This window comes from Streptomyces sp. NPDC000941, from assembly GCF_053599555.1.
The window spans coordinates 1-55,828 of record NZ_JBSFMM010000027.1; the positions used below are offsets into that span (position 1 = coordinate 1).

Consider the following 55,828-nt stretch of genomic DNA (forward strand, 5'->3'; position numbering starts at 1 on the left):
GAAGTCCTGGTACGAGCCGGGCGGCCCGTCCGCGCCCAGCGACAGCTTGTAGCCGGTGCCGGCGCTGGCCATGCACAGCCGGGAGCCGGTCCGGACGGGGCGTCACGCGCTCACGAGCGCTGGGGGACTGAGCGGATCAGTCCTGCTGCGCGCCCTTGGGGAGCTGGCGCCACTTCACCGTGGTGCTGGAGTTGAACGCCCAGTCGAGCATCTTCTTGGCGTCCGGGTACCGCTTCGGGGCGTTGAGAATCACGCCCACCACCGTCCGCCCGTTGCGCTTGGCGGCGAACACGAGGCACCTGCCGGGCGCGGTACCGGTGCCCGTCTTGATGCCGATCGCGCCGCTGTACGAACCCAGCAGCCGGTTGGTGTTGTTCCAGGAGTACGTCCTCGTCCTGCCGTTGGCCGCCGGCGCCTTCTGAACGGTGTCGACGGACTTGACGACCGTGGAGAGGGTGGAGTTGCCGAGCGCATGCCGGGCGAGCTTGGCCATGTCGCGGGGGGTGGTGTAGTTCTGCCCCCCGTACGAGATGCCGTCGAAGGTGTCGTAGTGGGTCTTGGTCATCCCCAGCGCGGACGCCTTCTTGTTCATCTGGGAGATGAACGACTTGGTGCGCTTGGCCGTGGTGTCACCGGTGCCGAACGTGTCGGCGAGCGCCATGGCCGCGTCGCAGCCGGACGGCAGCATCAGGGCGTACAGCATCTGCTTGACGGTGAGCTTGTCGCCCTTCTTCAGGTCCGCCTTGCTGCCGCCGACCCGGGCGACGTAGTCGATGTACGACTGCTTGACGGCGACCTTCTTGCTGAGATTCAGCCCCCGGGAGTCAAGCACCACGACCGCGGTCATGAGCTTGGTGGTGCTCGCCATCGGCCGCTTGGTGTCGGCGGCCTTGGCCCACAGCTGTTTGTTGGCGGTGTTGTCCAGCAGATAAGCGCCCTTGGCGCTGATCCCCGACGGACCGCCGGCGGCCTGCGCGCTCGATACCGGCAGCGCGAGCGATACGGCCGCCGTGGATGCGATGACGGCCGCTCCCCAGCGACGCACCGCGGTTCCCCCTAATCTCCTCATATGCCCTCCATCTTCTAGGAATTTCGCGGGCGAGCGCATCATTCCATCGGGTGACGGAGGGACGGAAATCGGGGCGTCAGTTCGATTGTGCGACCCAGTCGTAGGCGATGTGTGCGTCGAACTCCCGCTGGCCGCCCGCGAAGATCAGCCCGGCCGAGGCGAACGCGGCGCCGTCCTGGCCCTCGCCCTCGTCGCTCCCGGGCCGCCGGCCGTCCGGGACGTAGGGCACCGCGATACAGCGCATCCCGGCCCGGCGCGCCGCCTCGACCCCGGGCGCGGAGTCCTCCACCACCACACACTCGGCCGGGGCAGCGCCCAGCAGGCGCGCGGCCTCCAGGAAGACGTCCGGCTCCGGCTTGCCGCGGCCGACCTCCTCCGCCGAGACCCGCACGGTCAGCAGTGAGCCCAGCCCGGTGGCCTCCAGCGCGGCGTCGATCGCGGCGCGGGAGGACCCGGACGCGACGGCGAGGGGGTGCCCGGCGGTGTGCAGCCGCTCCACGAACGCGCGCATCTGGGGGAATGCCGTGGCGGCGGTGCCCACCAGCTCCAGGTAGTGGCGGTTCTTGACGGCCAGCAGCTCGTCCACGGGCGCGTCGATGCCGTACTCGGCGCGCAGGGTCTCCAGGGTCTCGCGGGTGCCGATCCCGATGAAGCGGGAGTGGTGCTCCCAGGTGAAGCCGGTGACCCCGTACCGCTCCAGGGTCAGCCGCCCCGCCTCGTAGTAGTGCGGCTCGCTGTCCACGAGCGTGCCGTCCAGGTCGAAGAGGACCGCCGGGGTGCGGGAGGCGTGGGGCGTGGTGCGGGACGTCATGGGCACCAGCATGCCAAGCGGGGCGGTCAGCCCTCCCGGCGGGCTCGCGCCGCCTGGTCCCGTCCGGTCGGGGCCGCCGCCCGTTCCCGCTTGGCCGTGGCTGCCGCCTGCCCCACCGCCTCGACCAGCGGCAGCACCCGGTGGGGCACCCGCTCGCGCAGCGCCATCTCGGTGCGGGTGCGGACCACGCCCGGCAGCTGGATGAGCCGCTGGACGACATCCTCCAGATGCTCGTTGTCCCGCGCCACGACCCGGGTCAGCAGATCCCCGGCGCCGGTGATCGAGAACGCCTCGATGATCTCGGGCACTTCGGCGAGCGCGTCGCCGACGTCGTCCAGATGGCCCTGGGTGACCTCGATATGGACAAAGGCCAGCACCGGATGGCCGAGGGCGGCCGGGGACACGCTCGGCCCATAGGCGGTGATCACCCCGTCCCGCTCCAGGCGGTCGAGCCGCGCCTGTACGGTGCCGCGCGCGACGCCCAGGACCCGGGCGTACTCGCGCACGCTGGTGCGCGGCTGCTCCAGGAGCAGCCGCAGGATCTTCGCGACGGCGGCTCGCGGGTGACCCGGCCGCCGACCCCGCGCCTCGGGTGGCCGAACTCGAAGCGGTGCTGGCCAGGCTGCGGATGTCGATCGCCCCGCTGCTGCACCCGCTCAGCCCGCTGCGCGCCCGTAAGTCCCGGGCCCGGCAGGTCATGGTGGCCCTCGACGACTGCGCCCGGCAGGTACGCGGCCTCGCCGAGCTCGCCGCCGACCCGGACGCCTCGCACGACGCCCGGCTGAGCGCCGCCTGTCTGCGGGTCGAGGCCGCGGTGGGGCGCCTGGTGAACCCCGCCGTCCGCCCCGCCGCCGAGCCCACCGCGCCCGGTGCCGAGCCGCACCATCACCCGGGTGCGGAGCGCGCCCTCGCCCACCTCCACGGCCTGGAGGTGGCGCTCGCCGGGCTCGCGGCACCGCTGTACGGCGGCGCGCGGGCGCCGCTCGCGGGGGCGTGACGCGCGCGAGCGGCGAGATACTCGGGAGTTGGGGGAGTTGGGGGAGTTGGCCGGGTTGGTCTAGACCGCTGCGTTACCGTCGGGCTGCATCTGTAAAGTCGGCGGAAGGGCAGTGCGGTGAGCACCACAGGCAGTGGACAGCGGGCGTACATCGGGTCGTTCACCTCGGCGGGCGGCGCCGGAGTCACGGTCGCGTCCGTGGACGCGGAGACAGGCGCGCTGGTCGCCCTGTACAGCACGGACGCCGTGCCCAACCCCTCCTACCTCGCGCTCGCCCCCGGCGGCGGAACCCTCTACGCGGTGAGCGAGACCGACGACGGCGCGGCCGCCGCCTTCCGCGTCGCAGACACCACCCGGCCGCCCGTCCCGCTGGGCACCCCCGTACCGGTGCGCGGCGCCGCCCCGACGCACCTCGCACTCGCCGCCGGGCACCTCCTCACCGCCAACTACGGCTCCGGAAGCGTCACCGCGCTCCCGGTCCGGGACGACGGCGCGCTCGCCGAGCCGTCGGCGGTGCTGCGCCACGAGGGCAGCGGCCCCGACGCCGTTCGCCAGGAGGGCCCGCACGCGCACGCCGTCGTGCCGGACCCGTCGGGGCGCTGGGTGCTCGCGGTCGACCTGGGGACGGACTCGGTGTGGGTGTACGCGGCGGGTACGGGTGGGGGAGCTGGAGTGACCCCGCGGGTTCACCGCGAGGCCCGGCTGCGCCCCGGCAGCGGCCCGCGCCATCTCGCCTTCCACCCCCGCGGCGAGCGCGCTTACGTCGTCAACGAACTGGACCCGACGGTCACGGTGTGCCGCTGGGACGCGGCGTCCGGCACCCTCGACCCGCTCGGCGAGGTACGCGTCCTGCCGAGCGGTACGGACGTCCCCAACTTTCCGTCAGAGATCGTCGTCTCGGCGGACGGCCGGTTCGCCTGGGTCGCCAACCGCGGCCACGACAGCGTCGCGACCCTCGCCCTCGACGCGTCCGGCGACACGATGACGCTGGTCACCACCACCCCCTGCGGCGGCCACTGGCCCCGCGACCTGACCCTCGCCCCCTCGGGCCGCCACCTCTACGCCGCGAACGAGCGCTCCGGCGATGTGACCTGGTTCCGGATCGACCCGTCGTCGGGCGTGCCCACTCTCACAGGCTCCCTCGCCGCCCCGGCGGCCTCGTGCGTGATCTTCGCCTGAGCGGGCGACCGACCGCCCCGCCGCGCAAGCGGCGGCCCCTGTGGCGGGGGCCGCCATGTACCCGTACGGCTCAGCGCGGCGTCAGCGCATGGCCGGGTTCGGCTGGAGCTTGATGCCCAGGACCGTCGCGTACTTCGCCAGCACCAGCTTGCCCACGGCCGGGTACGCGCCGAGCGGCTCCGCCGCCGCGCACTCCGCCTCTTCGGCGGCGGCCGCGGGGAGGTCGGCCGCGACCTCGGGGCCGATGAGGTAGGGGGCGAGGGCCAGCCGGGTGGAGCCGGCCGTACGCAGTTGCTCGGCGACGCGGACGACGGCCCCGTCCTCGTCCAGCGCGGCGGCCATCACCGGTATGGCCAGGCGCGCGGAGAGCAGCATGCCGGTGATGCCGCCGGCCTGGGCCGCCTCGGCGCCGCCGACCGTGGCGAGGACGATCCCGTCCGCGGCGGTGGCGACCGTGAAGAGGCGGGCGCGGTCGGCGCGGGCGAGGCTCGCCTCCGACAGGCGTACGTGCAGGGCCTCGGCGAGGAGCGGATGCGGGCCGAGGACGTCGGTGAGTTCGGCGGCGGAGCCGCTGTGCTTGACGGCCTGGCGTATCCGGCGCAGCAGCGCGTTGTCCGGCCCGGCGAGCAGCGGCACGACGACGGCGGAGGCGGTCTCGTCGGTGACGGCGGGCTCGGCGGCGGCCACCGCGGCCGCGCCCTCCTCACCCAGCGCCTCGGCCTCCGCCTCAGCCTTGGCCTTGGCCGCCGCGGCGGCCCGGCGGGCGCGCTCGCCGCGCTCCTGCGCCGCGCGGGTGAGCACGCCCTCAAGGGCCGGGAAGTCCTCGCTCGCACCTTCCCCGTTACCGTCGCCGTCCACGTACCCGATCCGGGCGTCGAGGCCGGGCAGCTCGGAGCGGGCGATGCTCAGGACCTCCTCGGCCAGGCTCCGGGTGGCGTCGTCAGGAGAGCCCGGGACGGCCAGCACCAGCGGAGGGGCGCCTACAGGGGCGACCACGGGCTCCGGTCGGCGGTGCCGTCCGGGCTGGCGGGGACGCGGCATTCGTACAGGCAGGCCGGACGCGGGCCCAGTGGGGGAGCTCATGGCGCCGCATGTTAGTCGCTTGTTGTGATCGACTGTTCGGGAGGGTGCGACGCGGGGTCTTCTGTCCCTATTTGCCGAGCCGTGTTGTTCGACACTGTTCGCTTTACCGCTGTTTGCCTTGACGCCGGGCGATGGCGGGTTTAAGACTCCGGCGCGACCGAGCCGATGTCCATGCCGATGTCCATGCCGACGTCCATGACGATGTCCATGACGCGCAACAGCGCCGCGTCCAGCGGCAGGCGCAGCGAGTTCGTGGCGAGCGCCGTGGCGATGCGCACCGCGCCGGCCAGCGGATCCCCGGCCGCCTCGGTCACCCGGGCGTTCGGCAGCCGCTCGGCCAACTGGGCGCGCAGCGGTACGAGCAGGGGCGCGCCCATACGGAAGAGGCCGCCGGTGAGTGCCACCACACACCCCTCCACATCCGGGCAGACCGCCTCCGCGGCTTGTGCGATGTGCTGTGCGGCGTCCCACAGGATCGCGGCCGCGACCGGATCCTGTTCCGCGCAGCGCCCGACCTCGGGCGCGAACGAGGCCAGCACGGCGGGCCGGTCGGGGCGCGGATACAGCTTCCCCGGCAGCTCGCCCGCAGGTCCGAAGACCGCCTCCAGACGCGCCAGCAGCGGCTGTGAGCCGCCTTCGCGCCCGTCGTACGCGCGCATCGCGGCTTCGAGTCCGGCCCGGCCGATCCAGGCCCCGCCGCCGCAGTCGCCGAGGAGATGGCCCCAGCCGTCGGCACGGCGCCAGCCGCCGCCCCCGCGGGCACCGGCAGCCGAACGGGCCGTACTTTCCCCGCCGCCGTCACCGTCCCCGCCGCCGTCCGCGCCGCCCGCGTCCGCCGTATCGCCCGGCAGGGCGCCCAGCGCGATCAGGCCCGTGCCGGCCGCGACCACCGCGCCGGGCCGCTGGCCCAGGGCGCCGGCGTAGGCGGTCACCCCGTCGGCCGCCAGGGCCAGCCGCCGGATGCCCAGCGAACTCGCCAGCGCGTCCGGCAGCTTGGCGCGCAGATCGTCGCCGAGCGAGGCCATGCCCGCGGCGCCGACGCACACCGCCGCCACACGGTCCGCCCCCGCCTCGCGCAGCAGTGCGCGGGCGGCGGGGAGGACCCGGGCGAGCAGACTGTCCGCGTCGATGCCCCGGTCGCCGACCACGGCGGGCGTGGGCACGGACGAGGACCAGGTCAGCCCGCTCGCCGGGCCGTCGCCCCCACCGCCGCCCCGCTCCTCGCCGCCGTCCCCGTCTCCCTCGTACGGGGCGTCGGCGCGGGCGAGCGCGACTCGGACGCCGGAGCCGCCGGAGTCGATGCCGAGTACGAATCCCTGCTCCGTACTGTCACCCACCGTTGTACTGTCACCCACCGGTCAGCCGAACCCGCGCGCATCCTGCTTGAGCGCGGTGTCCACGGTCAGCGCGGTGGCCACGACGAGGCTCAGCAGCGGGTCGGGCAGCTGGCGGTGGATCTGCAGGACGTAGTTGTCCGCGGTGGTGAACATCGTCTTCGCCAGACCTTCCCAGGTCTTGGTGATCCGGGCGATCTCGGTGTCGGTGTGGTCGACGATGGCGAAGTTCCAGGCGCGCCAGTTCTCCGCCTTGATGGCGCCGATCTGCTGGCCGTTGACCTGAATGGCGAAGTTGATCTTGCCGATGGCGTTCTGCTGCACGATCTCGCCGACCGGCTGCCCGTCCGGGCGCGTCACCAGCACCTTGGACTTGATGAACTTCGCCGGGCGGGTGAGCACCAGATGCGGCTGGCCCTGGGCATCGCGGATCTCGAGCTTGTGGGTCATGAACTGGTCGAGGCTGGAGACGAACCGAGCCACCTTCTTCAGGGTGCTCTGGCCGACCTGGACCACCGAGCCGATGGTGCGCCCGTGCTGGTCGAAGACGCTGTACTCGTTGGTGAGCTCGATCAGCTTGGCCTTCTGGTTCACCACCAGCACCGGCTCGCTGAAGAGCGTGCCGCCGCCGGCATAGACCGGGGCGACGCCCGCCTGCTGCTGCACCTGGCGCTGGACCTTGGCCGGGTCGGCGACCGGCGCCTGCTGCTGCGGCACCTGCCCGGGCTGGCCGGGGTGGGTGTGCTCGGTCCACTGCGCGCCATCCCACCAGCGCAGCAGGTTGGGCGTGCCCTGCGGGTCGGCGTACCAGCCCGCAGGGGTGTTCGGATGTGTCGTCATGGCGGGCAGACTACCCGCCCCTCACCAGGAAGGAAGCCGTCAGGGAAGGCGCCAGTCCACCGGCTGGGCCCCTTGCTGTACCAGGAGGTCATTGGCCCGGCTGAACGGACGTGAGCCGAAGAAGCCGCGGTCGGCGGACATGGGGGAGGGGTGCGCGGATTCCACGGCGGGCAGGCTGCCGAGCAGCGGGCGCACGTTCCGGGCGTCGCGGCCCCACAGGATGGACACCAAGGGGCGGCCGCGCGCGGCCAGCGCCCGGATGGCCTGCTCGGTGACCTCCTCCCAGCCCTTGCCGCGGTGCGCGGCGGGCCGGCGCGGCGCGGTGGTCAGCGCCTTGTTGAGCAGCAGCACGCCCTGCGCGGACCACGGGGTCAGATCGCCGTTGGACGGGCGCGGCAGGCCGAGGTCGGTGTGCAGCTCGCGGTAGATGTTCTCCAGGCTGCCGGGCAGCGGGCGCACCTCGGGGGCCACCGAGAAGCTGAGCCCCACGGCGTGGCCGGGCGTCGGATAGGGGTCCTGACCGACGATCAGGACGCGTACCTCGTCGAAGGGCTGCTGGAAGGCGCGCAGCACATTCTGTCCGGCCGGCAAATAGGTGCGCCCCGCCGCTATCTCGGCCCGCAGGAAATCGCCCATCGCGGCGATGCGTCCTTCGACCGGCTCAAGTGCCTTGGCCCAGCCTGCTTCTACGATTTCGTTCAACGGTCGTGCAGCCACGTCGCGTCACTCTAGTGGTTCAGCGCGTGGCCGTGCGCCACCTCACCCGAGCAGGTCCCTCGGCTCACCCCACCACCGCCGCCCGTACGCACAGCACGTCCGGAAGGTGCTCGGCGACCAGCCGCCAGCTGTCCCCGTCGTCCGCGCTCGCGTACACCTCGCCGTTGCGGTTGCCGAAGTAGACGCCCGCCGGGTCGGCGTCGTCCGTGCGCAGCGCGTCCCGCAGCACCACCCCGTAGTGGTCGGCCTTCGGCAGCCCGGCGGACAGCTCGGACCACGACGCCCCCGCGTCCTCGGTGCGGAAGACCCGGCAGCGGTAGCCGGGCGGATAGCGGTCCGAGCCGTCGCTGACCGGGAACACATAGGCCACACCGCCGCGCCGGGGATGGGCGGCGACGGCGAATCCGAAGTCGGCGGGCAGCCCCTTGCCGATCTCCAGCCAGGTCGCCCCGGCGTCGTCGCTGCGGTACACCCCGCCGTGGTTCTGCAGATACAGCCGGTCGGGGTCCACCGCATCCGGCGCGATCTTGTGCACGCACTGGCCGAACTCCGGGTACGGATCGGGCAGGAACTCCGCCTTCAGCCCGGTGTTGGACGGGGCCCAGCTCGCCCCGCCGTCCGCGGACCGGTACACCCCGCCCGAGGACACGGCCGCCAGCACCACATCGGCGTCGCGGGGGTCGGTGACGACCGTATGGACCGCCTGCCCGCCGAAGCCCGCGCCCCACTCCGGCCGCTGTGGGTGCTCCCACAGGCTCCGTACGAACGCGAAGGTCTCGCCGCCGTCTTCGGACCGGAACATGGCGCCCGGCTGGGTGCCCGCGTACACCACATCGGGCGCGGCGGGCCCGGCCGGGTGCAGCTGCCAGACCCGCTCCAGTGAGGTGTCGGTGCCCTCCGGGAACCGCACTGCGGGCGCGGGCGGTTCGTGCCAGGTGCGCCCGAGGTTGTCGGAGCGGAAGACCGACGGACCCCAGTGCGAGCTGTCGGCCCCGGCCAGCAGCCGGGGCACCGTACGGCGGGTGTCGATGCCGACGGAGTACACCGCCTGCATCGGGAAGTGGGGACCGGTCAGGTCCCAGCCCCCGCCCCCACGGCGCCCGAGGAACAGCCCCTTGCGGGTGCCGATGGCGAGCAGGACGTCATCCATGGCGCATCACTCCTTGCGATGTGTCCGGCGTCACACGGTCAGCACCTCAGAGTCTGCACCCCACCACTGACAACGGCCCGCTCCCTCACGACACCCCAGCTCAGACGGCCCGGCCGTACTGCGGCGGGACCGTGGCGACCGCGCCGAGATCACGCGCCGCGTGCCGCGCCCAGTACGGGTCGCGCAGCAGCTCGCGGCCGAGCAGCACGGCGTCCGCCTCACCGCCGGCGACGATCTTCTCGGCCTGCTCAGGCTCGGTGATCATGCCGACCGCGGCGACCGGAAGCCCGGTCTCCGCCCGGACGCGCGCGGCGAACGGCACCTGGTAGCCCGGGCCGGTCGGGATCCGCACCCGCGCCGCGTTGCCACCGGTGGAGACGTCCAGCAGGTCCACTCCATGGGCGGTGAGCTTCCGCGCGAACCGTACGGTGTCGTCGGCGGTCCAACCCTGGCGTTCGTCGGAGTCGTCCTCGGTCAGCCAGTCGGTCGCCGAAATCCGGAAGAACAGCGGCAGCTCGTCCGGCCACACCGCGCGTACGGCGTCCACGACCTCGAGCGCGAAGCGCGTCCGGTTCTCGAAGGACCCGCCGTACTCGTCGGTGCGGCGGTTGCTGTACGGCGAAAGGAACTCGCCGATCAGATAGCCGTGCGCGCCATGGACCTCGGCGACCTCGAACCCGGCGGCCAGCGCGCGCCGCGCCGCCTCGGCGAACTGGCCCACGATCTCCCGGATCTGCTCGACCGTCAGCTCCTCGGGCACCGGGTGGCCCTCGTCGAACGGCAGCGGGCTGGGCCCGAGCGGCTGCCAGCCGCCCCCGTCCTCGGCCACGGGCCCGCCGCCCAGCCACGGCCGGTCGGTCGAGGCCTTCCGTCCGGCGTGCGCCAGCTGGATGCCCGGCGTGGTGCCGCGCTCCTTGAGGAACGCGGTGATCCGGCGGAACGCCTCGGTCTGGGTGTCGTTCCACAGGCCCAGGTCGGCGGGGCTGATCCGGCCCTCCGGGCTGACGGCGGTGGCCTCGACCAGGACCAGGCCGGTGCCGCCGACGGCGCGCGAGGTGTAGTGCGAGAAGTGCCAGTCGCCCGCCACGCCCGCGTCCGGGCCGCTGACCTCGGCGGAGTACTGGCACATGGGGGACATCCAGATCCGGTTGGGAATGGTCAGTGACCGCAGGGTGTAGGGCTCGAACAGCGCGCTCACGGCAGGCTCCGTCTCAGGTCTTCTCGGGTCTTCGCCAGTGGATCGCTCGTACGATAACCCTCGTAGTACGCCAAACGTCAAACTACGAGGGGTCTCGTACAATGGGATCTCGTCACGAGGCACACGAGGCACCGAGGAGCAGCCGTGCAGCCGCAGACCCCCGCCCCCGCCCCGCCGCCGTCGACCAGCCGTGCGCTGGAGCACCCCGCGCGCGACGCCGTCCGCCTCGAAGACGTGCTGCACGCGCTGTCCGACCCCATGCGGCTGCGGGTGGTGCGGACCCTGGCGGGGGAGGCCCGCGAGCTGGCCTGTTCGGATATCCCCCTGCCGGTGAGCAAGTCCACCACCACCCACCACTTCCGGGTGCTGCGGGAGTGCGGGGTGATCAACCAGATCTACCGGGGCACCGCCAAGATGAACGCGCTGCGCCGCGAGGATCTAGACGCGCTGTTCCCCGGACTGCTCGACAGCGTCCTGCTCGCCGCCGACCGCCAGGACCTGGTCCCCGGCGGCTTGGCGGCCGGCGGGCGCTGACGCCGCCCGACCGGCCCCGGTCGGCAGATGGTTGAAGAGCAGGTTGAGCGCGATGGCGGTGAGGCAGCCCGCGCTGATCCCGCTGGTCATGATCGTCTGGAACCAGTGCGGGAACTGCTCATAGACCCCCGGCACGCCCACCGGCAGCAGCCCGACGGCGACCGACACCGCGACCACCGTGAGGTTGTGGTTGTCCCGGAAGTCCACCCCGGCCAGCGTCCGCAGCCCGCTCGCCGCGACCGTTCCGAACATCACCAGACCGGCCCCGCCCAGCACCGGCGCCGGGACCGCCGCGACCAGCGCGCCCAGCTTGGGCTCCAGCCCCAGCAGCACCAGAATCCCGCCCGCCGTGGCCACCACCCACCGGCTGTGCACCCGTGTCATCCCCACCAGGCCGACGTTCTGGGCGAAGGCCGTGTACGGAAAGGTGTTGAAGACCCCGCCCAGCAGGGTGGCCGCACCGTCCGCGCGCAGCCCGTCCGCGAGCCGCCGGGCATCGACCTCACGGCCGGTCATCTCGCCCACCGCGATGAAGTCCCCGGTCGTCTCGGTCATCGACACCACGGCGACCACCAGCATCGACGCCACAGCAGCCGCCTCGAAGGTCGGGGCGCCGAAGTGGAAGGGCGTGGAGACACCGACCCAGTCGGAGTCGCCCACCCCCGAGAAGTCCGTGAAGCCGAGCGGCACGGCCGCCGCCGTTCCGGCCACGATGCCGACCAGCACCGCGACCCGGCCCAGAAAGCCGGGCGCGAAGCGCTGTACGGCCAGCACGGTGATCAGCACCCCGGCGGCCAGCCCCAGATTCTTCGGCGCCCCGAAGTCCGCCGAACCCTGGCCGCCCGCCGCCCAGTTGCCCGCCACCGGCAGCAGCGACAGGCCGATGACCAGGATCACCGTGCCGGTCACCAGCGGCGGGAAGAAGCGCAGCAGCCGCCCGAAGACCGGCGCGAGCAGGATCATCGCAAGGCCCGAGACGAGCACCGAACCGTAGATCGCCGGCAGCCCGCCGCCCCCGGTGCCGATCAGCACCATCGGGGTGACCGCCGCGAAGGTACAGCCCTGCATGATCGGCAGCCGTACGCCGAACCGCCACAGCCCCACACACTGCAGCACGGTCGCTATCCCGCACAGCAGCAGATCCGCGTTGATGAGGTACGCCAGATCCGCGGGCGGCAGCTTCATCGCGCCGCCGACGATCAGCGGCACGGCGACCGCGCCCGCGTACATCGCGAGCACATGCTGCAGACCGAAGGCCGCGAGCTGTCCGGGCGGCGGGACCTCGTCCACGGGATGGCGTGCGGGCTTCATGGCGGCTCCTTTTGCGGCTACGGGAATGCTGGGGAGTGGGTAGCACGACAACTGGGCGCGACGATAGAAGCCTTGAACAGTCTGTTGATTTCACCGGCGTTGCGGCTGTGTGTTCTGGGAAGGGGCGGAGCTCAGCCCCGGGCGTCGCGGGCCGCGGTCAGCAGTCCGGGCCAGTCCGGGATCTTCACCCGAGGCCGCCCCAACGCCCGCCCGAGCGCCGACTCCGCCGCCTCGATCCGCAGCCAGCCGGGCCACTCCACCGGCTCCAGGCCCATCGCGCGCAGCGCCGCCCGCGGGTCCTCGGTCACCGGGCGCGCGGCGAGGGCGGTGGCGTCGGACAGCAGGGAGGCGATGGTCTCCTTGGCGCACGACCGGTTCGTCCCGATGACCCCGGTCGGCCCCCGCTTGATCCACCCCGCGACGTACTCGCCGGCCGAGGGCGCGCCGCCGCGCACCACCCGCCCCTGCTCATGCGGGACCGTCCCGCTGGCCGCGGCGAACGGCAGCCCGGGCAGCGGTACGCCCTGGTAGCCGACCGAGCGCAGGACCAACTGCGCCGGTACGTCCTCGAAGTCGCCGGTCCCGGCGACCCCGCCCGTCCCGTCCGGCGCGGTCCGCTCGAACCGCACCGCCCGTACGGCGCCCTCGCCGAGCACCGCCGCCGGGCGCAGGAAGAAGCGCAGATGAATCCGGCGCGGCCGGCCCACGGGCTCGTGGCGCGCCCAGTCGCGCAGCACCTCCACATTGCGCCGGATGGGTCCCGGCAGCCGCGACGGGTCGGCGAACGCCGGGTCCATCGCCAGCTCCTCGGGCCGCACCAGCACATCGGCGCCGGCCAGCGCGCCGAGCTCGCGCAGCTCCTTGGTGGTGAACTTGGCCTGCGACGGACCGCGCCTGCCGACCATGTACACATCGGTGACCTGGCTGTCGGCGAGCGCGTCGAGGGCGGCGTGCGGTACATCGGTGGCGCGCAGCTCCTCCGCCCCGCGGGCGAGCACCCGCGCCACGTCGACCGCGACATTACCGACCCCGATGACCACGGCCGAGCGCGCGCCCAGGGCGAAGGCGTCGATCGCCGAGTCGGGGTGGGCGCTGTACCAGGAGACGAACTCGGTGGCCGAGAAGCTGCCCGGCAGCTCTTCCCCGGGAATGCCGAGCCGGCGGTCGGACGCCGCCCCGACGCAGTACACGACCGCGTGGTACAGCCCGAGCAGTCGCTCGGGCACCAGCGGTGCCGGCCCCACCGGCACATTGCCCAGGAAGCTGACCTGGGGGTGCTCCAGGACCGTGCGGAGGGTGTTCTGCAGCGACTTGATCTTCTCGTGGTCCGGGGCGACCCCGTAGCGCACCAGCCCGTACGGACAGGGCAGCCGGTCCAGCACATCCACGGCCACATCGGGCACGGCCTGCTGCTGGACGAGCGCCTGGGCGGCGTAGACCCCGCTCGGCCCGGATCCGACGACTGCTACGCGAAGCACGGCGGAGCTCCTTCCGCAGGATGTCTCCAGCATCGCACCCGATGGGGCTAAGGTCCGGCTTACGCGCCGGACAACAGGCTCCCGGGTGACAGCCGAGGCCGGAAGCTGACGTTCCGGAGCGGAGGCCGGCGTTACGGACCAGAGCCGGGCGCCCGGAGCCGGGCGCCCGCCGCGAGCTGTCCGTGATTCACGCGATGTGCGCTGTCCGAGCTATCCGAGCTGCTGCATCCGCCGGATCTCGGCGCTCTGCTGCGCGATGACGTCGTCCGCCATCTCCTCCACCTTCACGTTGTTGCCCTGCGCCAGCACGTCCGTGGCCATGGAGATCGCGCCGGAGTGATGGGTGATCATCAGCTTGAGGAAGAGCTTGTCGAACTCGGCTCCGCCGGCGGCGCGCAGCTGATCCAGCTGCTTCTGGGTGGCCATACCGGGCATGGAGCCGTGGTCGTGCCCGCCCTCGTGGCCCGCCGTACCGCCTTCCGTACCACCGTCGGTGTCGCCGTCAGTGCCGCCGTCAGTGCCGCCGTTCGTCTTCAGCCAGCCCTTCATCGCCTCGATCTCCGGCTTCTGCCCGGCGGAGATGCGCTCGGCGAGCCGTTTGACCTTCGACGACTTCGCCCGGTCGGGGGCCAGGGCGGTCATCACCAGGGCCTGCCGGTGGTGCTGGATCATCATGCGTACGTAGCTGAAATCGGCCGCGTTGGGGGAGTCGTCGTCCTTCGCCTTCGCCGCCTCTTCGGCCGTCAGTTTCTTGGCCGCCTCCCCGGGCTTGCCCGGCGCGATCACCGAGGGCCCGGAGTCCTTGGCCTTGTCACCGGCCTTGTCGCCGCTGTCGGCCTCGCAGCCGGTGAGGGCCAGCGCCAGGGCCGCGGCCACCGCCGCGACCGCGAGCGAGGCGGCGCGTGCGGCACGGGCGGTCGTGGTCATACGCCGGATCAACACCGTGACCTCCAGAGACTTTTACGAGCTGTGCTGACCGTATTAGCACGTAAGTGGCTGATCCATGCAAGGAATCTTCGTTACATATTCATTGCCGACTGTTGAGGTGTACATGGATCGAGCGATACTGCCCACGGCCCACGCCTACACATCGTTCGATCCCGAACGGGAAAGAAGGGAGGACGCAGTTGAAGCCGTGGCACAGACTCCAGATGCGCCATAGACCCTCGATGCGCCCCCGGCACCTCGGCACCGCCGTAGCCGCCTTCGGTCTGCTCGCCTCGCTGTTCGCCGCGAGCCCGGCGGCCGCGACGCCCGACCCCGGAGCCACCCCGAAGAGTGAACGGGTGTCCAACGGGCAGGCCGATGAGGTCAAGGCGGCCATCAAGGGCGGCGAGATACCCGGTGTGGACGAGATCGTCCACAGCGACAACGTCAGCCATCTGACGAACATCCCCAAGCAGGCCCTCAAGGGCACCAACTCGGACCTGGCCTTCCAGGGCAAGTACGCCTTCGCGGGCAACTACGACGGCTTCGTCATCTACGACATCAGCAACCCGAAGCAGCCGAAGACCGTCAGCCAGGTGCTGTGCCCGGGCTCGCAGAACGACATCAGCGTCTCCGGGAACCTGCTCTTCCTCTCCACGGACTCCTCGCGCAGCGACAACTCCTGCAACAGCACCACGCAGCCCGCCACGGAGAAGTCGTCCTGGGAGGGCATGAAGGTCTTCGACATCAGCGACAAGACCGAGCCCAAGTACGTCGCCGCCATCGAGACCTCCTGCGGCTCGCACACCCACACCCTGGTGCCCGAGCGGGACAACGTCTACATCTACGTCTCCTCGTACTCCCCGGACGCCACCTTCCCGGACTGCCAGCCGCCGCACGACGGCATCTCCGTCATCAAGGTGCCGCGCCGCGCGCCCGAGAAGTCGGCCGTCGTCGACTTCCCGGTGCTCTTCCCGGACGGCGGCAACCCGGGCGCGCCCACCAACCCGGGCGTGTCCAAGACGACCGGCTGCCACGACATCACCAGCTTCCCCAAGCTCAAGCTGGCGGCGGGCGCCTGCATGGGTGACGGCGTCCTGCTGGACATCGCCGACCCCGCCAAGCCGCGCGTCATCGACCGGGTCGAGGACAACGTCAACTTTGCCTTCTGGCACTCCGCGACCTTCAACGAGCGCGGCAACAAGGTCGTGTTCACCGACGAGCTCGGCGGCGGCGGGGCCGCGACCTGCAACGCCGAGGTCGGCCCCGACCACGGCGCCGACGGCATCTACGACATCGTCGGCAAGGGCGACCGCCGCAAGCTGGTCTTCCGGAACTACTACAAGATCCCGCGCTACCAGGCGAACACCGAGAACTGCGTCGCCCACAACGGGTCGCTGATACCGGTCAAGGGCCGCGACATCATGGTCCAGGCGTGGTACCAGGGCGGCGTGTCCATCTGGGAGTTCACCGACTCCAAGAACCCGAAGGAGATCGGCTACTTCGAGCGCGGTCCCATCTCCGCCGACACGCTGGTGGGCGGGGGCTCCTGGTCCGCGTACTACTACAACGGCTACATCTACTCGAACGACATCGCCAAGGGCTTCGACGTCCTGAAGATCGACGACCGGCGCACCGACGGTGCCAAGTCGGTGCGGCTGAGCGAGCTGAACGTACAGACGCAGCCCGACTACCGCTGACCGTCCGCCCCGGACGGCTTCCGGCCGTCCGGGGCGTCACCACCTGTTTCACCACCTGTTTCGCCGTCTGCTCCGGCGTTTGTTTCATCGCCCGCCTGCGCGCCCGGCGGTACGCCCAACTCCCAGTCCAGCTTGTAGCGGTTGAAGAGCTCGGCCCGCAGCCGCTCGACCGGCACCGGGGCCCCCGGCAGCAGCACCGCGACCACCGCGCCCATCAGCTGCGCGCGTAACAGCACATAGTCGGCGTCCGGTTCCGACGATCCGTACCGGACCATCGTCTCGCGGAGCAGCGCGGCCAGCCGCTGCTGCTCGGCGCACTTGATGAACCCCTCGGCCGTCAGGATGCCCGCCATATGCGTCCGCATCAGCCGCGGACGCTCCACAGCGAGCCCCAGGATCGCGTCGATCGCCCGCGCCAGCCACTCCCGGCCCGCGTCCTCGCCTTCCGGCAGCGGCTCGCGCTCGAGCCCCTTGGCCAGCTCCAGATGCATCAGCCGGTGCACGGCCGTCTGCAGCAACTGGCGCTTGCCGGGGAAGTAGTAGGAGACAAGGCCGCGCGCGGCCCCCGCCCGGTCGGCGATATCGGCGAGCGTCGTCGCCTCGTAGCCGCGCTCGCCGACCAGCTCGACCGTCGCCTGGAGGAGACGCTCCTGGGACCGACGGCGCAACTCCTCATTGACCGAAGCGCTGCGGGGGGACATGCTGTAACTCCTGCGTTGACTGGCTCTTGGCCAATATACTCAGTGAGGTCTCGGGTTGTCCGCCACCGTGCCCTGGGCGGCCCCGATACTCCGTCGATTTCGGGCGACGCGGGGGATCGCCCGAAATCGACGGCTTTGCCGCGTCTATGACGGGTCGTTGTGACGGGTCGTCTGGGGAATTCGCAGGGTTGTCAGGCCGTCTCGGCGCCGCCCGCGAGATCCAGCACCGGCCGTAGCCCGTCGGGCCGCTGATCCACCGGCAGATGGTCCACCAAGTGCACCCGGCACCCCAGCCGCGACGCTCCCCCGTCCGCCCGCCGGTCGTCCCCCACCATCACGGTGTCGGCCGGGGCCAGCACGAGCGCGTCGCACGCCACCCGGAACAGCCGGGGGTCCGGCTTCTGGATGCCGTGCTCGTACGACAGCACATAGGCGTCCACGAACTCGTCGAGACCGTGCCCCCGGAACACCGGCCGCAGATCCCAGCCGATGTTGCTGACCACCGCGATCCGCACCCCGCGCCGCCGCAGCTCGCCCAGCACCTCGGCCGTGTCGGGGTACGGCCGCCAGGCGGCCGGCTCCATATGGCGGTCGTACAGCGCGTCGTACAGCTCCGGGCGGGGCAGCGGCACCTCGCGGGCCAGCCCGGTGAAGGCGGCGCGGTGGTCCTCGGCGCGGCGGTCCCGTACGCCCCACAGCTCGGTCAGATGGGGCGGTACGGCCTGGGGCGGGGCGCCGCCCGGCAGTGCCCCCGCGTCCTCCAGCTGCCGCGCGCACCGCGGAATGTCCTCCTCCGGGATGGCCGCGCCCGTTGCGTCGAGCGCGGCCCGCAGCCAGGACTCGGCCGGCTCGATACGGAAGAGGGTCCCGGAGAAGTCGAAGAGCGCACCCTTGATCGTCATGCCCTTATCGTTCCAGGCGAGCCCGCCTCACCGGGGCGTATCGGGCGATTCCCCCACCGGCTCGTCGCGACGGCCCGGCGGGACCCGCCGGGAGTACGGGTACGCGGCCGCCGCGGCGCAGACCAGGGCGGCGCCCAGCAGCCAGCCGCCCAGTACATCGGAGGGCCAGTGCACCCCCAGATACACGCGGGTGAACCCCACACCGGCCACGGACACCGCGGCCACCAGCGCCGCGGCCCTCAGCCATGCCCGCCGCGCCCCGCACAGCGCCATCACCCACAGCAGCAGCCCGAACGCGACGGTGGTGGTGAGCGCGTGGCCGGACGGGAAAGCCGCATAGTGCGCCGAGTCCACCGGGTTCCGCCATTCCGGGCGCTCCCGGCCGACCGCCGCCTTGACGCCCTGCTGGAGCGCGGTCCCCGCGGCGGAGACGGCCACGACCCACAGCGCGAGCAGCCGCTCCCGGCGCCACAGCAGCCACCCGACGAGCAGCGCCGTCCCCGCGCGCATCGTCCAGGGGTCCCACACCCAGTCGGTCAGCACTTTGTTGGCGTCGGTCCAGCCGTGGTGCGTCACAGCCGTCCGGTGCAGGGCTTCGGCGATGTCCCCGTCGGCGTCCTCCAGCGGACCCCAGCGGGCCACGACCAGGATCAGCAGGACCATGAACAGCACGGTCAGGACGGCGGCGGTACGTACGGCACGGAGCCTCGAGGCGTGCATGGGACGATGATCGCGCACTGACGGGTGCGTGCGTCGGCCAGGGCTGCCGGGCGCGGACGAGGGGCGCGCGTCCCGCCCCGGCCACCTGCCCGCGGGGTGACGCTCCGCTCAGCGGGTTTGCGCCCCGCTCAGCCGGTTTGCGCTCAGCCCAGCACCCGCAGCGCCGGGACCAGCGTGACCACGAGCGGTACGACGGGGACCAGCGCCGCCGCGGCCGTCAGCCGCAGGCGGCGTGCGGGGGTGAGCCGCGCGGCGGGGGCGAGCAGCCGGTCCACCCGCCGCGGGACCTCCGCGAGCTGGGCCGGGACGGGCCCGAACACCCCGCGGTGCTCGTTCAGTTCGACCAGCGCGAGCGCGGTCGTGAGCCGCCCGAAGCGGCGCGAGGCGGAGTCGTCGGCGGCCAGCTCCACCAGCCGGTGCACCTGGTCGCGGAAGGCCGCGAACACCGGCACCTGCGGAAAGCCCGTGGCCAGCGCGGACGAGCAGTGCAGCAGCCAGTGGTGGCGGGCCCGGGCGTGCCCCTGCTCATGCGCCAGTACGGCGTCCAGCCGACGGCCCTTGAGACGGCGCAGCGCCGCCGTGGTGATGACCAGCCGGGGCGGCGTGCCCGGCAGCCACCACGCCTCGGGCCGCTCGCCCTCCAGTACCACCAGCCGGTCCCCGGTGGGCTCCTCGCCGGGCAACGCCGGGCAGCGGTCGAGCAGTTCGGCCCGCCGCCGCTTGCGCCGCGTCCGCGCCCGGCCGATCTCGCGCGTCAGCATCAGTGCCGTCCATACGGCGCCGCAGGCCAGGGCGAGGGCGACGGGGGCGGCCCAGGGTCCGTACGCGGACAGCGCGTACGCCTCCACCACGCCGTGGGGCGCGGGGGCGAAGACATTTCCGCGCACGGCCTGCGAGGCCGCCGCCGCGGTGAGCGCCATGGTCAGCCCACAGCACAGCAGCACGGCGACCACCACGCACTGCCACACCCACAGGGCGAGCACTGGTTCGCGGTCGGCCCAGTCGGACCGGGCCAGCAGGCGGGGCGCCATTGCCGCCGCCAGGGCGCCGAGGCCCATCAGCGCGAGCGGGACCATCATGGCCGTTACCTTATGAGCGCGGTGTCGGGGCGGGTACGGTCCTGCGGCCGGAAGTGACGTACGCCACGATCACCGGAGGCCGGGCGAGACCGCCCCGGGCGACGGTTCAGAGCGTCAACAGCATGGCCAGCATCCCGATCCCCATGGACAGCCTGCACGCGTCGGCCAGTTCGGGCCGCCGCGACCAGGCGAGGCCACCGGAGCCCCCGCCCGCCCCGGCCGGCGCCAGCCGGGTCGCCGACCACACCACGTACACCGCGAAGTACAGGAGCAGCACGGCGGTGAGCGCCGGCACGCCGCCCGGCACCCGACCCTGCGCCGCGTGCGCGGCGTGGCCGTGGCCCCCGGCCGGGGCGCCCACCGCCATCGCGAGCGCCATATAGACCATCGCCAACGCCCCGACCGCGTGGTGCAGATGATGCCCCAGCGCCCTGCCGCCGCCGTGCCACGCGGGCAGCAGCGCCCGTACGGCCGCCACGACGAACACCGCCGCGAGCAGGGGCGGGCCCCACGGCCGGGGATCCAGCGCCGCGGCGGGCACCGCCATCACCGCCATCCCCCACCCCATCAGCGCCTCCGCCCCCGCGGCCCGCCGCACCCGGCCGGGCGGCTCGCCGCGCATCCGCAGCAGGCAGTACGACCCCGTGGCCGCGCACAGCGCGACCAGCAGCCAGCCGGCCAGCGGCGGTCCGTGCACGGCGCACCTCCCGGGACGGACGGATCCCCCGGAGGCTGCCCGGCGAGCGCCCCGCATACGGGAGCGCACGGGGGCAACGGGGGAGCGCGATCCCCCCGCCCCAGGGCCCGCCCCAAGGCCCGCCCCAAGGCCCGTCCCAGGGCCCGAAGTCGCGATCTTGACCTCGTGCGCACTCCAAGTCCTAGCGTCCCGGGACATGAGCACCGAGCAACACAAGATCGGCAGCGGTTTCGGCGCGCACAGCACGGCGGACGACGTACTCACCGGCATCGACCTGTCGGGCAGGACCGCCCTGGTCACCGGCGGCTACTCCGGTCTCGGCCTGGAGACCACCCGGGCCCTCGCCCGGGCCGGCGCCCACGTCGTCGTCCCGGCCCGCAGGCCCGCCACCGCGGAGGAGGCCCTGCGCGGCATCGCGGGGACGGAGGCGTGGCAGCTGGAGCTGTCCGATCTGGAGAGCGTACGGGCCTTCGCCGACCGCTTCCTGGAGACCGGCCGCGCCCTCGACATCGTCATCAACAACGCGGGCGTCATGGCCTGCCCCGAGACCCGCGTCGGCCCCGGCTGGGAGGCGCATTTCGCGATCAACCACCTCGGCCACTTCGCCCTCGTCAACCGCCTCCGCCCGGCGCTGGCCCCCGGCGGGGCGCGGGTGGTGTCCGTGGCCTCGTCGGGCCACTTCCTCTCCGATATCCGCTGGGACGACCCGCACTTCCGCGCGGGCTACGACCGGTGGCTCGCCTACGCCCAGTCCAAGACCGCGAACGCCCTCTTCGCCCTGCACCTCGACACACTGGGCGCACACAGCGGAGTCCACGCCTTCGCCCTCCACCCGGGCTCCATCCTCACCCCCCTCCAACGGCACATCCCCCGCGACGAGCAGACCGCCCAGGGCTGGATCACCGCCGACGGCACACCCGCGGACGGCTTCAAGACGTCTGCCCAGGGCGCGGCGACGGCCGTATGGGCCGCCACCTCGCCCCTGCTGGACGGCCACGGCGGTGCGTACTGCCAGGACTGCGACATCGCCGAGCCCGCCACGACCGACGACATGCTGATCGGCGGGGTCAAACCCTGGGCCGTGGACCCCGCCGCGGCGGCCCGGCTGTGGGAGCTGTCCAGCGAACTCACGACGCTGGACGCGTTCTCGTAAACGGCCGGTTCGGACCCGGCCTCGGCGAAAAGCCGGTGGCGGAGCGGCGAGCCCCTGCCCGATCATCGGCGTCATGGACGCCGTCGTTCAATGGGTGCGCACCGAGTGGACCAAGTCCTCCCGCGGCGGCCCCGAAGCCGTACGGAGGAACGCGACCCCCATCGCGTTCCCGCTGCCGCCGGGTTTCGCGTCGTCCGTGCACGAGGTCGTGATGCGGGAGGCGGATTCCTTCGAGACCCATGCGGCCGTACGGGAGCTGCCGGACGCCGGAGTGGCGCTGCGGGAGGACGGGGGGCTGCTGCGGATCGGTCCACCGCAGGTGTCGATGTTCAGTATGCCGCGCCGCCATCGCCGCCCGCCCGCGGTGCGGCTCGCCCCCGGGGAGTGGCTGCGGTGGCAGATCAACCACCGGTTCGCCGGCCTCTGCGGCGGGGAGTGGCACTACCGGCTCGACACCCTCAACGTCGCCTACGGTCCCACCGCCCCGGATGTCTTCCTGGGCTCACCGACGCGTCGCGTCGACGAGCGCGGTCATCTGCGCTGACCGGGACCGTATGTGCAGATGGCCGTCGAGGGGGAACGCGGGCGGGGCGGCGGGCAGCAGCGTGGCCAGATCGTATCCGCTCTTCTGCGCGACGCGGCATGACGCCGCGTTGTCCACCTGGTGCAGCAGCTCAAGACGCGTCAGTGAAGCGGTCCCCCGTCTGCCATCCCCGCCGCTGCTCCTGGATCCACCGTTCCGCGCCGGCCTCGTCGTCCACGGCCGAACTCGTCCAGCGGCGCAGGACGTCGTCCCGGTACAGCTCGACGAGGTCGGCGGCGTCCGCCGGGCCCCAGGGGCGCAGCACGAGGGCGGGCGCCGCCGAGGTCGCCTCCGCTTCCAGTCGGGCAGGGATCACGCCACCAGGTCCTTCGTGATCGGTTCGATTTCGATAAAGGTGAACGGCCGTTCCCAAGTATGCCCACTTGGCGCCGTCCAGGCTCCAGTCGTCCTACGTCCCCGGTCGATGGCGAAGGGGATGATCGTGCGGGACCTCCACGAGAACGATCTTGACCCCGTCCGGGTCGCTGATCCACATCTCGATCAGGCCCCAGGGCTCCTTCAGCGGTGGCCGCAGCACCTCGACGCCGTGGGCCGTCAGCTCCTCATGGGCCGCCGCGACGTCGGCGACCTGCAGCCACAGCTGGAGGCCGGGGGCCGGAGGGGTGTCGGAGCGGCCGGAGAGTTCGAGGAAGCCGCCGCCGAGGAAGTAGACCGTCCCGCGCTCGGGGCCCTCGCCGAATTCCCGGTAGACCGCGAGGCCGAGCGTCTCGCCGTAGAAGGCACGGGAGCGTTCCGGGTCGGTCGGCCGCAGCAGGGTGCGGCTGCTCAGTACATGCACCATGGCGCGACTTTACGCATCCCGCGTTAAGGTCGACTGCCGCCGCAGGGCGGTGTCGCGCACCGCAGGGCGCACCGCAGGGCACACCGCAAGGAAAGGACATCCGACCTCATGGAGACCGTGGACGCCACCCGGCCCGCCGCCGAGCCGACCTTCCGGACCGCGACCGCGGCCGATGTGCCGGAGCTGGTCGCGCTGATCGACTCGGCCTATCGCGGGGACTCCAGCAGGGCGGGCTGGACGACGGAGGCCGACATCCTGGGCGGGCAGCGCACCGACCCCGAGGGGGTCGCGGCCGTGGTGACGGGGGAGAACGGCCGGATGCTGGTGGTCGAGCGGGGTGGCGAGATGGTGGCCTGCTGCCAGCTGGAGCACCGCGGCGACCATGCCTACTTCGGGATGTTCGCGGTGCGGCCCGCGCTGCAGGGCGCCGGGCTCGGCAAGGTGATCATCGCCGAGGCGGAGCGGTGGGTGCGGGCCGAATGGGGTGCGCGGGAGATGCGTATGACGGTGATCTCGGCCCGCGAGGACCTGATCGCGTGGTACGAGCGGCGCGGCTACGCCCGTACGGGGGAGACGACGCCGTTCCCGTACGGGGATGAGCGCTTCGGCATCCCGCGCTGCGCCGATCTCGAGTTCGAGCTGCTGGTCAAGCCGCTGGCGTGAGGCCGGCCTATCAGAGGCCGAACCCCAAGAGCCCGGTCACGCCGTGTAGCGGGCCGCTCGCCTGATCTCCGGGTAGTCGGTGGTGCCGCCGTCCAGGCCGAGGCCGCGGGCCAGCTTCAGCTGGTCCGGGGTGTTCACCGTCCAGCCGACGACCTTGAGGCCGGCCGCGTGGGCGCGCTGTACGAGCTCGAGGGTGATCCGGCGGATGTTGAGGACCAGCATCCCGGCGTCGACCGCCTGCGCCCGGTCGATCACATCGAGGCCGTAGCGGCTGGCGACGAGCGCGGTGCGGGCGGTCGGCAGCAGGGTGCGGATCTCGGCGATGGCCTGGTCGTGGAAGGAGAGCACGTCCACGCGGTCCAGCAGATTGCGGCGGGTGATCACCTCGGCGAGGGCACGCGCGGCCGCGGTGTCCTTGATCTCCGCCTGGAGGGGCGCCTGCACGGCGTCCACGACCTCCTCGAAGACCGGGATGCGCTCGCCCTGCCCGGCGTCGAGCTCGCGCAGTTCGGCGAGGGTGAAGTCGCTGATGGGGCCCTGTCCGTCGGTCGTGCGGTCCACGTCGGCGTCGTGCATGACCACGAGCTCGCCGTCCTTGCTCAGATGCAGGTCCAGCTCGATGACGTCCAGGCCCTCGCGCTCGGCCCGGAGGAAGGACCGGAGGGTGTTCTCCGGCTCGACGCCCATCACTCCGCGGTGTCCGATGGTGAGAAAGGTCAACGGTGTCTCGCTCTTCTGTCGGCTCTGCTGGTCGTGCTGAAGCGCTGGTCGTGCTGAAGCGCTGGTCGTGCTGAGGCGGCTGCCCGGACCGGCGCTCAGCGTAACGGCCCACCGCGACGCGGGGGTTACAACAGGGCCGCGGCAGAGGCGCGGCTCGGCTACCGATCCATGACCGAGCCATGTATCGCAGGAAAAACATCGGTGGGGAGAGGGCTGGGCAGGATAATTTCCGGCGGCCCCACTTGAGCCGGAGAACAGTCGATGGATACGGTGTCTTTACGCGAGTTTCTTCGGTGGAGGTGTGGTTATGGCGGAAATTCTTTCGTCTACGGTGGCGGAGGGTGTCATTCTGCCTGCGGAGCGTGTGGATCGCGTAGTGGAGCACCCGTTCTGGGCCGCGCTGAAGGACGCCGTGGAGGCCATCAGGCCCTGGCAGTCCAAGGACGGTTCGATCGACTTCGAGGCCGACGGCGCTCCACCCCGGGCCAGAGCCCAGGACGCCGTCGACCGGGTCGTACGGGCCGTCGAGGAGCTGGCCCCGCTGCTGCCGCACGACGCCGCGTACCACCAGGCGCTCGTCGCCGATCTGCGCCGCTGGGCCGAGGGCGGCTTCGGGGTGCCGGACTTCCTCGACTCGCTGCTCGCCTTCCAGCCCGCCCGCGGGCGCGCCGACGGCCTGCAGCACCTGGTCGTCTTCCCGATGTACACGCAGAACGGCAACCCGGACCGCAACCTCGAGGCGCTGGTCGTACGCGTGGTGTGGCCGGACTGGCTGGCCGAGCTCGAGCGCACCCGCTACGACAACCCGCTCTACATCGGCCTGGCCTTCGAGGACTTCACCTCCGGCTACGACACCAACTCCGCGGTGCTCTTCCCCGAGACCATCGCCGTCCGCGAGGTCCCGGAGCGGTTCAGCTGGGGAGGGATCTTCTGCGACCGCGAGGCCGCCCGCTTCCGGCGGGTGAGCGAGGCCGCCGTCCAGGCGCTGGGCATCGAGCTCCCCGAGGACGTCCGGGACATGCTCGCCGACCAGCGGCGCTGCCAGGAGGCGTTCGCCCTGTGGGACATGGTCCACGACCGCACCCACAGCCATGGCGATCTGCCCTTCGACCCCTTCATGATCAAGCAGCGCCAGCCGTTCTGGATGTACGGCCTGGAGGAGCTGCGCTGTGACCTCACCGCCTTCAAGGAGGCCGTGAAGCTGGAGGCCGAGGGGATCGCCCAGGCCCGCGACGTCCAGTACGCCGTGATCTTCGACCGGATGTTCCGCTTCCCCGTCACCGGCGACCGCGTACGCAACTACGACGGGCTCGGCGGCCAGCTGCTCTTCGCCTATCTGCACCAGCACGACGTCGTACGCTGGACGGACAACACCCTGCACATCGACTGGGTCCGCGCCCCGCAGGTCACCAACCAGCTGTGCGGCGAGATCGAGAAGCTGTACCGCGACGGCATCGACCGCCCCAAGCTCGTCCACTGGTTCAAGGCGTATGAGCTGGTCTCGTCCTACCTGTCCCCGCACCCCGGCTCGGTGTGGGCCAAGGGCCCCGAGGCCCTCGACCTCACCCAGCCGCCGCGCAAACTGGTGGACGACGTGCTCCCCGACGAGTTCCCGCTCAGCATGTTCTACGAGGCGCTTGCCAAGAAGCTGCGCGCCGTGGTCGCCTCCACCAAGGGCATCACGGCCGACAGCGACGTCAAGGCGGCCGCGTGAAGCCGATGGCAGGGAAGCCGAAGGCAGACAAGCCGATGGCAGGGATGAGCGGAGCGCCCGAGGAGGCGACGACCATGACCACACCGACGTCGAGCCCCACCCCGAACGAGCCGAACGGCAAGGGGCCCCTGGACGGAGCCGTGGTCGCGGTGGCCGGCGCCGCGGGTCCGGCGGGCCGCGCCGTACTGCTCCGCCTCGCCGAGGCCGGGGCCACCGTCATCGCCTCCGACGCGGACCCCGCCCGGCTGGCCGAGGCCGTGGACGCCGCCCGCTACGCCCACGGCGGGGCCACCGTCACCGGCGACACCGTCGACCTGCTCGACCTCGGCGCGGCCCGCGAATGGGCCGACCGCACCGAGAAGGAGTTCGGCCGGGTCGACGGACTGGTGCATCTGGTCGGCGGCTGGCGCGGCGGCAAGAGCTTCGCCGACGCCCCGCTCGCCGACTGGGACACCCTGCACAACCTGCTGATCAGGACCGCCCAGCACACCTCGCTCGCCTTCCACGACGCCCTGCTGCGCAGCGGCAAGGGGCGCTATGTCCTGATCAGCGCGGCGGGCGCCTCCCAGCCCACCGCCGGGAACGCCGCGTACGCCGCCGCCAAGGCCGCCGCCGAGGCATGGACCCTCGCGCTCGCCGACTCCTTCCGGAAGCTGGGGGACGAGGGCGGCCCGGCCGCGGCCGCTGTCATCCTGGTGGTCAAGGCGCTGGTGCACGACGCCATGCGAGCGGACCGCCCCAACGCGAAGTTCGCGGGCTTCACGGACGTCAAGGAGCTGGCCGAGGCCATCGCCGGACTCTGGGACCGGCCCGCCCGGGAAGTGAACGGAACCCGTCTGTGGCTGACCCCCAAGCCGTGAACCCAGGGCGCACCGACGCCCGCCGCCACCACGACCCCGATCTGCGCGGATTCGCCAGCGACAACTACGCGGGAGCCCATCCGGAAGTCCTCGCCGCGCTCGCCCTCGCCAACGGCGGCCACCAGGTCGCCTACGGCGAGGACGAGTACACCGAGCATCTGCAGCGGGTGATGCGCAGCCACTTCGGGGCCGCGGCGCAGACCTTCCCGGTCTTCAACGGCACCGGCGCCAATGTGGTCGCCCTCCAGGCGCTCACCGACCGCTGGGGCGCGGTCATCGCGGCCGACACCGCGCATATCCACGTCGACGAGTGCGGGGCTCCCGAGCGCGTGGGCGGGCTGAAGCTGCTCACCGTTCCCACCGAGGACGGCAAGCTCACCCCCGAGCTCATCGACCGCGAGGCGTACGGCTGGGACGACGAGCACCGGGCCATGCCCCAGGTCGTCTCCATCGCGCAGAACACCGAGCTGGGCACCGTCTACACCGTGGACGAGATCCGCGCCATCTGCGACCACGCCCATGAGCGAGGCATGAAGGTCCACCTCGACGGGGCCCGGATAGCGAACGCGGCCGCGTCCCTGGACGTGCCGATGCGCTCCTTCACCAATGTGGCGGGCGTGGACGTGCTGACCTTCGGCGGCACCAAGAACGGCATGCTCTTCGGCGAGGCCGTGGTGGTCCTCGACCCGGACGCCGTTCGGGGCATGAAGCATCTGCGCAAGCTGTCCATGCAGCTGGCGTCCAAGATGCGGTTCGTCTCCGTACAGCTGGAGGCGCTGCTCGCCCGCGATCTGTGGCTGCGCAACGCCCGCCACGCCAACACCATGGCCCGGCGGCTGGCCGAGGGGGTCCGTACGGTCGAGGGAGTCCAGATCCTCCACCCGGTCCAGGCCAACGCCGTCTTCGCCCGGCTGCCGCACGACGCGGCCGAGCGCCTGCAGAAGCGCTACCGCTTCTACTTCTGGGACGAGGCGGCGGGCGATGTGCGGTGGATGTGCTCCTTCGATACGACGGAGGAGGACGTCGACGGGTTCGTCGCCGCGCTTCGCGAGGAGATGGGCAAGGCGTAGCGCCGCTCCGGGCCCTGTATGGCCGAGGGACAACCGGTCGGACAGGGCCCGTACGGAGCGGGGTCAGCGGCGGTCGAGACCGGCCGCCTGGGCCGGGGTGGGCGCGGTGCCGCCGAGGTGGGCCGGGACCCACCAGGTGTCGTCCTCGTTCTTGGGCCGCACCGGATACGCCCGCTGCGCCGCCTCCAGCAGCTCCTGCACCCGGCCGCGCACCCGCTCGGTGAGCGTGTCCGACGGCTCGGTCGGGTCGGCCTCCATGGGCGCGCCCACCCGCATCGTGATCGGGAAGTGGTTACGGCCCAGATCGCGCTTGTGGCCCTTGGTCCACAGCCGCTGGGTGCCCCACAGCGCCATCGGCAGCAGCGGTACGCCCGCCTCCTGGGCCAGCCGGGCCGCGCCCGTCTTGAAGTTCTTGAGGGCGAACGACTGGGAGATCGTCGCCTCCGGGAACACCCCGATGATTTCGCCCGAGCGCAGCGCCTTCAGCGCATGGCGGTAGGCGTCCATGCCCGCCGCGCGGTCGACCGGGATGTGCTTCATCGCGCGCATCAGCGGCCCGGCGACCTTGTGCCGGAAGACCGAGTCCTTGGCCATGAAGCGGACCAGCCGCTTGGCCGGACGCGCGGTGAACCCGCAGAAGACGAAGTCCAGATAGCCGATGTGGTTGCTCACCAGTACCGCGCCGCCCCGCTTGGGGATGTTCTCGGTGCCCTTGATGTCGAAGCGCAGATCCAGCGCCTTGAACATGGTACGGGCGGCACCGATCACCGGCGGGTAGACGAGCTCTGCCATGGGGGGACCCTTCTCTTTTCCTGGGAGGGCTCTCCCGACGGAAGTTACGCGGCCGTAGGTTTCCGGGCTTCTGGCAGATGGTGCCCCATACCGCACCCGTCTGCCTACCGGGCGAACCTCTGGGGCCGCGAGATCCTCATCACGTCGGCGGACGGGCGTACGCCGGGGCGGGCGCGGGGAGGAATGTCCCCCGGGAATCCCGTGCTGCATCCGTCGAGGGACGATCGAGAGGGACGATCGAAAGGACAGCGGGTGCGAAGCGGACAGGGCGAGGGTGACCAGGGCGGGCGGCTGGACGCCGCGGAACTGGGTGCGCGGCTGGGGGAGCGGGCGACGCTCGTGCAGTTTTCCAGCGCGTTCTGCCAGCCGTGCCGGGCCACCCGGCGCGTCCTCGCCGATGTCGCCCGGATGGTGGACGGCGTGGCGCATGTGGAGATCGACGCCGAGGCGCGACTGGACCTCGTGCGCAGACTGGATGTCGTACGGACCCCCACGGTGCTGGTGCTCGACGCCGCGGGCCGCATCGTGTGCCGCGCGGCCGGGCAGCCGCGTACGGCGGATGTGATCGCGGCGCTCGGCGCGGCGGTCTGAACCGCCGACGGCTGCCGTTGGCAAGGTCACAGTTCAACCGGGTTGCTTACGGGGAACGACCTGGGTGTACTGGCGAGTAATATTTCGATCGGTGCAGGGGTCACCCCGGTCGTCGACCGGCCGGAATCCGCACCCGAAGGCGCCTATGCTGCCTGGACAAGGCAGCACGAAGAGACGATGCAGTAGGAGAGCCGGCGTGAGCTTGAGGATCGTTGTCTGTGTGAAGTACGTGCCCGACGCCACCGGCGACCGGCGCTTCGCCGAAGATCTGACTGTCGACCGCGACGATGTGGACGGCCTGCTCTCCGAGCTGGACGAGTACGCGGTGGAGCAGGCGCTGCAGATCGCCGACGAGGCCGACGACGCCGAGATCACCGTGCTGACCGTCGGCCCCGAGGACGCCAAGGACGCGCTGCGCAAGGCGCTGTCCATGGGTGCGGACAAGGCCGTCCATGTAGAGGACGACGATCTGCACGGCACCGATGCGCTGGGCACCTCGCTGGTGCTGGCCAAGGCGATCGAGAAGACCGGCTACGACCTCGTGGTCTGTGGCATGGCCTCCACCGACGGCACCATGGGCGTGCTGCCCGCGCTGCTGGCGGAGCGCCTCGGAGTTCCGCAGGTCACGCTGTTGTCGGAGGTCTCGGTCGAGGACGGCACGGTCAAGGGCCGCCGCGACGGCGACACGGCCTCGGAGCAGCTGGAGGCTTCGCTGCCCGCCGTCGTGTCCGTCACCGACCAGTCGGGCGAGGCCCGCTACCCCTCTTTCAAGGGCATCATGGCCGCCAAGAAGAAGCCGGTGACCTCCTGGGACCTGGAGGACCTGGAGATCGAGGCGGACGAGGTCGGCCTGGAGGGCGCCTGGACCGCGGTCGACAGCGCCACGGAGCGCCCGGCCCGCACCGCGGGCACGATCGTCAAGGACGAGGGCGAGGGCGGCAAGCAGCTCGCCGAGTTCTTGGCGGGTCAGAAGTTCATCTGACCCGGCCGCGCCCGACGCACCGCCAACCGCCCGCACTTTTTCCGCAGGAGATCGATTCCCATGGCTGAAGTCCTCGTCTATGTCGACCACGTGGACGGCGCCGTCCGCAAGCCCACCCTCGAGCTGCTGACCCTGGCCCGCCGGGTCGGTGAGCCGGTGGCCGTCGCCCTCGGCAACGGTGCCGCCGACACCGCTGCCACGCTCGCCGAGCACGGCGCGGTGAAGGTGCTCACGCACGACGCCCCGGAGTACGCCGACTACCTCGTCGTACCGAAGGTGGACGCGCTCCAGGCCGCCTACAAGGCCGTCTCCCCGGCCGCCGTGCTGGTCCCGTCCTCCGCCGAGGGCAAGGAGATCGCCGCCCGCCTGGCCGTCCGGATCGACTCGGGCATCATCACCGACGCCATCGACCTGGAGGCCGGCGACGAGGGCCCGATCGCGACCCAGTCGGTGTTCGCCGCCGCGTTCACCACCAAGTCCCGGGTCAGCAACGGCACCCCGGTCATCACCGTCAAGCCGAACGCGGCCGCTGTGGAAGCCGCCCCGGCCGCCGGCGCCGTCGAGGAGCTGTCCGTGACCTTCTCGGACCAGGCCACCGGCACCAAGGTCACCGCCCGCACCCCGCGCGAGTCCACCGGGCGTCCGGAGCTGACCGAGGCCGCGATCGTGGTCTCCGGCGGCCGTGGCGTCGGCGGCGCGGAGAACTTCCCCCTCGTCGAGGCGCTGGCCGACTCGCTCGGCGCCGCCGTGGGCGCCTCGCGCGCCGCGGTGGACGCGGGCTGGTACCCGCACACCAACCAGGTCGGCCAGACCGGCAAGTCGGTCTCGCCGCAGCTGTACATCGCGACCGGTATCTCGGGGGCCATCCAGCACCGGGCCGGTATGCAGACCTCCAAGACCATCGTGGCCATCAACAAGGACGCCGAGGCCCCGATCTTCGACCTCGTCGACTACGGCGTGGTCGGCGACCTCTTCGAGGTGGTCCCGCAGCTGACCGAGGAGATCAAGACCCGTAAGGGCTGACACCTCTGCTGGGCGGCCTGCCACTGGACGGCCCTCATGCGCGGACGACGCTCCGTGCGTGAGGGCCGCGTGCGTTTCTGGCGAAGGGGGAGGGTGTTGACCTGGGGTCGAGCCACGGATAGCTTCGCTGTGCGGATTATGGATTCCGCATTTCGGAAAGGTTGGCTGGTGTGATGGAGGGTACGGGGATGGGGCAGCAGGAGACGTTCACGACCAGTCTTCCCGGCGCCGTACGTGACGGAATCGCCGCCTCCCTCGCCGGCGTCGACGCCGAACTCGCCCGCCGCTACCCCGGCGACCCCGGTACCCGCCAGCCCGTCCACACCATCTACGTCCCCGCCGACCTCTGCACCGCGGGCACCGTCCGCGACTGGGGCGACCAGGCGCTCGCCGCGCTCGACGAACACGCCCCCGACCCCGCCGCGCTGGCCGCCGTCCTCGGCATCCAGGACGACCTCGCCGAGCCGGTTTACGCGCGGATGCGCGCCAAGCTGACGCGCGAGCCCATCGAGGATCTGCGCATCGACTTCGAGGACGGCTACGGCCCGCGCCCCGACGCCGAGGAGGACGCCGCGGCCGCCCGCGCTGCCTCGCTCGTCGCCGCCGCCGTCGCGGACGGCACCGCGCCGCCGTACGTCGGCATCCGCATGAAGTGCATGGAAGCCGCCGTCCGCGACCGTGGCATCCGCACCCTCGACATCTTTCTCACCGGGCTGATGGACGCCGGAGGTCTGCCCGGCGGACTCGTCCTCACCCTGCCGAAGGTCACCTACGCCGAGCAGGTCACCGCCATGGTCCGGCTGTGCGAGGCGTTCGAGCGGGCGCACGGCCTGGCCGCGGGGCGGATCGGCTTCGAGATCCAGATCGAGACCACCCAGGCGATCCTCGGCCCCGACGGCCGCGCCACCGTCGCCCGTATGATCGACGCCGCCGAGGGCCGGGCCACCGGGCTGCACTACGGAACCTTCGACTACAGCGCCTCCTGCGGGGTCAGCGCCGCCCACCAGTCCATGGACCACCCCGTCGCGGACCACGCCAAGGCCGTGATGCAGGTCGCCGCCGCGGGTACCGGCGTCAGGCTCTCCGACGGCTCGACCAACGTCCTGCCCGTCGGCCCGTCCGAGCAGGTCCACGAGGCGTGGCGGCTCCACCACCGCCTGGTGCGGAGGTCGTTGGCGCGCGCGTACTACCAGGGGTGGGACATGCACCCCGGCCATCTGCCGACCCGTTACGCCGCCGTCTACGGCTTCTACCGGGAGGGCCTGCCCCAGGCCGCGGCCCGGCTGGCCGCGTACGTCGACCGCGCGGGCGGCGCCGGGGGCGCGATCGCCGACGAACCGGCCACGGCCAAGGCCCTCAGCGGCTATCTGCTGCGCGGCCTGGACTGCGGCGCGGTGGACGGCGCGGAGGTGGAGCGCCTGACCGGCCTGGACCGCGCCGCCCTGAACACCCTGTCGGGCCGGGCCCCCGCCACGAGTTGACCCCGCCGGGGGCCACGCCGCATGCGTTCACTCTGACGCCTCACCCGGGATGCGCTCCCGCCGTCGAAGGCGGGAGATGTTGTCATGACCGGCGCCCCCGACGAGTCACCGGGCAGCCCCCCAACGCCGACGCCACCGAAACCGCCGAAGCCACCGCACGACCACTCAGCCGCTGGGGCACGCCGCGGCCGGGTGTGCCGTCGCGGGGTCCGTGGCGTCGGGGGGATCGCCAGGAGCGCCGCGTCGGGGCTGCTGATCTCGCTCGCCTGTCTGCTCGTACCGGTGTCCCTGGTGTCGGTGTGGCTCCACGACGTTCTCCTCGACACCGGCCGCTATATGGCGACGGTCTCCCCGCTCGCCAAGGACCCGGCCATCCAGGACGCCGCGCTGCGGCACGTACGCCAGGCCCTGAACGCCCGCCGCAGCGGCCGGGACCTCACCTCGGACATCGCTTCCTGGCTGCGCCGCCAGGGGGTTTCGCCCAAGGCCGCCGACGCCGTCCAGAGGCTGGGGCTCAAGCTGGACCCGGCCGTCGACCAGGCGTTGACGAGGGTGGCGGCGCATGTCGTGCGCGGCGACCAGTTCCCGGCGGTGTGGATCGGCGCCAACCGGACCGGCCACTCCGCTCTCGTGCATGTGCTCACCGGCGAGGGGCACGGGGCGGTCGGGGTGGACGGCGACACCGTGACCCTGGACGTGGGCGCGGCAGTCAAGAAGGTCAAGCGGCAGCTGCTGAACGTCGGACTCTCCTCGGCGAGCGCCATCCCCGACGTCGACCGGCGCATGGTCCTGTTCCACTCCGACCAACTGGGCCGGGTCAGATTCGGGGCGCGCCTGCTGGACCTGGCCGGTGTCTGGCTGCCCGGGCTGACCGCGCTGCTCGGCACCTCGGGCGTCCTGCTCGCGCGCCGGCGCCGCCGCGCCCTGGCCCGCGCCGCGCTGGGGACCGCCGTCACCTCTCTCGCCCTGGGCGCGGGCCTGGCCGTCGCCCGCCGGTACTGGCTCGACCATCTGCCGCCGAGCGTGCTGCCCCGGGCGGCAGCCGCGGCCGTATACGACACGCTGCTGCGCGGATTGTGGACCACCGTCCGCACTGCGGGGGCGCTCGGCCTCGCCGTCGCGCTGGGCGCCTACCTGGCGGGACCCGGCCGACTGCCCCGCGCGGCGCGCAAGGGCGCCGACCGCGGCGCCGACGCCGCCGCGCGCTGGAGCGCGGCGCGCGGGCTGTGCACCGGGCGGGTCGGCGCCTGGGCCGCGGGCCACCGCCGGGGGCTGACGCTCGGGGTGCTGCTGCCGACGGCCGCCGCGTTCGGCGTCTGGAACCACCCCACCGCGGCGACGGTGCTGCTCCTGACGCTGGTTCCGCTGGCCGCGCTCGCCGCGATCGCGCTGCTGGCCGCGACCGGCCGGGTGCCCCGGCCCCGTGCGGCCCGCCCCCGGGCGCCCACCGGGCGCGGCGGCCGGTAGGCCCTGTCGTCAAAGGGCCGCTACGTGAGGATGAGCACGATGAAGAGCAGACAGGTGGCGATGGTGACCACCCAGCTGTGCGAGGTCAGCCACTCCCGGACCCGGGGCATGGCCCGCCGACCGCGGTCACCTGCGAGGAGATAGACCAGCAGCGGCAACGCCGCGATCAGCACGGTCAGACCGATGAACGGCAGCGCCGCCGCGACACCCCCGCCGTGCTGCTCCAGGGACGCCCCCACGGTCAGCATGACCACGATGTCGGACGGCATGACCAGGATGACCAGGAGGCCGACGGTGAACGCCTTCCAGGCGCCCGCCTCCATCAGCGAGCCCAGCCACTTCGGCGGCTCGGCCGTCTCCCGCCTCACGTACGCCTTCACCGCCGCGAACACCAGCAGTGCCACCAGCACGAGCTGCACGACCGTGCCGGCCGATCCGCGCTCGGACGGGCTGCCCGGCGCGACCACCTGGCCCAGCAGCGCGAAGATCCCCCGGGTGATCGTGACCCCCGCCGTCGTCGCGATGGCCACCCCGAGCAGGAACGCCAGGGACACCCGCACCGGCCGCGGCGCGGTCACCAGGATGACGGCGGCCACGATCTGCGGCCCCGCCATCATGGTGACGGCGAGCGGGAGAATCTGCAGGTCCATGGGGCACCCTCTCCGGCCTCCGGCTCGCGGCGACTTCGCTTCCTCCGGACGACTTCGCTCTCTCCATTCGTACGCGCCCGTGCGCCCACGGCATCCGGTGCTGCGCCGACCGGGCCCGAGAAGGCGCCGTACGCTTGGAGTGTCGGCCCCGGTGGGAGCCGCCCCTTCGTCGGGTCCGCCGGGTGCGTCCGATAGGAGGCGGATGATGAGCTATCCATTGCTGGACGTATTCCTGACCACGGTCTGGGTCTTTCTGTGGATCCTGTGGTTCATACTGCTCTTCCGCGTCATCGGCGACCTCTTCCGGGATGACTCGGTGAGCGGCTGGGGCAAGGCGGGCTGGTGTGTCTTCGTCGTCGTGCTGCCCTTCCTCGGCGTCTTCGTGTACCTGATCGCGAGGGGGCGTGGCATGGGCGAGCGCGAGGTGAAGACCGCCCTGAAGGCGGAAGCGGATATGAAGGCGTTCGTGCGCGAGACCGCCGCGAGCGGTCATGCCGAGGAGCTCTCCAAGCTGGTGGAGCTCAAGAACCACGGCGACATCACCGCCGAGGAGTACGAGCGCGCCAAGGCCAAGGTGCTCGCGGCCTGAGTGCGCAGCCCGAGTGCGCGGCCTGAGTTCGCGGCCGGGGTGCGCGGCCTGTTTCCGTGTGCGGTCGGCTGCGCGTGCGTTACGCGGCCGGCGGCAACTCGCCGGAGCCGCGGGCGATCAGGCGGGTCGGCAGGACCACCCGCCGAGGTTCGCCCCCCGCCCCGTCGAGGCGGCGGAAGAGCAGGTCCGCCGCGGTACGGCCGAGTTGGGCCGAATCCTGGGCGATGACAGTGATACCGGGGGAGAGGAGATCGGCGAGTTCGAAGTCGTCGAAGCCGACGAGGGCCACCGGTCGGGGGCGCCCGGCCAGGACCCGTACGACGGTGACCGTCACCCGGTTGTTGCCCGCGAACAGCGCGGTGACCGGCTCGGGTGCGTCCAGCATCGCGATGGCCGCCGCCCGTACCCGCTCGGGGTCGGTGGGGCCAAGGGACACCCACGCGTCGTCGATCGGCAGCCCGGCCTCGGCCATCGCCGTGCGATAGCCGCGCAGCCGCTCCTCGGCGGTGTGGATGCCCGGCTGGTCGCCGAGGAAGCCGATGCGGCGGTGGCCATGGGCGAGCAGATGGGCGACGCCGTTCCGCGCGCCGCCGAAGCTGTCGGAGAGCACGGCGTCGGCGTCGATACGGCCGGCCGGGCGGTCCACGAACACCGTGGCGACGCCCGCGGCTATCTCCGGGGCCAGGTAGCGGTGGTCGCTCCCGGCCGGGATGACGACGAGCCCGTCGACCCGGCGCGCGCACAGCGCGAGCACGAGTTCCTGCTCGCGCTCGGGGTCCTCGGCGCTCGAACCGTTGATCAGCAGGGCGCCGTGCGCGCGGGCGACCTCCTCGACGGCGCGGCTGAGCGGCCCGTAGAACGGGTCGGCGAGGTCTTCGAGGACCAGTCCGATGCTGGCGGTGCGGCCCTTGCGCAGAATGCGGGCGCTGTCGTTGCGGCGGAAGCCGAGCGCGGTGATGGCCTCCTTGACGCGCCGTTCGGTGTCGGGCGTGACTCCCGGCTCGCCGTTGACCACTCGTGAGACCGTCTTGAGGCCGACCCCGGCGCGCGCGGCGACATCCTTCATGGTGGGCCGGGTGCCGTAGCGGCGCGAGGTGGTGGCGGTGCCCGGAGCGGTGTCGGTCACGGTGCGGTTGTCCCGTCGCTGGTCGTTCGCTGGTCGTTCGCTGGTGGTCGTGCGGAAGGGTGTCCGAGCATAGCCCCTGGACAACGTTGTCAGCGGCAGGGAAGACTGTTGCCCCACAGCGATACGTCCAGGCCTCCCGGGGGAGTCGACTCATATGCCACGTGACCTCATTGCCGCACTGGATATTGGCGGTACCAAGATCGCGGGTGCCCTGGTGGACGGCAGCGGCAAACTGGTCGTACGGGCCAGACGCGCCACCCCCGCCCAGGAGCCGGGCGGAACCGTGATGCGCGAGGTCACGGCCGTGCTCGACGAGCTGTCCGGCAGCGCGCAGTGGTCCCGGGTCGCCGCGGTCGGCATCGGCAGCGCGGGCCCGGTCGATGCCTCCGTCGGCACCGTCAGCCCCGTCAACATCCCCGGCTGGCGCGACTTCCCCCTCGTCGCCGGGGTCCGGGAGACGGTCGGCGAACTGCCGCTCGCGCTGGTCGGCGACGGGGTTGCGATGACGGCGGCGGAACACTGGCAGGGCGCGGCGCGCGGGCGTACGGGCGCGCTGTGCATGGTGGTGTCCACGGGCGTCGGCGGCGGCCTGGTGCTGAACGGCCGACTCCACCCGGGCCCCACGGGGAACGCCGGGCACATCGGCCACATCAGCGTCGATCTCGACGGCGACCCGTGCCCGTGCGGCGCGCGCGGCTGCGTCGAGCGCATCGCCAGCGGCCCCAACATCGCCCGCCGCGCCCTGGAGAGCGGCTGGCGCCCTGGCCCGGGCGGCGATACGAGCGCGGCGGCTGTGGCGGCCTCGGCCCGGACCGGCGATCCGGTCGCGCGGGCCTCCTTCGAACGCGCCGCGCAGGCGCTGGCCGCCGGAATCGCGGCCACCGCGACGCTCGTCGAGATCGAGGTGGCCGTGGTCGGCGGCGGGGTGGCGGGCGCCGGTGACGTGCTCTTCGCACCCCTGCGGCGCGCGCTGCGCGACTACGCGACCCTGTCGTTCGTCAGCGGCCTGGAGGTCGTCCCCGCGCAGATGGGTACGGACGCCGGCCTGGTCGGCGCCGCCGCGGCGGCGGCCCAGCAGGCCGGACTGGACGGCTTCGGAACCGTTCCTAAGGACTGAGCGGTAGTGAGTCCTGGTGTCAGGGCTCATGCTCAGCCGAACGCCCCGAACGCCCCGAACGGTGTTGGGCGTTCTGGTTCCCCGTGTTCGCTTCGCATCCGGCGCGCATGGATCGTGTCCGTGGTCCGGGGATGCGTGGGTGGGGTTCCTCACGCCCAGGGTTGTCCGGTCGGGCCTGGGCGGTCCGATGCCCCGCACGATCGCTCTGGTCGTGTGGGGGCGGTGCCGTCCGTCGCCGGATCGGGTGTCCCTGGGCGCGCCGTCCGATTGCCACGGCGGCCGCGTCGTGGCGAGTGGTGTTCCTGGTTTTCGTGGTGAGGGGCTTTTGCCAGTGCTGGGCGCCCCACTTCGAGGTGTACGCGGGATCGACCGCGATGATCGCGATGCCGGTGGTGTCGGCCATCGAGGAGAGCCGGGCGCGCAGCCTGCTCGTGGGCATGCCGGAGATGAGGTGCCGGAACCGCTTGCGGCGGCCGTGCTTCTCGCGGGTCTTCTCGGCTGCGAAGTCCAGGTCTTCGATGGCGATCGCGACTACGCCGCAGGCCTGTGCCCAGTGCAGCAGCCGGGTCAGTGCGTGCCGGAGTTGGGCGTCGCGGTGGTCGGCGGTGCCGGACAGGTCGTAGAAGAACCGTCGGGGGTTGCCGATCGGGTTGCCGTGTACGTCCAGGCGCCATGCGGCCAGGTGGTCTGCGTTGGTGTCCACCGCGATCATCCCCTGGGTGAGGGCCGCCTCCAGGGGGAGCGTCGCCCGGGGCGGAATCTGCCAGGACGCGGTCACATACCAGCGGTTGCGGCCGGTGTCGTGGTGGATGCGGTAGGCGACTGCCCGGTTCGCTTCGACACGGTCGGCCCACTCGGCGCCCCGGTGGGCGAACCGCACGGGCGCGGTGAGGACGTACCGGCCGTGCGGGGCGTTCGCCAGATCCTTCAGCGCAGCGGGCAGCTTGATGCTCAGCCGGCCGTCGGGGGTGATGCGGATGGTCTCGTTTCCGTACTGCTTCCCGGACTCGCCGTCCGCCTGCAGGAACCAGCGCTCGGCCTGCCACCGCTGACGCCACTGGGCCTTGGTCAGCCCGGCTGCGTCCAGGTGGTGGCGGGTGCGGGCCAGGCGCTTGCCGCCACGCGCCACGTGCACGGTCCCGGCCGCATGGTCGGCCCGCTCCCGCTCCAGCCGGTCCTGGAGCATGTGAAGGCGGCGGGACTTGGCGAACCACTCCTGCCGGGAGCGGTAGCCGCCCGGAGCGTTCTTCGATCCCTTCGCCCCGACCGGCTGCGCCAGCCGGTGCGCGATCGTGGCGACCCCGGCCTCCAGACTGTGGATGTGGGCGAGCTGGCAACGGCGGGCCAGGGCCCACTGGTCATGCGACGCCTTGGTGATCGCCCCGGCCCAGCGCGCCGACGAGACCGGCGTCAGGGCACGCTTGCGCGCCGCCCACCGATCGGCGCAGTGCTTCAGGCCGTCCGCGCAGCGCGTGTTGAGGTCCCGCGACGCGAGTGAACCCAGATGCGCGCCGACCAGCGCAAGAACCTTCTCGTCCTGTGCGGTGAGGTGCTTGAGCCGGGTACGGATCGCCACTCCGGCCGGGCCGGACGCAACGAACGGCTCGGCGACCTTGCGCAGCCCGCTCATCCTTCGCCCCCGCCCGGCTCCGCCCCGACGATTCCCTCCCCACACTCAACGAGCCCCGACCGCAGAGGTCACGCATTCGACATCGCGACTTCCGTTCGTATCCCGAGGCGTCCTGGCGGACTCATGCATCACGCCAAAGACCGCCCGCACTCACTCCCGGTCGCCAGAACACGCTTGAGCACACTTCAGCAGCAGCAGTTCCACACCCCTTACCAGGAGCTCGGCTAGCCCCCTTTATTCAGGGCTCGGTTCTCCCCCAGCTACCGCTGGGAGGTGCCCCCAGCCGAACGGGCGGAGCGAGTCCACGAACACCGTCCCGACAGGGCCCGCACGCCCGCGAGTTGAGCGGGACTGTCGGTGCTTGCCCCTAAGCTGTTGCGCGACCACGGCTTACAAGGGGGACTGAGGCACGGTGTCACCGGGGGACATGAGCGGGGACCTGACCGGCAGGCTGTTGGGCGGTCGATACCGAGTGACCGGCACGCTCGGCCGGGGCGGTATGGGCGTGGTCTGCAAGGCCGTCGACGAGGTGCTGGGCCGGGAGGTCGCGGTCAAGGTGCTGCGCGCCTACACCGATTCCTCCGGGCCCGAACTCGCCGATCTGCGCGTCCGGATGCAGCGGGAGGCCAGAGCCGCGGCGCGGATCCGCCACTCCGGTGTGATCACGGTGCACGACGTGACCGAGGAGGGCGGGCTTCCGGTCATCGTCATGGAGCTCATCGAAGGCCGGTCGCTGGACGACCTGATCGACGAGCGGGGCGTCGTGGAGCCCCTGGAGGCCGCGGCGATCGGCGCGAAGGTCGCGGACGCCCTCGGCGCGGGCCATCAGGCCGGTGTGCTGCACCGGGACGTGAAGCCGGGCAATGTGCTGCTCGACCACGACGGCCGGGTCGTCCTCACCGACTTCGGCATCGCGAGCATGGAGGCGCCGGGCGACGACGCCACGACCAAGCTGACCCGCAGCGGCGAGCTGATCGGCTCCCTCGACTATCTCGCGCCGGAGCGCGCCCAGGGCCAGGAGCCCGGCCCGGCCTCGGACATCTGGGCGCTCGGCATGACGCTGTACGCGGCGGTGGAGGGCTCGTCCCCGTTCCGGCGTACGTCGGTGTGGTCGACGCTGACGGCCATCGTCACCGAACCGCTCCCGGAGCCGAGGCGGGCCGGGCCGCTGACGCCGGTCCTGCACGCGATGATGGACAAGGACCCGGCGGCCCGGCCGTCCGTGGGCCAGGCGCGGGTGATGCTGGAGGCCGTCGCGGTCGGCGAGGACCCCTGGGCCGCCGCGGGGTGGGCCGGGTGGACGCCGACGGCACCGGACGTGCTGGGCGCCGGGGCGCCGCGCGGCGCCCGGACGGGCGACCCGGCCGGCGGTCCGGCGGTCCCTCTGGCTGGCGGTTCACCCGGGGGTTCGTCCGCCGCGTCCGCCGGTCTGGCTGGTTCGCCCGCTGGCGCGTCCGCCGGTCCGGCCTTCGGCTCGGGTGGCGGCCAGTTCGGCGGTTCGCCCGCTGGCGCGTCCGCCGGTCCGGCTGGCGACCCGGCCGTGAGTCCCCCCGGCGGCTCGTCCGCTGACCCGTCCGCCGGCCCGGCCGGCGGCTCGCCCCTCGGCTTGCCCTCCGGTCCGGCGGGCGGCCAGTCCGGCGGTTCGCCTGCTGGCTCGCCCGGCGAGCAGTTCGGCGGCCCGGCCTTCGGCCCCTCAGGGGGTCCGCCCGCCGGCTCGTCCCTGGGCTCGTCCGGCGGTCAGGCCGCCGAGCCGTCCGGCGGGCCGTGGTCCAGTCAGCCGCAGCCCTCCGTCCCCCTGCCTTCTGCCCCACAGCCTTCCGCCGCTCAGCCGCCCATTCCGCCGTCCCCCTCCCCCCTGCTGTCGTCGGCCCCGCCCGGCTTCGGGCCGCCGCAGGTGCCCGAGGAGCCGCTGGTGAGCGGCGGGGCTCCGGGTGGCGCGGCGCAGCCGCGGCGGCCCGGGCGTAAGAAGGCGCTGATCGCGGCCATGGCCGTCGCTGTTCTGCTCGCCGGGGGCGGCGTGACGTACGCGCTTGTCGGCGACGACGGCGACAAGACCGCGGCCGGGAGCCAGGGGGACACATCGGCGTCCCCCACCCACTCCGCCTCACCGGACGGGGGGAAGGCCGGGGACAAGGGGAGCACGGACGGCAAGGACGACGAGGACGGTAAGGGAGACAAGGGCGACAAGGGCGGGAAGAAGACCGCGGAGCCTTCGGGCTCCGGTTCCCCGTCCGCCTCGGGCAAGCCCGGCGGCAGCGGAAACGGCGCGTCCGGCGGCTCGGACGACGACTCGGACGGCGGCAAGGACGGCAAGGGCGGCGGCGGAGGCGACGGGAATTCGGGCGGAGGCGGCGACGACAGCAACTCCGCCAACGGGGGCGGGGCCGGCGGCGGCACGGCGGACCCCGACCCCTCGCCGGTCTGCCATGACGCCGGCGGGGGCAAGTACAACTGCGAGGTGTGGCGCGCCGCCACCTCGTACACGGCCTCCGGAGAGCCGGTCGGCACCCTCAACCAGGGCCTGAACTACTTCTACTGCCAGCAGAATCTGGGCCGCCGGGAGACCTACGGCAAGTGGACGAACGTGTGGTGGGCCAAGACGGACGACGACAGCGGCCACACCAACGTGTTCATCAGCGACGTCTACATCAAGGGCGGGGACAATGACCAGCCCCTCCCCGGGCTGCCCATGTGCTGACAAGCGGGCGGGGAAGGGCCGGTCGGCCGCGCAGGCGGAGCGCGGCGGCTCCGCCCGCACGGCGGCGTCAGCAGCTGAAGGCCGCCTCCGCCCAGTCACCGTGGTCGCTGGTCACACCGTCCCCGGCGTCGGTGGTCACCAGCTTGACGGTCGTCGCGCCGCCGAGCGCGGCGGTGACGGTCGTGGCCGGGTCGGCGTTGGTGAGCGTCCCCGTCGAGGCGACCTTCTCGCCGTCCGCCCACACCTCGAAGGCGACCGTTCCGGCGGCGTCCTCCTCGTCGTCCACACCGACCTGGGCCGTGAAGCTCGTGCACCGGCCGCCGGTGTAGTACGTCACCTCGCTGGGCGCATGCACCCCGAGGCCCTTGGCGTGGACGGTGCCGCCGATGGTGATCGGATGTCCGTCGCCCGCCGCGTTCTCGCCCACGCTGGTGTCCTTCTCCACCGGACCCCAGCCGTTGACCGCGCTCAGCCACGGCAGATCGCTTGCGTACGAGGTCCCGGAGGGCGGGGCCACGACCACATGCACCGGAGCCGGCAGCTGTGCCGCGGCCCGGGTGCCCTGCGGGGAGCGGTAGTCCGCCGAGACCTTCAGCTCGTACGCACCGGCCGGGGTGCCGGCGGGCGCGGTGACCTGCCAGCGCGTGGTCAGTTTCCGGCCGGTGGGCAGGGTGGCGGCCCTGGCCGGGGAGGTGGCCTCGACGCGCCAGCCGTCAGGGCCGGTGAGGCGGACCGAGACCTGGCGGGCGGGGGTGCGGCCGAGGTCGGTCACGGTCGTGGCGACCTTGGCGGTGGTCCCGGCCTCGGCGAGCGCGGCGGCGTCGGTGCCCAGCTCCACGGCGGGCGGATAGGCGGCCCAGCGCCGGTCGGCGCTGACGCGGAACAGCGCGGTGCCATGGGCCGGGACGGTGGCCGCCACGTCTCCTGCGGTGTTGTAGCTCCGGTGTTCCCACAGGTCGCGCAGCCGGTACGCGTCCGCCTCCGGCAGGCCGAGCGCCGCGGCGGTGGTGGCGATGTGCCGGGGCCGGTCGGTCTCGTTGAAGAGCGCGACCGCCCGGTCGCCGCCCGCGAGCTCCTTGGCGACGACCCAGCCCCCGCCCTCGGAGGAGAGCACCCGGCCCTGCTTGCCGAGCCCGTCCTGGTCGACGGCGATGACCTCGCGGTTGCCCAGGATCTCGTATGTCTCGGGGGTGGCCTTGCGTAGATCGGTCCCGATCAGCAGCGGCGCTGCCATGATCGACCAGAGGGAGAAGTGGCTGCGGTACTCGGTGGGCGTCATCCCGCCGTTGCCGACCTCCAGCATGTCGGGGTCGTTCCAGTGGCCGGGCCCGGCGTGCGGGGCGAGCGGGAGATTCGCCTTGGCGATCGAGAGCATGCTGCCCCAGCTGTCGCTGATGTCGCCGGTGGTACGCCACAGCTGGCCGACGTCCGCGGCCCACTCCCATGGCTTGTTCTGGCCCCATTCGCAGATGCTGTAGACGATGGGGCGGCCGGTCGCCCGGAGCGCGTCGCGCATGGCGAGATAGCGCTGTTTGGCATCCACGCCTTGGTTGTTGCAGTTGTCGTACTTGAGGTAGTCCACACCCCAGTCGGCGAACTGCTGGGCGTCGGACCGCTCATGGCCCAGGGCGCCGGGGAAGCCGGCGCTGTTGCAGGTCTTGGTGCCGGCGCTGGTGTAGATGCCGAACTTGAGCCCCTTGGAGTGCACATAGTCGGCGACGGCCTTGATGCCGTTCGGAAAGCGCACCGGGTCCGGGACCAGCTTGCCGTCCGCGTCGCGCTGGGGCAGCGCCCAGCAGTCGTCGAGGTTGACGTACTGGTATCCGGCCTCCTTCAGGCCCTTGGTCACGAAGATATCGGCGATGTCCTTGACCATCGCCTCGTTGAACTCGGCCCGGCAGTGGGTCGAGTTCCAGTTGTTGAAGCCCATCGGGGGAGTGAGGGCGAGCCCGTCGCCCGGCGCCGCGGCGGCCGGTGCCGCGTCTGCGGCGGCAACGGCGTTGGCGTCGGCGGGCTGGACCGTGGGCTGGGTCGCGGGCCGGGTCGCGGGCTGGGCTGCGGCCGGGACGGTCAGCCCGGCGGCCCCGGTCGTACCAAGCAGTGCTGCGGCCACTCCTCCGATGATTCTTCGGCGGATGGCCAGGGAAGAGACATGGCGCATGATGCGGGTCCTCCGTTCTCGACGGGGTGACGCTGCGTCAAAGCACGTAACTCGCGGTCGTTTACGGTAGACCGTGTTGGAGTCTGTTGGAAGAGAACCGGTAACGGTTGTTCGATATCTCGTCATAACTCTTGACTGGGCCCCGTTCCGACGGGTGAGATCCACTCACTCGCGTTCGGTTGTGTTCGATTGAACCTCCTTGGAGGGGCACATGGCACAGTCTTCGTCAGAACATCGGATCTCCCGTCGCGCTCTGCTCCGGGGCAGCGCGATCGGAGCCGGTGCGGTAGCCCTCCCGGCACTGCTCACCGCCTGTGGGGGCCCCAGCGACGAGGTGAAGATAGGATCCAACGCTTCGGATGCCGTACCGCGCAAGGCGTTCGCCGAGGTGTTCGACGCGTACGAGAAGAAGTCCGACAAGAAGGTCAAGGTCAATACCGTCAACCACGAGTCCTTTCAGGAGAACATCAACCGCTATCTCAAGGGCACCCCGGACGATGTCTTCATGTGGTTCGCGGGCTACCGTATGCAGTTCTTCGCCAAACAAGGGCTGCTCGCCGAGATCAGCGACCTCTGGAAGGGCTTCGAGGGCTTCTCCGACGCGCTCAAGCAGCAGTCCACCGGTGAGGACGGCAAGCAGTACTTCGTGCCGTATTACTACTATCCGTGGGCCGTCTTCTACCGGAAGAGCGTGTTCCAGCAGCACGGCTACGAGATCCCCAAGACCTTCGACGAGTACCGCGCGCTCGCCAAGCGGATGGACAAGGACGGCCTGGACGCGATCGCCTTCGGCGACAAGGACGGCTGGCCCGCCATGGGCACCTTCGACTACCTCAATATGCGGGCCAACGGCTACGACTTCCACATCTCCCTGATGGGGGGCAAGGAGTCCTGGACCGACCCCAAGGTCAAGAATGTCTTCGACCTGTGGCGCGGGCTGATGCCGTACCACCAGAAGGGGGCCAACGGGCGCACCTGGCAGGAGGCCGCGCAGAGCCTGGCGCAGAAGAAGTCGGGCATGGCGGTCTTCGGCCTCCCGCACCCCGGTCAGCAGTTCCCCGAGGCCGACCGCGACGACCTCGACTTCTTCCCCTTCCCCGAGATCGACTCCGCCTACGGCCAGGACGCGGTCGAGGCGCCGATCGACGGCTTCCTGCTGTCGAAGAAGTCCAAGCGGCAGAAGCAGGGCAAGGAGTTGCTGAAGTACCTCGCCACCCCGGCCGCCGAGGAGATCTACCTCAAACGGGACCCCAACAACATCGCGGTCAACGAGGGCGCGTCCAACTCCTCGTACAACGCGCTGCAGAAGAAGGCCGTCGAGCTCATCGCCGACGCGAAGCAGATCTCGCAGTTCATGGACCGCGACACCCGCCCCGACTTCGCGTCCCAGGTGATGATCCGGGCCATCCAGCAGTTCATCAACAGCCCGAACGACATCGACTCCCTGACGAAGAGCATCGAGTCCCAGAAGAAGTCCATCTTCACCAGCGACTAGGAGCCACACGCCGTGCCGCACACCACCGCGCGGCGTGCCAGGCGGCGGGGTCCGCGGAAGTTCACCACCCGCGACCTCGCCGTCATCGGCGTGCTGCTGGGCATACCCGTACTGCTCGACCTCACCCTCATCTGGGGGCCGACCCTCGCCTCCATCGGTCTGTCCTTCACCAGTTGGGACGGCATCGGCGATATCCACTGGGTCGGCGTCGACAACTACCGCACCCTGTTCACCGACTATCCGCCATTCTGGCCGGCCGCCCGCAACAACCTGCTGTGGCTGGCTTTCCTGGGGTTCGTCGCCACCCCGTTCGGGCTGCTGCTGGCCGTACTCCTCGACAAGGGTGTCCGGTTCAGCCGCTTCTACCAGTCCACTCTCTACATGCCGGTGGTGCTCTCGCTCGCCATCGTCGGCTTCATCGCCCAACTGGTCTTCTCCCGCGACCAGGGCGTGCTCAACGCGATCATCGGCAACACCGACGACCCGGTCGACTGGCTCGGCGATCCCGACCTCAACATCTGGGTGGTGCTGCTGGCCGCGGCCTGGCGGCACACCGGCTATGTGATGATCCTCTATCTGGCCGGGCTGAAGTCCGTTGACCCCTCGCTCAAGGAGGCCGCGGCCCTCGACGGGGCCAATGAGCGGCAGACCTTCTTCCGGGTCGTGTGGCCCACGCTCCGGCCGGTCAACGTCATCGTCGGCGTCATCACCGTCATCGAGGCGCTGCGGGCCTTCGACATCGTCTACGCCATCAACCACGGGCGCAACGGCCTGGAACTGCTCTCCGTGCTCGTCACGGACAACATCATCGGCGAGGCCAGCCGCATCGGCTTCGGATCCGCCATCGCCGTCGTCCTGCTCACCGTGTCCCTGGGATTCATCGTGACCTATCTGGTGCAGGAGCTGCGAGGGGAGAAAAAGCGATGACCAGGGGGATGACCGCGAGCACTCGGACCGCACCCGCGCGGACCCCCGCGCCCGCGACGCCCGCGGGCGGCGGGCGCCGCCGGACGCGCCCCGCGCGCCTGGGGCTGCACGCCTTCCTGATGACCGTCTCGCTCGCCTTCCTCGCCCCGCTGCTGCTGGCCGTCTACGCCTCGCTGCGCCCGTACGAGGAGACCGCCGAGCACGGCTACTTCTCGCTGCCGCGCCATCTGTCGTTCGACTACTACAAGCAGGCGTTCAGCGACTCGGGCATGAGCAAGTACTTCGTCAACTCGCTCATCATCGCGGTGCCCGGGGTGCTGCTGACGCTCTTCTTCGCCTCGTTCGTCGCCTTCGTCGTCTCCCGGCTGAAGATGCGCGGCGGGCTGATCCTGCTGATGGTCTTCACGGCCGGGAACCTGCTGCCGCAGCAGGTGATCGTCACCCCGCTGTATGTGCTCTTCACCAAGATCAACCTGCCGTACTGGATGTCGGACTCGATGACGATGTACGACTCCTACTGGGCGGTGATCGCCGTCCAGGTCGCCTTTCAAGTCGGCTTCTGCGTCTTCGTCCTGGCAAACTTCATGCGCACCCTGCCGCTGGAGATTCTGGAGGCGGCGGTGGTGGACGGCGCGGGGGTGTGGACCCAGTACTGGCGGATCACCCTGCCGCTCTGCCGCCCGGCGCTGGCGGCGCTCGGCACGCTCCAGTTCACCTGGATGTACAACGACTTCCTGTGGGCCCTCGTCTTCGTCTCCGACGGCGACAAGCTCCCCATCACCTCCGCGCTCAACAATCTGCGCGGGCAGTTCTTCACGGACTACAACCTGCTGGCGGCCGGCTCGGTGATCGTTGCGCTGCCCACTGTGCTGGTCTTTCTGATCCTCCAGCGGCACTTCATCGCGGGCCTCACCCTCGGCGCGAGCAAGGGCTGAGGGCGGCTCCGGGGCGCGCTGACGGCCTGCGCCGCCGCCTCGGCGGCGGCGCGATCCGTCACTCCCCGGCCCCCGGGCGTTTTCACAACAGGGTGATGCGGGCAACTGACAGGGGGCGATGGAATAGGGGGAAATGTGATCGTCTGGCTGAACGGTGCGTTCGGCGCGGGCAAAACCACCGCGGCCCGCGAATTGGTGGACTTCTTGCCGGGCAGCACGTTCTATGACCCGGAACTTGTCGGCGACGGCCTGCGGATGATGCTGCCGCGCAAGCGCCTTGACGAGGTGTCCGACTACCAGGACCTGCCGTCCTGGCGGCGGCTGGTCGTCGACACGGGCGCGGCACTGATCGCCGAGGTCGGCGGCCCGCTGGTGGTGCCGATGACAGTCCTGAGGCAGGAGTACCGCGATGAGATCTTCGGCGGCTTCGCGGCCCGGCGCATCCCCGTGCGGCATGTGTTGCTGCACACCGATGAAACGATACTGCGCGAGCGAATAGCGGAGCGCGAGGCCATCACGGGCGACGCGGACGGCAGCGAATCCGTCCGCCGCTGGTGCCTGGACCACCTCGCGCCCTACCGCTCGGCCCTGCCGTGGCTCGTCGACGACGCGTATGTCGTGGACACCACCGGGCTCACCCCCCGGCAGACCGCCGAGCACATCGCCGACGCAGTCCGCGAGGGCGCGGGCAGCTGCGACATCGTGCAGACCCCGGAGCCCAGAGCCGAGACCCTGGCGGCCGGGGTGCTGCTCTTCGACGAGGACGACCGGGTCCTGCTGGTCGACCCCACGTACAAGCCCGGCTGGGAGTTCCCCGGCGGCGTCGTCGAGTCCGGCGAACCGCCCACCGACGCCGGCGTCCGGGAGGTGGTCGAGGAACTGGGCCTCAGACCGGCCGAGCCGCTGCGGCTGCTGGTCGTCGACTGGGAGCAGCCCTGCCCACCCGGCTACGGCGGCCTGCGGCTGCTCTTCGACGGCGGACGGCTCACCGCCGAGGCGGCCCGCGACGTCCTGCTCCCGGCCTCCGAACTGCGCGCCTGGCGCTTCGTCACGGAGGGTGAGGCCGCTGAGCTGTTGCCCCCGGTACGCCTGAGCCGACTGCGCTGGGCCCTGCGGGCGCGGGAGCAGGGCCGCCCGCTGTACCTGGAGGCGGGCACACCGACGGGCTGACCGCGGGAGGTGAGCGCGGTACGGCTCCGTGTCGCCCGTGCCGCGCCGCGGTATGGGCGGCTTACGGGGCGGCGGCGAGCCCGCCGCCTGGTCCGGCGGCTCGCGGCCCCGGTCCGGCCCTGAGCTGGTCGGCCCTGTCCCGGACCGGGCGTGCTTCGGCTGGGCCGCCCAGCCCGGTCCGGCTTGCGTGGCCCGGTTTTCGGGAGCTCGCCTGGGGCTCCGATCCCGGCGGCCGGGCCGAGCTCCGGCCTGTCCTGGCCGGGGTCTCTCGGACCCGGTTCGGGCCTGCGCCGATCGCGGCCGGGGCCGGGGCCGGTCGCTCCGGTTCCGGCGGGGTCGGTCGCGCTTCGGGTGCGGGCTTGGGGCTGCCGGGACCGCGGCCCCGAGCTGTTCCGGCGCTGTTTCGGCCCGGCCGCCGGAACCGGCCCGGCCGGGCACCGGGCCCGACCGGACCGGACCGGCCGGGAGGTATCAGCGGGCGCCAGACGCCAGACGCCCCGCGCAGCGGCTATCGCGTCGGGGCGGCCGCCGTATCCGCGGCCTCGTCCGCGTAAGACCGCAGGAACAGCGCCTCCGCGAGCGAGAGCCGTTCCAGCTCCTCCGGTGAAACGCTCTCGTTGACGGCGTGGATCTGCGCGTCCGGCTCGCTCAGCCCGATCAGCAGGATCTCCGCCTCCGGGTAGAGCGAGGCGAGCGTGTTGCACAGCGGGATCGAGCCGCCCGCGCCCGCGATCGCCATCTCCTGACCGTCGTACGCCTCGCTCAGGGCCCGCCCCATCGCCGTGTACGCGGGGCTGGCGGTGTCCGCGCGGAACGGCTGGCCCTGGCCGACCTGTTCGACGGCGACCCGCGCGCCCCAGGGCGCGGCGGACTGCAGGTGGGCGGTGAGCAGTTCGGCCGCCTGGCCCGCGTCCACGCCCGGCGGCACCCGCAGGCTCACCGCCGCCCGCGCGCTGGCCTGTACCGACGGGGTGGCGCCGACGACCGGAGGGCTGTCGATGCCCAGGACGGTGACCGCGGGGCGGGCCCAGACGCGGTCGGCGACCGTGCCCGAGCCGATCAGCTCGACCCCGTCCAGCACCTTGGCGTCCTTGCGGAAGTCCTCGTCCGGATACTGGAGTCCGTCCCAGGTCTCGTCGGCCGCCAGACCCTGGACGGTCGTGGAGCCGTCCTCGGCCCGCAGCGAGTCCAGGATGCGGATGAGCGCGGCGAGCGCGTCCGGGGCGGCGCCGCCGAACTGGCCGGAGTGCAGATTGCCTTCCAGGGTGTCCACTCGGACCCGCAGCAGCGCCATGCCGCGCAGCATCGCGGTGACCGTCGGCAGCCCGCAGCGGAAGTTGCCAGTGTCGCCGATGACGATCGCGTCGGCGGTCAGCAGCTCAGGGTGCGCCTCCGCGTAGCGCTCCAGGCCCCCGGTGCCCTGCTCCTCCGAGCCCTCGACGATCACCTTGACGTTCACCGGGATCCCGCCGTGCTGCTCGAGCGCGCGCAGCGCGGTGAGGTGCATGATCAAGCCACCTTTGCAGTCGGCGGCGCCGCGCCCGTACCAGCGCCCGTCGCGCTCGGTCAGCTCGAAGGGCGGGGAGATCCAGGCGGCCTCGTCCAGCGGCGGCTGGACGTCGTAATGCGCGTAGAGCAGCACCGTCGGGCTCCCGGCCGGGCCGGGCAGAAAGCCGTAGACCGACTCGGTGCCGTCGGGGGTGTCCAGCAGCGCCACATCCGTGAACCCCTCGGCGCGCAGCGCGTCGGCGACCCAGCGCGCGGCGGCCTCGCATTCGCTCTTGGGGAACTGTGCCGGGTCCGCGACCGACTTGAAGGCCACGAGCTCGGTCAGTTCGGCCTTGGCGCGGGGCTGCAGCGCGGCGACGGTGGCGGCGATGGCCCGGCGGTCGGCCGGGGCGGTGGCCGCGGGGCCGTCGGGTCGGGCGTGAGGTGCCTGCTCCATGTGGGGACGCTCCTGTGGGATGCGCGCGATGGCACGGATGTACGACTTTACGGCTTGATGGTTGTGCTGCTGATCATCCCACAGCGGGGTCACACCCTGGTGAGCCGTAGGATGCGACGGTGGCCCGCGGCGGTGGTGGCGCAGGGCGATCAGGTCGGTCGAGTGGGAGCGGAAGCACACGTGAGCAGCGACAACGCGGCCCGGAACGGGGCCTCCCCGGCGGAGCCGGCGGACGAGTCGGTATGGGACGTCGTGGTGGTGGGGGCGGGCCCGGCGGGTGCCTCCGCCGCCTACGCCGCCGCCTGTGCGGGCCGCCGGGTGCTGCTGCTGGAGAAGGCCGAGCTGCCGCGCTACAAGACGTGCGGCGGCGGCATCATCGGCCCCACGCGCGATGCGCTGCCGCCCGGCTTCGAACTCCCGCTGCGTGAGCGCGTACACGCCGTGACGTTCTCGCTGAACGGCAAGCTGACCCGTACCCGCCGCTCCAAGCAGGCTCTGTTCGGGCTGATCAACCGGCCCGAGTTCGACGCCGGGCTGGTCGAGGCGGCCAAGGACGCGGGCGCTCAGGTGCGTACCGGCACCGCGGTGGCGCGCGTCGAGCAGCATGGCCCGTCCGTGCCCGACCGGCGCACCGTGGCCGTGGTGCTCTCGGACGGCGAGACCGTGCTGGCCCGGGCCGTGGTCGGCGCGGACGGCAGCGCCAGCCGGATAGGCGCCCATGTCGGGGTCAAGCTCGACCAGGTCGACCTCGGTCTGGAGGCGGAGATTCCGGTGCCGCCGACCGTGGCGGAGGACTGGTCGGGCCGGGTGCTCATCGACTGGGGCCCGCTGCCGGGCAGTTACGGCTGGGTCTTCCCCAAGGGGGACACGCTGACGGTCGGGGTGATCTCGGCCCGTGGCGAGGGCGCCGGGACCAAGCGTTATCTCGAGGACTTCATCGCCCGGCTCGGGCTCGCCGGGTTCGAGCCGCGTATCTCCTCGGGCCATCTGACCCGCTGCCGCTCCGACGACTCGCCGCTGTCGCGCGGCCGGGTGCTGGTGTGCGGGGACGCGGCGGGGCTGCTGGAGCCGTGGACCCGGGAGGGCATCTCCTTCGCGCTGCGCTCGGGGCGGCTCGCGGGGGAGTGGGCGGTGCGGATCGCCGAGGCCCATGACGCGGTCGACGCCCGGCGCCAGGCGCTGAACTACGCCTTCGCGATCAAGGCGGGGCTCGGGGTGGAGATGGGGGTCGGGCGGCGGCTGTACTCGGTGTTCGCGCGCCGCCCCGGAATGTTCCACGCGGCGCTCACGGGCTTCAGGCCGGCGTGGCGGGCGTTTACGAAGATCACGCGCGGTACGACGACCCTCGCCGAGATCGTCCGCACCCATCCGGCGGCGCGGCGGGCGCTGACCGCGTTCGACCGCCGGTAGCGCTCACGCCTCGGCGGCGGTGGTGTGAGCGTCGGCGGAGGCGTCGTCGGTGGTGATGCGGAAGACCGGGTGGAGCGGGGAGATCCGCGCCAGTTCATCGTCCGAGGACTTCGCGGTCACCCCGTCGAAGTAGCTCTTCACCTCCCAGCCCCAGCGGTCGAGGTAGGTGCGCAGCGCCTCGGTCTTCTCCGCGCCCTCCGGCAGCTCGATGGCGGTGAAGGTCTGCCGGCGGCGCCCGAGCTGAAGTCGCCCGCCGCCCGCCGCCCGCATGTTGCGCACCCACTGGGAGGCGCCGCGGGGGGACACCAGATAGCGCTCGCCGTTCAGCGACAGCGGGTTGACCGGCACCCGCCGCCATTCACCGGACTTCCGGCCGACGACGGACAGTTCGGCGGTGCCGAAGAAGCTCACCCCGCGCCGGGCGAGCCAGGCGACGGTGGCGTTCATGGCGCTGTCGAACCGGCTGGGCTTGATGTGGTGCTCCGACATGGTGTCCTCCTGTGCTCGCTGTGCTCCATTTCGAGAGCGGTGCTCTCGCTTGAGATCAGTGTGCAGGAATCGGTGCGCCACCGCAAGAGCGGTGCTCTCGTTGTTGGCCGGTGCTCCGTCCGGATGAGAGACTGGCTGCCATGAGTGCGATCCGAGGGGCCAGGGAACGGGCCCGTACCGAAGTGACCGCCGCCATCAAGGAAGAGGCGCGCCGCCAGCTCGCCCGCGAGGGCGCGGCCAAGCTGTCGCTGCGCGCCGTCGCCCGTGAGCTCGGCATGGTCTCGTCCGCCCTCTACCGCTACTTCCCGAGCCGCGACGAGCTGCTGACCGCGCTCATCGTGGACGCGTACGACGCCCTCGGCGCCGCCGCCGAGACTGCTCCGGCGAAGGCGGACGGCCAGGAGCCCGTCGAGCGGTGGGGCGCGGTCTGCCGGGCCGTACGGGAGTGGGCGCTGGCCCATCCGCACGAGTACGCGCTGATCTACGGCTCCCCGGTGCCCGGCTACTCCGCGCCCGAGACCACCGTCGTGCCCGCCTCCCGCGTGGGCCTCGCCCTGCTCGCCATCGTGGGCGACGCCCACGCCGCGGGTACGTTGCGCGTCCCCGGGGAGGCCGAGGTGCCCGAGGCGGTGCGGGGAGACGCGCGAGCTCTGGCCGGGACCCTGGGGATCGAGCTGCCCGACGCGGCGCTCGCGCGGTTCATCGCGGCTTGGGCGCAGCTGTTCGGCCTGGTCAGCTTTGAGCTCTTCGGCCAGTTCAAAGGCGTCGTCGAGGCGCGCGAGGAGTTCTTCGGCCAAGCCGTGGCGACCCTCGGCCGTACGGTGGGCCTCCCCTAGACGTGCTGCTCAGCGCAGGTGGTTACCGGGCCCGGCGTGGCACGAAGCGCACCACCGTGCCCGGAACGGCCTGGGCGGCCGCGGCGAGACGGTCCTCGGGGACGACGCCGACGACGGGGTAGCCGCCGGTCGTGGGATGGTCGGCCAGGAACAGCACCGGGCGGCCGTCCGGCGGGACCTGCAGCGCGCCCAGGACCATGCCCTCGCTGGGCAGTTCGCCGTCCCTCGCGCGCTCAAGCGAGGGCCCCTCGGTGCGCAGCCCGATGCGGTTGCTCGCGGCCGACACCCGGAACTCGCCGGTCGCCAGGGTGCGCAGCGCCCGGGCGGTGAACCAGTCGTCGCGCGGGCCGAGCGCGACCGGCAGGACCAGTTCGCGCGGCGGCCCCGGGCAGGGCGCCGCGTCCACGGCGGGCGCCGGGCCGTACGGCGCGCCCAGCCGCAGCACCGCGCCGTCGGCGAGCGGCGGTGGGCCGAGGCCGGAGAGCAGATCCGTGGAGCGGCTGCCGAGCGCCTGCTCGGCCTCCACGCCGCCGCCGAACGCCACATAGCTGCGTATGCCATGGGCCGCCGCGGCGACCTCCACCAGCGCGCCCGAGCGCACCCGCACGGGCGCGCCCCATGCGGCGGGGCGGCCGTCCACGGTGACCGGGCAGGGCGCGCCGGTGACCGCCACCGTCGCGGTGCGGCGGAGCCGTACGGCGCAGCCGGTGAGCGTGGTCTCCAGGGCCGCGGCCCCTTCGGGGTTGCCCACCAGGCGGTTGGCGAGCCGCAGGGCGGGCTCGTCGAGCGCCCCGGAGCGCGGTACGCCGAGGTGGGCGTGGCCGGCCCGGCCGAGGTCCTGGACGGTGGTCAGCGCGCCGGCCCGCACCACGACAAAGGCGCTGTCCGTCATGTGGGGGTCTCTTCTCGTACGGGCTGCTGCGATGACGGTTCCGCGAGGGGCCGTTGCGGTACGAAGCGGACGCGGGTGCCGGGGGCCAGGAGCGCGGCCGGGGTGCGCGCGGTGTCCCACAGCACCGCGTCGGTGGTGCCGATCAGCTGCCAGCCGCCGGGGGAGGAGCGCGGGTAGACGCCGGTGTACGGGCCCGCGAGGGCGACCGAGCCGACCGGGACCCTGGTCCTCGGGGTGGCGCGGCGCGGCACATGGCGGTGCTCCGGCAAGCCGGTCAGATAGCCGAAGCCGGGGGCGAAACCACAGAAGGCGACCCGGAATTCGGTGTCCGCGTGGATGCGCGCGACCTCGTGCGGGGCGACCCCCCACAGCTCGGCGACATCGGCCAGGTCCGGGCCGTCGTAGCGCACCGCGATATCGACGGTGGTGTCGTAGCCGCCGGCCGGCGGGGGGATGTCCCACCGGGCGACCTCGGCCGCCAGGCGGCGCGGATCGGCCACCCCGTCCAGGAGCACGGTGCGCGCCGCGGGCACGATCTCCCGTACCGCGGGCAGCGTCCGGGCCTCGGCGCGGCGCAGCAGTTCGGCGTGGAGGGCCAGGGCGGCCTCGCCGGTGTCCACTTCCAGCAGCAGCGCGTGGTCCCCGACCGGCAGGCCGCGCACGCGGATTCGCCCGCCGGAGCCGCCGGTCACGCGAACGGCTCCACGCGCACGCCGGCGCCCTCCAGTTCGGCCCGCACCCGGCGGGCGATATCGGCCGCCCCGGGGGTGTCGCCGTGTACGCACAGGGACCGTATGTCCACCTCGACCGGCCGGCCGTCGATCGAGGTCACCGACTTGTCCCGGGCGAAGGCGAGGGAGCGCTTGACGACGGTGCCCGGGTCGGTGACGACGGCGCCGGGCTCGCCGCGGGGGACCAGCGTCCCTGCCGCGGTGTAGGCGCGGTCGGCGAACCCCTCGCGTACGACGGGCAGTCCGGCCGCGCCGGCCGCCTCGTGCAGCCGGGAGCCGGGCAGCCCCAGGACGGGCAGCGGGGCGTCGGCCGCCAGCCGTATGCCCTCGACGACCGCGGCGGCCTGGTCCTGATCGTGTACGCAGCGGTTGTACAGCGCGCCGTGCGGCTTGACGTAGACCACGTCCGACCCCGCCGAGCGCGCGAACACCCGCAGGGCGCCGATCTGATAGGCGATCTCGTCGGTCAGCTCACGCGGCGGTACGTCCATGGTGCGGCGGCCGAAGCCGGCCAGATCCCGGTACGAGACCTGCGCCCCGATGCGCACACCGCGCTCGGCGGCCAGCTCGCACACCCGGCGCATGGTCGAGGGGTCGCCGGCGTGAAAGCCGCAGGCGACGTTGGCGCTGGTGACGACGGACAGCAGGGCGTCGTCATCGGTGAGCCGCCAGCGTCCGAAGCCCTCGCCGAGGTCGGCG

General features: G+C 72.2%; 52 protein-coding genes and 2 pseudogenes (1 of these 54 cut by a window edge). 24 read left to right on the plus strand and 30 right to left on the minus strand.

The annotated features are described in order from the left end of the window. Window positions 1–136: 136 nt before the first annotated feature. The 3 genes from ACWDSL_RS11735 to ACWDSL_RS11745 form a co-directional block, all read right to left on the minus strand. On the minus strand, window positions 137–1,069 hold the full coding sequence (locus tag ACWDSL_RS11735) for a D-alanyl-D-alanine carboxypeptidase family protein (RefSeq protein WP_450484195.1): 933 nt from the start codon (window positions 1,067–1,069) through the stop codon (window positions 137–139). A gap of 76 nt (window positions 1,070–1,145) precedes the next feature. After that, a complete protein-coding gene (locus ACWDSL_RS11740; protein WP_450484197.1) occupies window positions 1,146–1,880 on the minus strand; it encodes an HAD family hydrolase in 735 nt (244 codons plus the stop codon). 26 nt (window positions 1,881–1,906) lie between these two features. Next, window positions 1,907–2,386: an Lrp/AsnC family transcriptional regulator gene (locus ACWDSL_RS11745; protein ID WP_450484199.1), complete on the minus strand. Its 480-nt coding sequence runs from the start codon at window positions 2,384–2,386 to the stop codon at window positions 1,907–1,909. Between the two features lie 35 nt (window positions 2,387–2,421). Here ACWDSL_RS11745 and ACWDSL_RS11750 point away from each other — a divergent pair. Both ACWDSL_RS11750 and ACWDSL_RS11755 read left to right on the plus strand, forming a co-directional pair. Then, window positions 2,422–2,877 (plus strand): annotated as a pseudogene (locus ACWDSL_RS11750) (FUSC family protein); the annotation flags it as partial. 117 nt (window positions 2,878–2,994) lie between these two features. Continuing rightward, entirely contained in the window at window positions 2,995–4,056 is a 1,062-nt protein-coding gene (locus ACWDSL_RS11755) for a lactonase family protein (RefSeq protein ID WP_450484201.1), read from the plus strand. An 81-nt stretch (window positions 4,057–4,137) separates the two neighbouring features. Here the strand turns inward: ACWDSL_RS11755 and ACWDSL_RS11760 are convergent, their stop codons facing one another. The 6 genes from ACWDSL_RS11760 to ACWDSL_RS11785 form a co-directional block, all read right to left on the minus strand. Further along, window positions 4,138–5,139, minus strand: a complete 1,002-nt coding sequence (locus tag ACWDSL_RS11760; RefSeq protein ID WP_450484203.1) for a sirohydrochlorin chelatase — start codon at window positions 5,137–5,139, stop codon at window positions 4,138–4,140. Between the two features lie 140 nt (window positions 5,140–5,279). Beyond that, window positions 5,280–6,476 (minus strand): N-acetylglucosamine kinase, encoded by a 1,197-nt coding sequence (locus ACWDSL_RS11765; RefSeq protein WP_450484205.1) that lies wholly within the window; start codon window positions 6,474–6,476, stop codon window positions 5,280–5,282. A 21-nt stretch (window positions 6,477–6,497) separates the two neighbouring features. Next, the gene (locus ACWDSL_RS11770; protein WP_450484207.1) at window positions 6,498–7,313 is read right to left on the minus strand and encodes a phospholipid scramblase-related protein; all 816 of its coding nucleotides are present in this window, start codon (window positions 7,311–7,313) and stop codon (window positions 6,498–6,500) included. 39 nt (window positions 7,314–7,352) lie between these two features. After that, window positions 7,353–8,030: a uracil-DNA glycosylase gene (locus ACWDSL_RS11775; RefSeq protein ID WP_089510105.1), complete on the minus strand. Its 678-nt coding sequence runs from the start codon at window positions 8,028–8,030 to the stop codon at window positions 7,353–7,355. Window positions 8,031–8,094: 64 nt separating this feature from the next. Continuing rightward, window positions 8,095–9,180, minus strand: coding sequence for a WD40/YVTN/BNR-like repeat-containing protein (locus ACWDSL_RS11780; protein ID WP_450484209.1), 1,086 nt, complete (start codon window positions 9,178–9,180; stop codon window positions 8,095–8,097). A 100-nt stretch (window positions 9,181–9,280) separates the two neighbouring features. Then, entirely contained in the window at window positions 9,281–10,378 is a 1,098-nt protein-coding gene (locus ACWDSL_RS11785; protein ID WP_450484211.1) for an NADH:flavin oxidoreductase/NADH oxidase, read from the minus strand. 144 nt (window positions 10,379–10,522) lie between these two features. Between ACWDSL_RS11785 and ACWDSL_RS11790 the strand changes: the two genes are divergently transcribed. Continuing rightward, on the plus strand, window positions 10,523–10,912 hold the full coding sequence (locus ACWDSL_RS11790) for an ArsR/SmtB family transcription factor (protein ID WP_450484213.1): 390 nt from the start codon (window positions 10,523–10,525) through the stop codon (window positions 10,910–10,912). Here ACWDSL_RS11790 and ACWDSL_RS11795 read toward each other — a convergent pair. The 3 genes from ACWDSL_RS11795 to ACWDSL_RS11805 form a co-directional block, all read right to left on the minus strand. Next, window positions 10,817–12,223: a nucleobase:cation symporter-2 family protein gene (locus ACWDSL_RS11795; RefSeq protein WP_450484215.1), complete on the minus strand. Its 1,407-nt coding sequence runs from the start codon at window positions 12,221–12,223 to the stop codon at window positions 10,817–10,819. The two genes, ACWDSL_RS11790 and ACWDSL_RS11795, sit on opposite strands and share 96 nt — an antisense overlap. Window positions 12,224–12,354: 131 nt before the next feature. Continuing rightward, complete coding sequence (locus tag ACWDSL_RS11800) at window positions 12,355–13,701, minus strand: FAD-dependent oxidoreductase (RefSeq protein WP_450484217.1); 1,347 nt, start codon at window positions 13,699–13,701, stop codon at window positions 12,355–12,357. A 210-nt stretch (window positions 13,702–13,911) separates the two neighbouring features. Further along, entirely contained in the window at window positions 13,912–14,628 is a 717-nt protein-coding gene (locus ACWDSL_RS11805) for a DUF305 domain-containing protein (RefSeq protein WP_450484219.1), read from the minus strand. A 224-nt stretch (window positions 14,629–14,852) separates the two neighbouring features. Here ACWDSL_RS11805 and ACWDSL_RS11810 point away from each other — a divergent pair, with 224 nt between their 5' ends. Beyond that, a complete protein-coding gene (locus tag ACWDSL_RS11810) occupies window positions 14,853–16,328 on the plus strand; it encodes an LVIVD repeat-containing protein (protein WP_450484221.1) in 1,476 nt (491 codons plus the stop codon). Here the strand turns inward: ACWDSL_RS11810 and ACWDSL_RS11815 are convergent. From ACWDSL_RS11815 to ACWDSL_RS11835, 5 genes are all read right to left on the minus strand, one after another. After that, the gene (locus tag ACWDSL_RS11815) at window positions 16,319–17,029 is read right to left on the minus strand and encodes a TetR/AcrR family transcriptional regulator (RefSeq protein WP_450484223.1); all 711 of its coding nucleotides are present in this window, start codon (window positions 17,027–17,029) and stop codon (window positions 16,319–16,321) included. The genes ACWDSL_RS11810 and ACWDSL_RS11815 overlap by 10 nt on opposite strands. Before the next feature lie 191 nt (window positions 17,030–17,220). After that, window positions 17,221–17,931, minus strand: coding sequence for an HAD family hydrolase (locus ACWDSL_RS11820; protein WP_450484225.1), 711 nt, complete (start codon window positions 17,929–17,931; stop codon window positions 17,221–17,223). Between the two features lie 27 nt (window positions 17,932–17,958). Continuing rightward, window positions 17,959–18,651, minus strand: coding sequence for a phosphatase PAP2 family protein (locus ACWDSL_RS11825; RefSeq protein WP_450484227.1), 693 nt, complete (start codon window positions 18,649–18,651; stop codon window positions 17,959–17,961). 143 nt (window positions 18,652–18,794) lie between these two features. Next, a complete protein-coding gene (locus tag ACWDSL_RS11830; protein WP_450484229.1) occupies window positions 18,795–19,730 on the minus strand; it encodes a M56 family metallopeptidase in 936 nt (311 codons plus the stop codon). Window positions 19,731–19,836: 106 nt separating this feature from the next. Then, window positions 19,837–20,427 carry a DUF5134 domain-containing protein gene (locus ACWDSL_RS11835; protein WP_450484231.1) on the minus strand — a complete coding sequence of 197 codons (591 nt, stop codon included), beginning with the start codon at window positions 20,425–20,427 and terminating at the stop codon, window positions 19,837–19,839. Between the two features lie 196 nt (window positions 20,428–20,623). On the opposite strand from ACWDSL_RS11835, the gene ACWDSL_RS11840 reads away from it, so the two are divergent. Next, window positions 20,624–21,580 (plus strand): SDR family NAD(P)-dependent oxidoreductase, encoded by a 957-nt coding sequence (locus ACWDSL_RS11840; protein WP_450484233.1) that lies wholly within the window; start codon window positions 20,624–20,626, stop codon window positions 21,578–21,580. A 73-nt stretch (window positions 21,581–21,653) separates the two neighbouring features. Next, window positions 21,654–22,124: a hypothetical protein gene (locus tag ACWDSL_RS11845; protein ID WP_450484235.1), complete on the plus strand. Its 471-nt coding sequence runs from the start codon at window positions 21,654–21,656 to the stop codon at window positions 22,122–22,124. Here the strand turns inward: ACWDSL_RS11845 and ACWDSL_RS11850 are convergent. Both ACWDSL_RS11850 and ACWDSL_RS11855 read right to left on the minus strand, forming a co-directional pair. Further along, window positions 22,083–22,479: pseudogene (locus ACWDSL_RS11850) on the minus strand (GNAT family N-acetyltransferase). The gene ACWDSL_RS11845 and the pseudogene ACWDSL_RS11850 sit on opposite strands and share 42 nt — an antisense overlap. A gap of 93 nt (window positions 22,480–22,572) precedes the next feature. After that, complete coding sequence (locus ACWDSL_RS11855) at window positions 22,573–22,965, minus strand: VOC family protein (protein ID WP_450484237.1); 393 nt, start codon at window positions 22,963–22,965, stop codon at window positions 22,573–22,575. Window positions 22,966–23,073: 108 nt separating this feature from the next. Between ACWDSL_RS11855 and ACWDSL_RS11860 the strand changes: the two genes are divergently transcribed. Beyond that, complete coding sequence (locus ACWDSL_RS11860; RefSeq protein WP_450484239.1) at window positions 23,074–23,628, plus strand: GNAT family N-acetyltransferase; 555 nt, start codon at window positions 23,074–23,076, stop codon at window positions 23,626–23,628. 36 nt (window positions 23,629–23,664) lie between these two features. On the opposite strand, the gene ACWDSL_RS11865 is transcribed toward ACWDSL_RS11860, so the two are convergent. Next, window positions 23,665–24,348, minus strand: a complete 684-nt coding sequence (locus ACWDSL_RS11865; RefSeq protein WP_450484241.1) for a glycerophosphodiester phosphodiesterase — start codon at window positions 24,346–24,348, stop codon at window positions 23,665–23,667. Between the two features lie 307 nt (window positions 24,349–24,655). Here ACWDSL_RS11865 and ACWDSL_RS11870 point away from each other — a divergent pair, with 307 nt between their 5' ends. The 3 genes from ACWDSL_RS11870 to ACWDSL_RS11880 all read left to right on the plus strand — a co-directional run bounded on the left by ACWDSL_RS11870 (window position 24,656) and on the right by ACWDSL_RS11880 (window position 27,992). After that, entirely contained in the window at window positions 24,656–26,062 is a 1,407-nt protein-coding gene (locus ACWDSL_RS11870) for a DUF6421 family protein (RefSeq protein WP_450484243.1), read from the plus strand. 74 nt (window positions 26,063–26,136) lie between these two features. After that, window positions 26,137–26,922 (plus strand): SDR family NAD(P)-dependent oxidoreductase, encoded by a 786-nt coding sequence (locus tag ACWDSL_RS11875; RefSeq protein ID WP_450484245.1) that lies wholly within the window; start codon window positions 26,137–26,139, stop codon window positions 26,920–26,922. Then, entirely contained in the window at window positions 26,901–27,992 is a 1,092-nt protein-coding gene (locus tag ACWDSL_RS11880) for a threonine aldolase family protein (RefSeq protein WP_450484247.1), read from the plus strand. The genes ACWDSL_RS11875 and ACWDSL_RS11880 overlap by 22 nt, the downstream gene beginning before the upstream one ends. A 63-nt stretch (window positions 27,993–28,055) precedes the next feature. On the opposite strand, the gene ACWDSL_RS11885 is transcribed toward ACWDSL_RS11880, so the two are convergent. Then, complete coding sequence (locus ACWDSL_RS11885; RefSeq protein ID WP_450484249.1) at window positions 28,056–28,784, minus strand: lysophospholipid acyltransferase family protein; 729 nt, start codon at window positions 28,782–28,784, stop codon at window positions 28,056–28,058. Window positions 28,785–29,036: 252 nt separating this feature from the next. Between ACWDSL_RS11885 and ACWDSL_RS11890 the strand changes: the two genes are divergently transcribed. The 5 genes from ACWDSL_RS11890 to ACWDSL_RS11910 all read left to right on the plus strand — a co-directional run bounded on the left by ACWDSL_RS11890 (window position 29,037) and on the right by ACWDSL_RS11910 (window position 34,328). Beyond that, a complete protein-coding gene (locus ACWDSL_RS11890) occupies window positions 29,037–29,375 on the plus strand; it encodes a TlpA family protein disulfide reductase (RefSeq protein ID WP_450484251.1) in 339 nt (112 codons plus the stop codon). A gap of 196 nt (window positions 29,376–29,571) precedes the next feature. Then, window positions 29,572–30,357 (plus strand): electron transfer flavoprotein subunit beta/FixA family protein, encoded by a 786-nt coding sequence (locus ACWDSL_RS11895; protein WP_450484253.1) that lies wholly within the window; start codon window positions 29,572–29,574, stop codon window positions 30,355–30,357. Window positions 30,358–30,417: 60 nt separating this feature from the next. After that, entirely contained in the window at window positions 30,418–31,380 is a 963-nt protein-coding gene (locus tag ACWDSL_RS11900) for an electron transfer flavoprotein subunit alpha/FixB family protein (protein ID WP_450484255.1), read from the plus strand. A gap of 188 nt (window positions 31,381–31,568) precedes the next feature. Beyond that, complete coding sequence (locus ACWDSL_RS11905) at window positions 31,569–32,861, plus strand: DUF6986 family protein (RefSeq protein ID WP_450484257.1); 1,293 nt, start codon at window positions 31,569–31,571, stop codon at window positions 32,859–32,861. Between the two features lie 192 nt (window positions 32,862–33,053). Next, a complete protein-coding gene (locus ACWDSL_RS11910) occupies window positions 33,054–34,328 on the plus strand; it encodes a hypothetical protein (RefSeq protein ID WP_450484259.1) in 1,275 nt (424 codons plus the stop codon). A gap of 20 nt (window positions 34,329–34,348) precedes the next feature. Here ACWDSL_RS11910 and ACWDSL_RS11915 read toward each other — a convergent pair whose 3' ends face one another. Further along, the gene (locus ACWDSL_RS11915; protein ID WP_450484261.1) at window positions 34,349–34,978 is read right to left on the minus strand and encodes a GAP family protein; all 630 of its coding nucleotides are present in this window, start codon (window positions 34,976–34,978) and stop codon (window positions 34,349–34,351) included. Window positions 34,979–35,183: 205 nt separating this feature from the next. On the opposite strand from ACWDSL_RS11915, the gene ACWDSL_RS11920 reads away from it, so the two are divergent. After that, window positions 35,184–35,567, plus strand: coding sequence for an SHOCT domain-containing protein (locus ACWDSL_RS11920; protein ID WP_450484263.1), 384 nt, complete (start codon window positions 35,184–35,186; stop codon window positions 35,565–35,567). Between the two features lie 79 nt (window positions 35,568–35,646). Here ACWDSL_RS11920 and ACWDSL_RS11925 read toward each other — a convergent pair whose 3' ends face one another. Further along, window positions 35,647–36,693, minus strand: coding sequence for a LacI family DNA-binding transcriptional regulator (locus tag ACWDSL_RS11925; RefSeq protein WP_450484265.1), 1,047 nt, complete (start codon window positions 36,691–36,693; stop codon window positions 35,647–35,649). Window positions 36,694–36,847: 154 nt separating this feature from the next. On the opposite strand from ACWDSL_RS11925, the gene ACWDSL_RS11930 reads away from it, so the two are divergent. Then, window positions 36,848–37,810 carry an ROK family protein gene (locus ACWDSL_RS11930; protein ID WP_450484267.1) on the plus strand — a complete coding sequence of 321 codons (963 nt, stop codon included), beginning with the start codon at window positions 36,848–36,850 and terminating at the stop codon, window positions 37,808–37,810. Between the two features lie 19 nt (window positions 37,811–37,829). Here ACWDSL_RS11930 and ACWDSL_RS11935 read toward each other — a convergent pair whose 3' ends face one another. Continuing rightward, window positions 37,830–39,440, minus strand: coding sequence for an IS200/IS605 family accessory protein TnpB-related protein (locus ACWDSL_RS11935; protein WP_450484269.1), 1,611 nt, complete (start codon window positions 39,438–39,440; stop codon window positions 37,830–37,832). Window positions 39,441–39,867: 427 nt separating this feature from the next. On the opposite strand from ACWDSL_RS11935, the gene ACWDSL_RS11940 reads away from it, so the two are divergent. Further along, window positions 39,868–42,138, plus strand: coding sequence for a protein kinase domain-containing protein (locus tag ACWDSL_RS11940; RefSeq protein WP_450484271.1), 2,271 nt, complete (start codon window positions 39,868–39,870; stop codon window positions 42,136–42,138). A 67-nt stretch (window positions 42,139–42,205) separates the two neighbouring features. On the opposite strand, the gene ACWDSL_RS11945 is transcribed toward ACWDSL_RS11940, so the two are convergent. Next, window positions 42,206–44,299, minus strand: a complete 2,094-nt coding sequence (locus ACWDSL_RS11945) for an NPCBM/NEW2 domain-containing protein (protein WP_450484273.1) — start codon at window positions 44,297–44,299, stop codon at window positions 42,206–42,208. A gap of 211 nt (window positions 44,300–44,510) precedes the next feature. Between ACWDSL_RS11945 and ACWDSL_RS11950 the strand changes: the two genes are divergently transcribed. The 4 genes from ACWDSL_RS11950 (at window position 44,511) to ACWDSL_RS11965 (ending at window position 48,826) form a co-directional block, all read left to right on the plus strand. Then, window positions 44,511–45,794, plus strand: coding sequence for an ABC transporter substrate-binding protein (locus ACWDSL_RS11950; RefSeq protein ID WP_450484275.1), 1,284 nt, complete (start codon window positions 44,511–44,513; stop codon window positions 45,792–45,794). Window positions 45,795–45,806: 12 nt separating this feature from the next. After that, the gene (locus tag ACWDSL_RS11955) at window positions 45,807–46,721 is read left to right on the plus strand and encodes a carbohydrate ABC transporter permease (protein WP_450484277.1); all 915 of its coding nucleotides are present in this window, start codon (window positions 45,807–45,809) and stop codon (window positions 46,719–46,721) included. A gap of 8 nt (window positions 46,722–46,729) precedes the next feature. Continuing rightward, complete coding sequence (locus ACWDSL_RS11960) at window positions 46,730–47,656, plus strand: carbohydrate ABC transporter permease (RefSeq protein WP_450484279.1); 927 nt, start codon at window positions 46,730–46,732, stop codon at window positions 47,654–47,656. A 135-nt stretch (window positions 47,657–47,791) separates the two neighbouring features. After that, window positions 47,792–48,826 (plus strand): NUDIX hydrolase, encoded by a 1,035-nt coding sequence (locus tag ACWDSL_RS11965; RefSeq protein ID WP_450484281.1) that lies wholly within the window; start codon window positions 47,792–47,794, stop codon window positions 48,824–48,826. A 508-nt stretch (window positions 48,827–49,334) separates the two neighbouring features. On the opposite strand, the gene ACWDSL_RS11970 is transcribed toward ACWDSL_RS11965, so the two are convergent. Continuing rightward, the gene (locus tag ACWDSL_RS11970; RefSeq protein WP_450484283.1) at window positions 49,335–50,771 is read right to left on the minus strand and encodes a M20/M25/M40 family metallo-hydrolase; all 1,437 of its coding nucleotides are present in this window, start codon (window positions 50,769–50,771) and stop codon (window positions 49,335–49,337) included. 180 nt (window positions 50,772–50,951) lie between these two features. On the opposite strand from ACWDSL_RS11970, the gene ACWDSL_RS11975 reads away from it, so the two are divergent. Then, complete coding sequence (locus ACWDSL_RS11975; protein WP_358640100.1) at window positions 50,952–52,181, plus strand: geranylgeranyl reductase family protein; 1,230 nt, start codon at window positions 50,952–50,954, stop codon at window positions 52,179–52,181. A gap of 3 nt (window positions 52,182–52,184) precedes the next feature. Here ACWDSL_RS11975 and ACWDSL_RS11980 read toward each other — a convergent pair whose 3' ends face one another. Beyond that, on the minus strand, window positions 52,185–52,670 hold the full coding sequence (locus ACWDSL_RS11980; protein WP_450484286.1) for a nitroreductase/quinone reductase family protein: 486 nt from the start codon (window positions 52,668–52,670) through the stop codon (window positions 52,185–52,187). Window positions 52,671–52,810: 140 nt separating this feature from the next. Here ACWDSL_RS11980 and ACWDSL_RS11985 point away from each other — a divergent pair, with 140 nt between their 5' ends. Then, window positions 52,811–53,506, plus strand: coding sequence for a TetR/AcrR family transcriptional regulator (locus ACWDSL_RS11985; RefSeq protein ID WP_450484288.1), 696 nt, complete (start codon window positions 52,811–52,813; stop codon window positions 53,504–53,506). A 22-nt stretch (window positions 53,507–53,528) separates the two neighbouring features. Here the strand turns inward: ACWDSL_RS11985 and ACWDSL_RS11990 are convergent, their stop codons facing one another. The 3 genes in view from ACWDSL_RS11990 to ACWDSL_RS12000 are tightly spaced (each overlapping or abutting the next) and all read right to left on the minus strand, a layout consistent with a single transcriptional unit that may run on beyond the window. After that, window positions 53,529–54,398: a 5-oxoprolinase subunit C family protein gene (locus ACWDSL_RS11990; protein WP_450484290.1), complete on the minus strand. Its 870-nt coding sequence runs from the start codon at window positions 54,396–54,398 to the stop codon at window positions 53,529–53,531. Next, a complete protein-coding gene (locus tag ACWDSL_RS11995) occupies window positions 54,395–55,090 on the minus strand; it encodes a 5-oxoprolinase subunit B family protein (protein WP_450484292.1) in 696 nt (231 codons plus the stop codon). Before ACWDSL_RS11995 ends, ACWDSL_RS11990 begins: the two co-directional genes overlap by 4 nt. After that, window positions 55,087–55,828, minus strand: the 3' portion of a protein-coding gene (locus ACWDSL_RS12000; protein WP_450484294.1) for a LamB/YcsF family protein. It continues 26 nt past the right edge of the window; the window shows 742 of its 768 coding nt (coding positions 27–768); its start codon lies beyond the right edge, outside the window; its stop codon occupies window positions 55,087–55,089. The genes ACWDSL_RS11995 and ACWDSL_RS12000 overlap by 4 nt, the downstream gene beginning before the upstream one ends.

Coding starts and splice junctions, on each gene's coding strand:
- ACWDSL_RS11795 (WP_450484215.1), bottom strand. CDS start 12,223: ATGAAGCCCGCACGCCATCCCGTGGACGAGGTCCCGCCGCCCGGACAG.
- ACWDSL_RS11970 (WP_450484283.1), bottom strand. CDS start 50,771: ATGGAGCAGGCACCTCACGCCCGACCCGACGGCCCCGCGGCCACCGCC.
- ACWDSL_RS11935 (WP_450484269.1), bottom strand. CDS start 39,440: ATGAGCGGGCTGCGCAAGGTCGCCGAGCCGTTCGTTGCGTCCGGCCCG.
- ACWDSL_RS11780 (WP_450484209.1), bottom strand. CDS start 9,180: ATGGATGACGTCCTGCTCGCCATCGGCACCCGCAAGGGGCTGTTCCTC.
- ACWDSL_RS11760 (WP_450484203.1), bottom strand. CDS start 5,139: ATGAGCTCCCCCACTGGGCCCGCGTCCGGCCTGCCTGTACGAATGCCG.
- ACWDSL_RS11915 (WP_450484261.1), bottom strand. CDS start 34,978: ATGGACCTGCAGATTCTCCCGCTCGCCGTCACCATGATGGCGGGGCCG.
- ACWDSL_RS11930 (WP_450484267.1), top strand. CDS start 36,848: ATGCCACGTGACCTCATTGCCGCACTGGATATTGGCGGTACCAAGATC.
- ACWDSL_RS11770 (WP_450484207.1), bottom strand. CDS start 7,313: ATGACGACACATCCGAACACCCCTGCGGGCTGGTACGCCGACCCGCAG.
- ACWDSL_RS11905 (WP_450484257.1), top strand. CDS start 31,569: ATGGGGCAGCAGGAGACGTTCACGACCAGTCTTCCCGGCGCCGTACGT.
- ACWDSL_RS11885 (WP_450484249.1), bottom strand. CDS start 28,784: ATGGCAGAGCTCGTCTACCCGCCGGTGATCGGTGCCGCCCGTACCATG.
- ACWDSL_RS11985 (WP_450484288.1), top strand. CDS start 52,811: ATGAGTGCGATCCGAGGGGCCAGGGAACGGGCCCGTACCGAAGTGACC.
- ACWDSL_RS11815 (WP_450484223.1), bottom strand. CDS start 17,029: ATGTCCCCCCGCAGCGCTTCGGTCAATGAGGAGTTGCGCCGTCGGTCC.
- ACWDSL_RS11825 (WP_450484227.1), bottom strand. CDS start 18,651: ATGCACGCCTCGAGGCTCCGTGCCGTACGTACCGCCGCCGTCCTGACC.
- ACWDSL_RS11945 (WP_450484273.1), bottom strand. CDS start 44,299: ATGCGCCATGTCTCTTCCCTGGCCATCCGCCGAAGAATCATCGGAGGA.
- ACWDSL_RS11920 (WP_450484263.1), top strand. CDS start 35,184: ATGAGCTATCCATTGCTGGACGTATTCCTGACCACGGTCTGGGTCTTT.
- ACWDSL_RS11950 (WP_450484275.1), top strand. CDS start 44,511: ATGGCACAGTCTTCGTCAGAACATCGGATCTCCCGTCGCGCTCTGCTC.
- ACWDSL_RS11820 (WP_450484225.1), bottom strand. CDS start 17,931: ATGACGATCAAGGGTGCGCTCTTCGACTTCTCCGGGACCCTCTTCCGT.
- ACWDSL_RS11875 (WP_450484245.1), top strand. CDS start 26,137: ATGACCACACCGACGTCGAGCCCCACCCCGAACGAGCCGAACGGCAAG.
- ACWDSL_RS11830 (WP_450484229.1), bottom strand. CDS start 19,730: ATGATGGTCCCGCTCGCGCTGATGGGCCTCGGCGCCCTGGCGGCGGCA.
- ACWDSL_RS11960 (WP_450484279.1), top strand. CDS start 46,730: ATGACCGCGAGCACTCGGACCGCACCCGCGCGGACCCCCGCGCCCGCG.
- ACWDSL_RS11840 (WP_450484233.1), top strand. CDS start 20,624: ATGAGCACCGAGCAACACAAGATCGGCAGCGGTTTCGGCGCGCACAGC.
- ACWDSL_RS11980 (WP_450484286.1), bottom strand. CDS start 52,670: ATGTCGGAGCACCACATCAAGCCCAGCCGGTTCGACAGCGCCATGAAC.
- ACWDSL_RS11805 (WP_450484219.1), bottom strand. CDS start 14,628: ATGACCACGACCGCCCGTGCCGCACGCGCCGCCTCGCTCGCGGTCGCG.
- ACWDSL_RS11900 (WP_450484255.1), top strand. CDS start 30,418: ATGGCTGAAGTCCTCGTCTATGTCGACCACGTGGACGGCGCCGTCCGC.
- ACWDSL_RS11860 (WP_450484239.1), top strand. CDS start 23,074: ATGGAGACCGTGGACGCCACCCGGCCCGCCGCCGAGCCGACCTTCCGG.
- ACWDSL_RS11870 (WP_450484243.1), top strand. CDS start 24,656: ATGGCGGAAATTCTTTCGTCTACGGTGGCGGAGGGTGTCATTCTGCCT.
- ACWDSL_RS11855 (WP_450484237.1), bottom strand. CDS start 22,965: ATGGTGCATGTACTGAGCAGCCGCACCCTGCTGCGGCCGACCGACCCG.
- ACWDSL_RS11735 (WP_450484195.1), bottom strand. CDS start 1,069: ATGAGGAGATTAGGGGGAACCGCGGTGCGTCGCTGGGGAGCGGCCGTC.
- ACWDSL_RS11940 (WP_450484271.1), top strand. CDS start 39,868: ATGAGCGGGGACCTGACCGGCAGGCTGTTGGGCGGTCGATACCGAGTG.
- ACWDSL_RS11845 (WP_450484235.1), top strand. CDS start 21,654: ATGGACGCCGTCGTTCAATGGGTGCGCACCGAGTGGACCAAGTCCTCC.
- ACWDSL_RS11990 (WP_450484290.1), bottom strand. CDS start 54,398: ATGACGGACAGCGCCTTTGTCGTGGTGCGGGCCGGCGCGCTGACCACC.
- ACWDSL_RS11740 (WP_450484197.1), bottom strand. CDS start 1,880: ATGACGTCCCGCACCACGCCCCACGCCTCCCGCACCCCGGCGGTCCTC.
- ACWDSL_RS11810 (WP_450484221.1), top strand. CDS start 14,853: ATGCGCCATAGACCCTCGATGCGCCCCCGGCACCTCGGCACCGCCGTA.